The organism is Paenibacillus sp. FSL R10-2778 (assembly GCF_038593035.1).
GTDB lineage: Bacteria > Bacillota > Bacilli > Paenibacillales > Paenibacillaceae > Paenibacillus_AQ > Paenibacillus_AQ odorifer.
On the sequence record NZ_CP151956.1, the window covers coordinates 4,030,410 to 4,088,080 of the forward strand.

45 protein-coding genes (2 of these 45 cut by a window edge) are annotated in these 57,671 nt (G+C 43.2%); 12 read left to right on the forward strand and 33 right to left on the reverse strand.

Annotated features, from left to right (window positions below):
• The 3 genes in view from NST40_RS18250 to NST40_RS18260 are tightly spaced (at most 58 nt apart) and all read right to left on the reverse strand, a layout consistent with a single transcriptional unit that may run on beyond the window.
• Positions 1–149 carry the 5' portion of a hypothetical protein gene (locus tag NST40_RS18250; RefSeq protein ID WP_342409857.1) on the reverse strand. Its footprint begins 52 nt before the window's first position, so the window shows 149 of its 201 coding nt (coding positions 1–149); the start codon lies at positions 147–149; the stop codon falls past the left edge of the window.
• 58 nt (positions 150–207) lie between these two features.
• On the reverse strand, positions 208–411 hold the full coding sequence (locus NST40_RS18255) for a helix-turn-helix domain-containing protein (protein WP_076306104.1): 204 nt from the start codon (positions 409–411) through the stop codon (positions 208–210).
• Positions 412–430: 19 nt separating this feature from the next.
• Positions 431–664 carry a helix-turn-helix domain-containing protein gene (locus NST40_RS18260; protein WP_076306105.1) on the reverse strand — a complete coding sequence of 78 codons (234 nt, stop codon included), beginning with the start codon at positions 662–664 and terminating at the stop codon, positions 431–433.
• 151 nt (positions 665–815) lie between these two features.
• Here NST40_RS18260 and NST40_RS18265 point away from each other — a divergent pair, with 151 nt between their 5' ends.
• The 4 genes from NST40_RS18265 (at position 816) to NST40_RS18280 (ending at position 4,891) form a co-directional block, all read left to right on the forward strand.
• Positions 816–1,472 carry an XRE family transcriptional regulator gene (locus tag NST40_RS18265; protein WP_076306106.1) on the forward strand — a complete coding sequence of 219 codons (657 nt, stop codon included), beginning with the start codon at positions 816–818 and terminating at the stop codon, positions 1,470–1,472.
• Between the two features lie 30 nt (positions 1,473–1,502).
• Positions 1,503–2,705, forward strand: a complete 1,203-nt coding sequence (locus tag NST40_RS18270) for a tyrosine-type recombinase/integrase (protein ID WP_342409858.1) — start codon at positions 1,503–1,505, stop codon at positions 2,703–2,705.
• 204 nt (positions 2,706–2,909) lie between these two features.
• Entirely contained in the window at positions 2,910–4,253 is a 1,344-nt protein-coding gene (locus NST40_RS18275) for an amino acid permease (protein ID WP_036688050.1), read from the forward strand.
• A gap of 20 nt (positions 4,254–4,273) precedes the next feature.
• The gene (locus NST40_RS18280) at positions 4,274–4,891 is read left to right on the forward strand and encodes a hypothetical protein (RefSeq protein ID WP_342409859.1); all 618 of its coding nucleotides are present in this window, start codon (positions 4,274–4,276) and stop codon (positions 4,889–4,891) included.
• Positions 4,892–5,173: 282 nt separating this feature from the next.
• Here the strand turns inward: NST40_RS18280 and NST40_RS18285 are convergent, their stop codons facing one another.
• From NST40_RS18285 to NST40_RS18330, 10 genes are all read right to left on the reverse strand, one after another.
• Entirely contained in the window at positions 5,174–6,625 is a 1,452-nt protein-coding gene (locus NST40_RS18285) for a nicotinate phosphoribosyltransferase (protein WP_076128292.1), read from the reverse strand.
• A 51-nt stretch (positions 6,626–6,676) separates the two neighbouring features.
• Positions 6,677–7,216, reverse strand: a complete 540-nt coding sequence (locus NST40_RS18290) for an isochorismatase family cysteine hydrolase (protein WP_076194688.1) — start codon at positions 7,214–7,216, stop codon at positions 6,677–6,679.
• A gap of 29 nt (positions 7,217–7,245) precedes the next feature.
• Positions 7,246–8,016, reverse strand: a complete 771-nt coding sequence (locus NST40_RS18295; protein WP_036688055.1) for an NUDIX domain-containing protein — start codon at positions 8,014–8,016, stop codon at positions 7,246–7,248.
• Positions 8,017–8,258: 242 nt separating this feature from the next.
• A complete protein-coding gene (locus NST40_RS18300) occupies positions 8,259–8,708 on the reverse strand; it encodes a YlbF family regulator (protein ID WP_076128288.1) in 450 nt (149 codons plus the stop codon).
• Between the two features lie 25 nt (positions 8,709–8,733).
• Positions 8,734–10,320 carry a tRNA (N6-isopentenyl adenosine(37)-C2)-methylthiotransferase MiaB gene (gene miaB, locus NST40_RS18305; protein ID WP_038571650.1) on the reverse strand — a complete coding sequence of 529 codons (1,587 nt, stop codon included), beginning with the start codon at positions 10,318–10,320 and terminating at the stop codon, positions 8,734–8,736.
• Positions 10,321–10,593: 273 nt separating this feature from the next.
• A complete protein-coding gene (locus NST40_RS18310; protein WP_341003004.1) occupies positions 10,594–11,688 on the reverse strand; it encodes an NADH:flavin oxidoreductase in 1,095 nt (364 codons plus the stop codon).
• A gap of 148 nt (positions 11,689–11,836) precedes the next feature.
• Complete coding sequence (gene rhaD / locus NST40_RS18315) at positions 11,837–12,682, reverse strand: rhamnulose-1-phosphate aldolase (protein WP_036688060.1); 846 nt, start codon at positions 12,680–12,682, stop codon at positions 11,837–11,839.
• A 43-nt stretch (positions 12,683–12,725) separates the two neighbouring features.
• Positions 12,726–13,982, reverse strand: a complete 1,257-nt coding sequence (gene rhaA / locus NST40_RS18320) for an L-rhamnose isomerase (protein ID WP_076128282.1) — start codon at positions 13,980–13,982, stop codon at positions 12,726–12,728.
• A gap of 38 nt (positions 13,983–14,020) precedes the next feature.
• Positions 14,021–15,487 carry a rhamnulokinase gene (gene rhaB, locus NST40_RS18325; protein ID WP_342409860.1) on the reverse strand — a complete coding sequence of 489 codons (1,467 nt, stop codon included), beginning with the start codon at positions 15,485–15,487 and terminating at the stop codon, positions 14,021–14,023.
• Positions 15,488–15,514: 27 nt separating this feature from the next.
• Entirely contained in the window at positions 15,515–16,666 is a 1,152-nt protein-coding gene (locus NST40_RS18330; RefSeq protein ID WP_076219347.1) for an iron-containing alcohol dehydrogenase, read from the reverse strand.
• 357 nt (positions 16,667–17,023) lie between these two features.
• On the opposite strand from NST40_RS18330, the gene NST40_RS18335 reads away from it, so the two are divergent.
• A complete protein-coding gene (locus tag NST40_RS18335; RefSeq protein ID WP_076100077.1) occupies positions 17,024–17,779 on the forward strand; it encodes a DeoR/GlpR family DNA-binding transcription regulator in 756 nt (251 codons plus the stop codon).
• Between the two features lie 84 nt (positions 17,780–17,863).
• On the opposite strand, the gene NST40_RS18340 is transcribed toward NST40_RS18335, so the two are convergent.
• The 3 genes from NST40_RS18340 to zwf all read right to left on the reverse strand — a co-directional run bounded on the left by NST40_RS18340 (position 17,864) and on the right by zwf (position 21,189).
• Positions 17,864–18,505 (reverse strand): methyltransferase, encoded by a 642-nt coding sequence (locus tag NST40_RS18340; protein WP_342409861.1) that lies wholly within the window; start codon positions 18,503–18,505, stop codon positions 17,864–17,866.
• A gap of 183 nt (positions 18,506–18,688) precedes the next feature.
• Positions 18,689–19,582, reverse strand: coding sequence for a phosphogluconate dehydrogenase (NAD(+)-dependent, decarboxylating) (gnd, locus tag NST40_RS18345; RefSeq protein ID WP_036688068.1), 894 nt, complete (start codon positions 19,580–19,582; stop codon positions 18,689–18,691).
• Between the two features lie 71 nt (positions 19,583–19,653).
• Positions 19,654–21,189, reverse strand: a complete 1,536-nt coding sequence (gene zwf / locus NST40_RS18350; RefSeq protein WP_076278115.1) for a glucose-6-phosphate dehydrogenase — start codon at positions 21,187–21,189, stop codon at positions 19,654–19,656.
• A 1,741-nt stretch (positions 21,190–22,930) separates the two neighbouring features.
• Here zwf and NST40_RS18355 point away from each other — a divergent pair.
• The gene (locus tag NST40_RS18355) at positions 22,931–23,818 is read left to right on the forward strand and encodes a fructose bisphosphate aldolase (protein WP_342409862.1); all 888 of its coding nucleotides are present in this window, start codon (positions 22,931–22,933) and stop codon (positions 23,816–23,818) included.
• 379 nt (positions 23,819–24,197) lie between these two features.
• On the opposite strand, the gene NST40_RS18360 is transcribed toward NST40_RS18355, so the two are convergent.
• The 3 genes from NST40_RS18360 to NST40_RS18370 form a co-directional block, all read right to left on the reverse strand.
• Positions 24,198–24,560, reverse strand: a complete 363-nt coding sequence (locus NST40_RS18360) for a DUF1304 domain-containing protein (protein WP_076128270.1) — start codon at positions 24,558–24,560, stop codon at positions 24,198–24,200.
• 162 nt (positions 24,561–24,722) lie between these two features.
• Positions 24,723–25,556, reverse strand: a complete 834-nt coding sequence (locus NST40_RS18365) for a hypothetical protein (RefSeq protein ID WP_143761999.1) — start codon at positions 25,554–25,556, stop codon at positions 24,723–24,725.
• Positions 25,557–25,648: 92 nt separating this feature from the next.
• Entirely contained in the window at positions 25,649–27,232 is a 1,584-nt protein-coding gene (locus tag NST40_RS18370; protein WP_342409863.1) for a glycoside hydrolase family 43 protein, read from the reverse strand.
• A gap of 121 nt (positions 27,233–27,353) precedes the next feature.
• Here NST40_RS18370 and NST40_RS18375 point away from each other — a divergent pair, with 121 nt between their 5' ends.
• On the forward strand, positions 27,354–28,211 hold the full coding sequence (locus NST40_RS18375) for an AraC family transcriptional regulator (RefSeq protein WP_342409864.1): 858 nt from the start codon (positions 27,354–27,356) through the stop codon (positions 28,209–28,211).
• A gap of 7 nt (positions 28,212–28,218) precedes the next feature.
• Here the strand turns inward: NST40_RS18375 and NST40_RS18380 are convergent, their stop codons facing one another.
• Positions 28,219–29,673 carry a glycosyl hydrolase family 28 protein gene (locus NST40_RS18380; protein ID WP_342409865.1) on the reverse strand — a complete coding sequence of 485 codons (1,455 nt, stop codon included), beginning with the start codon at positions 29,671–29,673 and terminating at the stop codon, positions 28,219–28,221.
• 212 nt (positions 29,674–29,885) lie between these two features.
• Here NST40_RS18380 and NST40_RS18385 point away from each other — a divergent pair, with 212 nt between their 5' ends.
• The gene (locus NST40_RS18385; protein WP_342409866.1) at positions 29,886–30,992 is read left to right on the forward strand and encodes a glycoside hydrolase family 88 protein; all 1,107 of its coding nucleotides are present in this window, start codon (positions 29,886–29,888) and stop codon (positions 30,990–30,992) included.
• Positions 30,993–31,056: 64 nt separating this feature from the next.
• Here the strand turns inward: NST40_RS18385 and NST40_RS18390 are convergent, their stop codons facing one another.
• From NST40_RS18390 to NST40_RS18420, 7 genes are all read right to left on the reverse strand, one after another.
• Positions 31,057–32,118 carry a glycoside hydrolase family 76 protein gene (locus NST40_RS18390; RefSeq protein WP_342409867.1) on the reverse strand — a complete coding sequence of 354 codons (1,062 nt, stop codon included), beginning with the start codon at positions 32,116–32,118 and terminating at the stop codon, positions 31,057–31,059.
• 12 nt (positions 32,119–32,130) lie between these two features.
• Positions 32,131–33,186 carry a glycoside hydrolase family 76 protein gene (locus tag NST40_RS18395; protein ID WP_342409868.1) on the reverse strand — a complete coding sequence of 352 codons (1,056 nt, stop codon included), beginning with the start codon at positions 33,184–33,186 and terminating at the stop codon, positions 32,131–32,133.
• A 33-nt stretch (positions 33,187–33,219) separates the two neighbouring features.
• A complete protein-coding gene (locus NST40_RS18400) occupies positions 33,220–34,107 on the reverse strand; it encodes a carbohydrate ABC transporter permease (protein WP_076142466.1) in 888 nt (295 codons plus the stop codon).
• A 33-nt stretch (positions 34,108–34,140) separates the two neighbouring features.
• The gene (locus NST40_RS18405) at positions 34,141–35,028 is read right to left on the reverse strand and encodes a sugar ABC transporter permease (protein ID WP_342409869.1); all 888 of its coding nucleotides are present in this window, start codon (positions 35,026–35,028) and stop codon (positions 34,141–34,143) included.
• A 64-nt stretch (positions 35,029–35,092) separates the two neighbouring features.
• Positions 35,093–36,397 carry an ABC transporter substrate-binding protein gene (locus NST40_RS18410; RefSeq protein WP_076218842.1) on the reverse strand — a complete coding sequence of 435 codons (1,305 nt, stop codon included), beginning with the start codon at positions 36,395–36,397 and terminating at the stop codon, positions 35,093–35,095.
• A 44-nt stretch (positions 36,398–36,441) separates the two neighbouring features.
• Positions 36,442–37,707 (reverse strand): glycoside hydrolase family 125 protein, encoded by a 1,266-nt coding sequence (locus tag NST40_RS18415; protein WP_342409870.1) that lies wholly within the window; start codon positions 37,705–37,707, stop codon positions 36,442–36,444.
• Positions 37,708–37,953: 246 nt separating this feature from the next.
• Entirely contained in the window at positions 37,954–39,138 is a 1,185-nt protein-coding gene (locus tag NST40_RS18420) for a GntR family transcriptional regulator (RefSeq protein WP_076278187.1), read from the reverse strand.
• Positions 39,139–39,521: 383 nt separating this feature from the next.
• Between NST40_RS18420 and NST40_RS18425 the strand changes: the two genes are divergently transcribed.
• Positions 39,522–41,216: a M3 family oligoendopeptidase gene (locus tag NST40_RS18425; protein ID WP_342409871.1), complete on the forward strand. Its 1,695-nt coding sequence runs from the start codon at positions 39,522–39,524 to the stop codon at positions 41,214–41,216.
• Between the two features lie 76 nt (positions 41,217–41,292).
• Here NST40_RS18425 and NST40_RS18430 read toward each other — a convergent pair whose 3' ends face one another.
• Entirely contained in the window at positions 41,293–44,046 is a 2,754-nt protein-coding gene (locus NST40_RS18430) for a sugar-binding domain-containing protein (RefSeq protein ID WP_342409872.1), read from the reverse strand.
• A gap of 143 nt (positions 44,047–44,189) precedes the next feature.
• Here NST40_RS18430 and NST40_RS18435 point away from each other — a divergent pair, with 143 nt between their 5' ends.
• Positions 44,190–45,122, forward strand: a complete 933-nt coding sequence (locus NST40_RS18435; protein ID WP_256719113.1) for a helix-turn-helix domain-containing protein — start codon at positions 44,190–44,192, stop codon at positions 45,120–45,122.
• Positions 45,123–45,249: 127 nt separating this feature from the next.
• Here the strand turns inward: NST40_RS18435 and NST40_RS18440 are convergent, their stop codons facing one another.
• From NST40_RS18440 to NST40_RS18460, 5 genes are all read right to left on the reverse strand, one after another.
• Positions 45,250–45,624, reverse strand: a complete 375-nt coding sequence (locus tag NST40_RS18440; RefSeq protein ID WP_076304056.1) for a DUF1801 domain-containing protein — start codon at positions 45,622–45,624, stop codon at positions 45,250–45,252.
• A 19-nt stretch (positions 45,625–45,643) separates the two neighbouring features.
• Positions 45,644–46,018, reverse strand: coding sequence for a DUF4180 domain-containing protein (locus NST40_RS18445; protein ID WP_076128242.1), 375 nt, complete (start codon positions 46,016–46,018; stop codon positions 45,644–45,646).
• A gap of 440 nt (positions 46,019–46,458) precedes the next feature.
• Positions 46,459–50,853 carry an S-layer homology domain-containing protein gene (locus NST40_RS18450; RefSeq protein WP_342409873.1) on the reverse strand — a complete coding sequence of 1,465 codons (4,395 nt, stop codon included), beginning with the start codon at positions 50,851–50,853 and terminating at the stop codon, positions 46,459–46,461.
• A 133-nt stretch (positions 50,854–50,986) separates the two neighbouring features.
• Entirely contained in the window at positions 50,987–52,078 is a 1,092-nt protein-coding gene (locus NST40_RS18455; protein WP_076219943.1) for a response regulator, read from the reverse strand.
• 3 nt (positions 52,079–52,081) lie between these two features.
• On the reverse strand, positions 52,082–55,192 hold the full coding sequence (locus tag NST40_RS18460) for an ATP-binding protein (RefSeq protein ID WP_143761970.1): 3,111 nt from the start codon (positions 55,190–55,192) through the stop codon (positions 52,082–52,084).
• Between the two features lie 1,091 nt (positions 55,193–56,283).
• On the opposite strand from NST40_RS18460, the gene NST40_RS18465 reads away from it, so the two are divergent.
• A complete protein-coding gene (locus NST40_RS18465; RefSeq protein WP_076219940.1) occupies positions 56,284–56,931 on the forward strand; it encodes a transcriptional regulator in 648 nt (215 codons plus the stop codon).
• A 476-nt stretch (positions 56,932–57,407) separates the two neighbouring features.
• Positions 57,408–57,671: the start of a MerR family transcriptional regulator gene (locus NST40_RS18470; RefSeq protein WP_076277746.1), read on the forward strand. 525 nt of this gene lie beyond the right edge of the window; 264 of the gene's 789 nt are visible here — the first part of the coding sequence; the start codon lies at positions 57,408–57,410; its stop codon lies off the right edge, out of view.

Sequence of the window (57,671 nt, forward strand, 5' to 3'; positions counted from 1 at the left end):
TCTATGAGTGCTAACATACTTGGATTATCTAACCAGTTACGACGAGTGCGGTCTGCGAAGTCTTGTATTTGCTCTGGCGTACAGCCACGATTCAAACAGTTTTGAAATATTGTTGCCAAATCAGTGTATCTACTTTTCTTATTACTCATGGGGTAACTCCTTTCAGGTATAAAACCCTATGATGTGGTTATGATGGCGGATAGAGGGCTACACCTGAGAACTGCAGCTTGCCCTCTCTTGTTCGGCAATCCAGTGAATCAAAGTTGACTTTTGGATACGACGCACTTTACGAACCTTGATGCTTGGAATATCCCCTTCTTTACACCAACGATAGACAGTGTTGCGAGTGACGCCTAGATATTCAGCAATTTGTTCAGGTGTACAAATTTCCGGTAAATTTGTGAGTTCCATATTAGTACTCCTTTTGTTGCTAAATCGCAACATTTTGATTAAAAAATTTTGGGAATACCTCTTCAAGAGTCATCTTGAACTTATGCGCAATTTTGACAGCTTCTTCAAGAGTGATATCCCTATCCCCTCTTTCTGACCTCAGATAAGTTTCTTTGTTGACCCCAAGTAAATCAGCCATTTCTTGAACAGGAACTTTTATCAACACTCTCCTAATATAAGCTAATTCGGCGTATCGGGTCTGTTTCGCTTCCATGTCTTCACCTCCTAGCGTGTTTCAATCGTAATACAAACGTTGCGGTTTTGCAACATTAATTATTCATTTTATCGTTTATGATATTTTTCGCAACGATTTTGTTGCCAAATAAGTATTACTGTTGTATATTTATTTCAGGAGGTATCAAAAAATGGACATATTTAGTAAAGTCTTTTCAGAGTTGGTTAGCAAAAGTAACTATACAGACGCAGAATTAGCGAGACGGTTAAACGTTAATCGCTCAACTATAGGACGTTGGAAAAACGGAGATTTGTCCCCAAAATTACCGAAGCTAAAAGATATTGCTGATCTATTTCAAGTAAATCCCCTAATTTTCGTTGACGATCAATATAAAAAAACAGTTCTTCCTAAAGAAGCCATTCCTGTAAAGGGTACTTCCGTTTTAGTTCCGCTATATGGTTCAATTGCAGCTGGTTTGCCTCTTGAAGCTATCCCAGTAGAAGAATACATAGAAATCCCTGAAGAAATAGGAAGCTGGTATCCTACTGCATTCCTTCTCCGAGTTAACGGGGATAGTATGAACAAAGTTGTCCCTAATGGCGCTTACGCGCTCATTGATCCTTACAATGGTGAGGACGTTGTGAATGGCGATGTTGTAGCTGTGCAAGTAAACGGATATGAAGCTACCCTAAAACGATTCTTCAAATTACATAACACGGTTGTCCTTGAGCCTGATAGTTATAATCCGGATCATGTTGCTCAAAACTTTACGTCTCCAGAACTGGACAGTCTCAGAATCATGGGTAAATTGGTGTGGTATATGTCTCCGCCAAACGTTAAATATTAATTTCCGTTCTTGAAAGGGGTGAATTTAAAAATGGCCAGAAAAGCAAAAGAACCTGTTAAGTACCCAGGGGTTCGCGAAAAAAATGGACGGTTCACTTATCGTTACAGTATTCAAAGTACAAGTAAATCGGGAAGAAAACAAAAGGAAACGCCTAGTTTTCCTACAGCCAAAGAAGCATATGAGGCAGGAATTCGGATTAAGGCCGAGCTTCTCAATGGTGTTTACTTCGAAGAAAAGGATATTTTATTTGATGCTTTTGCTGATGAGTGGTTACTAATGTATGCAGCTCCTGGAAAAGTGAAAAATTCTACTGTTGATATTAGGAGATGGGAATTAAAAAAGTGTTCCCCATATTTTGGAACTAAAAAAATTGGAGACATTACAAAATTAGATTACCAAAAAATGCTTGATGATCAAAAAAAGAAAGGAGCAGCAAAGAATTCAATCTCCCTCTTAAACACAACTTGCAAGATGCTTTTTAAGAAAGCTGTTGAGCTAGGAGTAATTAAAAACAATCCCACAAATGGCTCTGAACTCCCTGCATACACTGAAACTGTTGAAGATTTGGAAAACAAAACTGATCTTCCTCATTATCTAGAGCGTGATGAATTGTCTAAACTTTTGACCGTTATTAAGATCCAAGGTGAAACGCAGGATTACAACCTCTTCTTTTTATTGGCATATACAGGCATGCGAATCGGTGAATTAGCTGCATTAAAGGCGAAAGATATTAATAAGACTGAGGGCTATATTTCTATAACCAAGACCATTTACATGAAGGGTAAAGCAACTGAATTTTCCTTAAACACGCCTAAGACAAAGTCCTCTCGTCGAGAAATTGATATAACACCAAATGTTTTATCGGTATTGGAAAATCAATTAGCATGGCGTAACGAATTCAAGATGTCTCGGAGAAACGAATACTACGATAAAGATGACTTTGTGTTTGTTAATAATAAAAACTTGCCTGGATACCCTTTGAACATCATTTCATTGGACAAGAGGTTTAAAGATTATTTGGAACTTGCAAAATTGCCTTCGAACCTAACGCCTCATAGTTTGCGTCATACTCATGTCTCTTTATTGGCTGAAATTGGAATAGATATCGAGACGATCCAAGAAAGACTAGGTCACAGCAATGCCGCAGTAACAAGACGCATTTACTTACATGTAACAAAAAAAAGGAAAAAAGAAGCGTCAGAAAAGTTCGATATGCTCATGAAAGATATATAAGTGTGGGGATTATGTGGGTAAATCATTGATTTTGTCTTATTCTATAAGAGGAATTTATCACATTCTTCATGATAAATATCACACACCGATGAAAAATCACCTCTATTTCTACAAATGTGTATCATTTATACTTTTCAACTAGTCCATTTCAGGATAAACTGATTCTTGGTGTAATTTTTTGAACCTACTTAGGAGGCATTAAATGTGAAGTCAAACGAAGCATCATTACAGAAAAAATTGCTTCCACGGCATATCAGCTTTATGGCGATGGGCGGCGTAATCGGTACGGGGATTTTTAAAGGAAGCTCTGAGACGATAAGCATTGCTGGACCAGGGGTTGTTCTCTCCTATGTATTGGCAGGCTTGCTGCTACTAGTCGTTATGGGTGCAATTGCCGAAATGGCCACGGTATACCCGAACAAAAATATGAAGGAATTCATCCGCGAGGCTTTTGGAGAACGGCTCTCCTTTATCGTGGGTTGGCTATATTGCTTCATGTGGTTGACTGTCTGCGTGATCGAAGTGCTGGCGGCAGGAAGCTTCTTGCAGTACTGGTTACCGGATGTTCCATTATGGCTACTGAGTCTAGCAAGTGGTGCTTTAATTATTGGCATCAATATGATGAGTGTAAGCGGTTATGGAGAGACGGAGTTTTGGTTAGCAGGAATCAAAATAGCTATGATTATCATCTTTATTATTCTGGGAGCTGCATTATTGTTTGGGCTATTGCCTATGTCTGAAGGGACCCCCTATTTAAGTAATTTTACGGATTATGGCGGATTATTCCCACAAGGCTGGACACCTATCTTCTCTGCCCTTCTGGTCGTCATGTTCTCCTACGGCGGATCTGAGCTGATTGGACTAACTTTAACAGAAACTCAAGATGCAGAAAAAGTGTTGCCTAGAGTTGTCAAAAGCTTCATTTTGCGTGTTATTCTGTTCTACACCATTCCAATTCTGATCATCTGTGGGTTAATTCCTTGGAATCAGCTTAACGAGCATACCAGCCCCTTTGTGCAGGTATTAGCAGCTACAGGACTTAAGGGTGCTGACCATGTTATGAACTTCATACTGATTACGGCTGTGCTCTCTGCTGCTAACTCTGGTATCTACGGCGCCACACGGATGTTGCACTCTTTGGCTTCACAGGGTGAAGCTCCACGTAGCTTAGCAAAGACCTCAGCAAAAGGTGTGCCGATCAACAGTCTTAAACTTTGCGCTATAGTTCTTTTTGTTGGTTCTATGTTAGCGTACTTCGCACAGGATGGACTTTTCCGGCTGCTGATGGCTGTTCCCGGCTTCGTAGTAAGCTTGGTATGGATCAGCATCTGCCTATCACAGCTTAAGCTGCGGAAAACCTATCCTAAAGAGCCAAGCTTTAAAGTGTGGGGTTTCCCTTATATTACGATTTTGACGCTTATCTGTTTGTCGGTTATCACGATTTCCTTCCTTTTCGACACTCAGAACCGGATCAGCATAGGCACATGTCTGGGCTTCCTGCTGATGCTTACCATCTGGTCATTCGCTAAATTCCGAAAGAAGAACTAAACTATATATCTCGCACTTACATGAGAAAAGGTGTATCCATTATTCTTCGCGATCGCGTAGAACGGGGATACACCTTTTCTTATGGGACCGTTGATTTGCTCACTCGCACCGGATGCGCCTCATTCTGCGGGTTTTATACCGTTGATTTACCTACTCACACCGGATGCGCCTCATTCTACGGGATTTATACCGTTGATTTGCCTACTCGCACCGGATTCGCCTCATTCTGCGGTATATATACCGTTGATTTACCTACTCACACCGGATGCGCCTCATTTTGCGGGATTTATACCGTTGATTTGCTCACTCACACCGGATGCGCCTCATTCTACGGGAATTATACCGTTGATTTGCCTCCTCGTACTGGATTCGCCTCATTCTGCGGGATTTATACCGTTGATTTGCTCACTCACACCGGATTCGCCTCATTCTACGGGATTTATACCGTTGATTTACCTAATCGCACCGGATTCGCCTCATTCTGCGGGATTTATACCGTTGATTTTCCCACTCGCACCGGATTCGCCTCATTCTGCAGGAATTATACCGTTGATTTGCCTCCTCGCACCGGATGCGCCTTATTCTGCGGGATTTATACCGTTGATTTGCCTCCTCGCACCGGATTCGCCTCATTTTAAGGGATTTACTAATTCTTTTGGGGGTATGGTAATTTCTCGATGTACTTTAAGTAGTGTTCTGTTGCAAAAAATACAACAAAAGCCAAAACAGATATACGCAGACAAGCTCTCTTATATACTTTCAGAAAATAAACTCGCGGCGATCAAAGTTAACAAACGCAAGCTTCACCAAACATCAGCTTCATCCAAACATCGGCTTCACCCAAACGTCGGCTTCACCCAAACGCAAAAAAGCACGGGAATCTAATCTTCCCGTGCTTCTTTCCATCGAAACTACAAAACCTACTCTATCTCCGGCTGAATATGCTCCGCGATCAATTGTTGCTTGCTGGTCCAGACCTTCTCACTCAGATTCACCCGGTATACCTCTGGATTGAGCTTACGCAGATATTCCGGCCAGAACAGATCCTTCTGCTCCCGATGGTAACGGCGAACTTCATTCAGATCCGGCAAAGTATAGACCTGGAAGCCGTTCACGTAAATCGGCTCAAGCATAGGCAGCGCTTCATAACGCTCCACATACTTGTGCATGTATGGATGCAGCGGATTAAACAGCTTCACCCGACCGCCGTTACGTGGAGCTTCCTCTTCCGGGAAGCAGATATAATCTGCTAGCGCTTTGCCATTTTTCCCGATAATCCGGAATACGTCCTTGCTGCCTGGTGTGGATACTTTTTCAGGGTTAGAAGAAATCTTGATTGTCGGTACCATTTCTCCAGTAGCGGACTCAATTTCTACCAGCTTATAAACTCCACCCAAAGAGGGTTGATCCGAAGCCGTAATCAATTGTGTGCCTACACCCCATGTGTCGATGGCTGCACCTTGCAGCTTCAGATCCATGATTGTATTCTCATCCAGATCGTTGGACGCCACAATCTTCACATAATCGAGCCCCGCTTCATCCAGCATATTCCGTGCCTGCCGGGATAGATAGGCCAAGTCACCGCTGTCTAAACGGATACCGATCATCTTTTTACCTTGAGCTTCAAGCTTTTTGGCGGTTCTAATCGCATTCGGCACACCACTGCGCAACGTATCGAAGGTATCAACTAATAGTGTAACTTCATCAGGCATCACCTTGGCATAAGCATCAAAAGCTTCCTGCTCACTGCTGAAGCTCTGAACCCAAGAATGAGCATGTGTACCTTTGGTAGGGATGCCAAACATTTTACCTGCCAGCATGTTGGAGGTTGCATCAAAGCCACCGATATAGGCCGCTCTAGCGCCCCAGACCGCCGCATCCGCTTCTTGTGCCCGCCGGGTACCAAACTCCAGCAGAATATCATTCGGAGCTACCTGCTTGATTCGGGAAGCCTTCGTAGCGATCAGCGTCTGGTAGTTCATGAAGTTCAGAATAGCGGTCTCCACCAGCTGCGCTTCCATGATCGTCCCTTCCACACGGATTAGTGGTTCATCCGGGAAAATCAACGCCCCTTCTTTCATCGAATAAACGTTGCCCTGAAAATGAAATTGCAGCAATTCTTCCAAAAAAGCAGGAGCGTAATTTTCTTCTTGCTCCGACAAGTAACGGATATCATCTTCGGTGAAACGCAAGCCGCCGATGTACCCCACGATACGCTCTAATCCTGCGAACACGGCATAGCCGTTTCCGAAAGGCAATTTGCGGAAATAAGCTTCAAATACAGCTTTTCGCTTATGGCTTCCATTCACCCAGTGAGCATACATCATATTGATCTGATATTTATCTGTATGTAGCGCAAGTTCTCTCTTCAAGTCCTCATCTCCTAATATCCACGTTGCTGTATGTGTATGTTTTTTATAGTATTATGCCTTAACAACGTCTGCTCCTAAACTTCCCCGGAAATGATTTAGTGCCCATTTATGTCCATCCGCGTTGAAGCTGGCGACCGCATCTTCGTGCACAGTAATAGTAAAACCTTTGTTATATGCATCCACCGCAGTGTGCAAAACACATATATCTGTACATACGCCAATCAAATGAAGGTCAGTAATGCCACGTTCCCGCAGCTTAATCTCCAGATCAGTTCCACTAAAAGCGCTATATCGAGTTTTGTCCATCCAATAGATGGAATCCTGGTCAGCTTCATAAACAGTTTTCAAACTTCCATAAAGCTCCCGCCCTCTAGTCCCTCGTACATTGTGAGGTGGAAACAGTTTACTCTCGGGATGATAAGGATCATTGTCTTCATGTAAATCCACAGCCATTACAACATAATCGCCATTTTGGACAAACTCAGACGTTAATTGGCTGATTCTTGGCTCGATATCGATTGCAGGCTGCCCAACCGGTAAATTCCCATCGACAAAATCATTGGTAAAGTCAATTACTATTAGTGCTCTCATGAGAATCGTCCCTCCCCTGATTTAAGACACTACGTATAAATGGACAACAATGGCTCGTGATCTGTAAACATATACAGCTGAGCCGGGCGTTGTGAGTATTGATTGGAGCTGAGTGCATTGCCCTCTTCATCTCTCACTTCTTTTAATATACCCTGACGGCTGCGTGTTGACGTGATTTTACGAATAAAATTTGGCTCTTTAAATTCCGGCACTACTGTCTGAATCACCTGATAAAGCTCACTTAGCGTAAAATGCCTAGGCAAAAACTGTCTTGCTATCGTTGTCTGCAGCATTTGCTGTTGGATACGTACGTATGCATCCTTGATGATTTCATGGTGGTCAAAAGCGAGCTCCAGTTCTTCTAACGCTTCCTGTAACGTAAATAAACCCACTTCACCCGCATCGTCGGAAGCTTGTCTTTGCTCCAGCATCCACTCTTCTACTAAGGCGAAAAAGGCATGGCTGATAATCCATCCCCGAGGGTCGCGGCCAGGTGTACTATAAACCCCAAGATATTCTAAGTGACCTCCATCGACACCGGTCTCTTCTTTCAGCTCACGAGTTGCAGCATCATATATAGACTCATCTTCCTGACAGAATCCGCCTGGTAGAGCCCACATGCCTGCACATGGCCATTTTTTCCTTCTAATTAACATTACCTTCAACTCACGTAAAGGCAGCGTCTTGGTGACCGTCTTCCGCTCGCGTTTGGTAAGTGTAAACATTACAATGTCGGCCGGAACACCATCCGGTGTACGATATTTTTTGGCGTTATAGGTTAATTCCCCATTGTCGCTCATAATTGCCCCATCCTTTTCCGAAGCTGTAGTTTTACTTATTCGTATCTTTAAATGTACCAAACATGTTCTTCATAAATCAACAGATGAATTCCATTATTTTACATTATCCTACAAAAAAGACTATATGAGAAACGACGTTGTCGTTGAATTATAAGGATTATGTATGTTCATGTACTTCACTTCTACCTCTTATATTGAAATAAAGGGACGGATCTGCATCCGCCCCCTGAACTGAGTGTGGGTTATCCGCATGTGGTCGGAGGCGCTTCAGTGCCGGCTTCCACATTTATTTTTTCCGAAACGGTATCTCTAATCACGGAAATTACCAGCTGAAGCAAATAATTAATGTCGCTCTGGCTTTGCTGAAATTCGTTCACGACTGGAATACCGTCGATCTCATCTTGCAGCACTTCAATTTCACGTTCAATTTTGGCGACCATATCTTTATTATTGAAGCTTTCGAAGGCCACGATTTCTTTTTGTTTTTTCTTAATGGTCGCAATCAGTCCTTGCACACGCTCGTGATTAAGAATTTTTTGCTCAGCCTGCTGAAAATGGCGTACCTCTTCACTGGTTGAGATTAATGATGCTAGTTCTTTAGCTTTGCCCATAATATCCTCGCGAACGATCAGATCACGGGTATTATAAGTTTTCATTCCATATTTATTCAACTGTTGTTCTTCTGTACTCATTAGTCATCTCCCCATTCGTATGTGATTAATGAACAGCTGCGGCCTCCACCACAATATCCCCTTTAATGTACCATGTTTTGGTATCTGTAATTCTCACGTTTACAAATGTGCCGATAAGCTCCTTAGGACCTTCAAAATGGACCAGCTTGTTAGCGCGGGAACGGCCGGAAAGGACTTCGGAGTTATTCTTACTCTCCCCTTCAACCAGCACCTCTACAACTTCACCCAGCATCCGGTCATTAATGATCCGGCTGTTCTCTTTGATGAGATCATTTAATCTTTGCAGACGTTCACTCTTCACCGACATCGGTACATTATCTTCCATCGCCGCTGCTGGTGTGCCCTCACGTGGAGAATAAATGAACGTATATGCCATATCATACCCAACCTCACGCACAAGCGATAGGGTATCTTCAAATTGCTCATCAGTCTCCCCAGGGAAACCAACGATAATATCGGTACTTAATACAGCATTCGGCACACTTATCTTAATCTTGCGTACTAATTCCAGATAAGCTTCCCGGGTATATTTACGGCTCATTTTCTTAAGAACAGCAGTACTTCCCGATTGAACCGGCAGATGGATATGCTCCACCAAGTTGCCGCCTTTGCCTAAAACCTCAATCAATTTATCGTCAAAATCTCGTGGATGCGATGTCATGAAGCGAATGCGCGGAATATCAATCAGACGCATATCATCCATCAGGTTACCGAAGGTGTAATCAATATCCGTAAAATCTTTACCGTAAGCATTTACGTTCTGCCCCAATAGCGTTACTTCCTTGAAGCCTTGGCGCGCAAGCTCTCTCACCTCAGCGATAACGTCCTCTGGACGACGACTGCGTTCTTTACCGCGTGTAAACGGTACGATGCAATACGTGCAGAACTTATCACAACCATACATAATGTTCACCCAAGCGCGCATGCCTTCCCGCTTCTTCGGCAAGTTCTCAATAATGTCGCCTTCTTTGGACCATACCTCAACCACAAGCTCTTTACTAAATACCGCTTCTTTAATGAGGTGTGGCAACCTGTGAATATTATGCGTACCGAAGATCATATCCACGAAGCCATGCTTTGACATAATCCGGTTGACTACGCCTTCCTCTTGGGACATGCAACCGCATACCCCTAACAACAGACCCGGCTTCTCGATCTTCAGGTTCTTAAGATGTCCTAGCTCTCCAAATACCTTATCCTCGGCGTTCTCCCGAATCGCACAAGTATTCAGCAAAATGAGATCCGCGTCATTCCGGTCAGCGACACTGCGGTAGCCCATCTGTTCCAATAGGCCCTTCATCGTTTCCGTGTCATGCTCATTCATTTGGCAGCCATAAGTCGTTATATGATAATATTTGCCCACTCCGAAATTCTGCATCTCTTCAGGAATCTCGAAATCATAATGCACTTCTATTTCTTCCTTGCCGCGCCGTTTTCCTTCTTTATAGTCAGGCTGGCTATTAATTTGCACATTTCTTCCTTTAATCCGGTAAGTAACCTTACCTTCCTCTTCACTAATTACCTTTGCATCACTAAAATCAAAATATTTCGAATAATCCTTAGAACCCTTGCCGGATTTTAAGTCCGGTGAGTTATGGTTCCCCTTTGTCATGCTGTTTTCACGTCCTCTATTGTTCAACAATTATTTTTATACTTTGCTAATTTAAAATTATAACATAATGCTGGCCTAACATAGAAGTGCCCGGTCTATTAATGATGTAATGAAGCGTTGCATATCGACAAAAAAATACCCCGCCAACGTTTGGCAGGGTCAAGTTCTATCATATTAAGGGGGGTATGCTACTATTATAAGCAGATACACTCCTCTTGAAACAGTTACACAACCTCTTACCTAAAAAAATAGTCATTGTATATTCTGCTAGTTTTAGTAAAGCGTATTCGTTGCTTCAGGAGTAAATGGGATGATTTCGTCTATCGCTCCACTCTGTACTTTGGCAGGCCAAGCCGGATCGCTAATAAGCGCTCTGCCCACTGCAACCAAATCAAACTCCTCCCGATCAAACCTTTCAGTTAACTCATCAATATTATCCTCAGGCTTCTGAGCTTTATCTTCCTCGAAGAAATCGCTTTGCAGGCCAATAGAGCCTACTGTAATACACGGCTTCCCGGTAAGCTTCTTAGTCCACCCAGCTAAATTAAGATCAGAACCAGCAAATTCAGGTTGACTGAAGCGTCGGGTCGAGCAATGAAAGATATCTACACCCGCTTCGCTAAGCGGGGCCAGGAAACTTGCAAGTTCTTCTGGAGTCTTCGCCATCTTCTCATCATACGCCCCCAGCTTCCACTGGGAAAAGCGCAGCACGATTGGGAAGTCTGGTCCAACCGCTTGACGACATGCTTTAATGATCTCGACAGCGAATGTTGTTCTTCCTACCCAATCGCCACCGTAACGATCGGTACGTTTATTCGTTCTATCCCAGAAGAACTGGTCTATCAGATACCCATGAGCGCCATGCAGCTCGATGCCATCAAAGCCAACGCTTTTGGCATTTGCCGCCGCTTGAGCGAAGGCTGTTACTAAACTTTCAACCTCTTCTGTGGTCAGCGGCTCTGTCACCGGCTCACCTGCTAAATTCAGACCCGAAGGGCCTACAGGAAGGGCTTCAACGTTAGGATACTCGCCGATTGTACGCGCCATCCCCACATGCCAAAGCTGCGGGATGATCTTGCCGCCAGCTGCGTGAACCTCTTCCACAACCTTCTTCCAGCCTTCTAAAGATGCTTCTTCATATATATTAGGAATATCTTGGTGACTGACAGCCGCTGGATGATTTATCGCAGTACCCTCAGTAACAATTAATCCCACTCCACCCTCCGCACGTCTACGATAATAAGCGGCAACATTGCTTCCCGGCACACCCTTCGGAGACTGCGCGCGTGTCATCGGCGCCATTACAAATCGGTTCGACAGCGAAAGATTCCCCACTTGAAAAGGTAAAAATAGTTGCTCTGTATTCATATGTTACCTCCAATTTATTAATTGATTACTTTAAGTAAGCTTATTATCTACCCAAAAGATGGGAAATGCAAATTTTAAGAAAAAGACAACAAAAACCGGACCTCGCAGAATCTACGATTGCCCGGTTTCACCAAATTATAATGACTCTCTAGACTTCAAGAATCCCCGCTTTAGGGGTAACTCCAAATGCTTTAGCTAAATCCCATAGCTGTTGGTCTGTGATCTTTTGTTTGATTTCTCTACCGCCAATCAGGTTGTAGATCGTCGCAGCCTTTTCAACCGTTTCTACTAGACCAAAGGTAGCATCCATGGTGGAGCCAGTGCCAAAAATCCCATGCTGCGGCCAGATGACTAAACGGTGATCCTTCATTTTTTTGGCAGTCTCACGGCCGATTTCACTGCTGCCCGGAACAATCCACGGAATAACACTGACGCCATCAGGGAAAACAACAAGGCACTCTGTGCACATTTCCCATAACGTTTTGGTAAACTTCAGTTCGTCCAGATCATGCGTGAAGGTCATCGCGATAACATTTGTAGCATGTGTATGCAGCACGATACGGTGTGTGGGATCTACTTTCAGACGTTCAATATGACTCATAAAATGCGAAGCGAGCTCACTCGTAGGAACTGCACCATTCCGCAATCCCCACAATACTTCCACACTTTCGCCATTGCCGCTAACTCTTAACACTCCCAAATTCGCTTCAGGGTCTTTAATCACATTTCTGAAATATTTGCCTGAACCTGTTACGATAAAATACTTGCCTGCTAATTCTTTTACCGGAAAGGTGAGTTTGATCGTGCGCAACGGCTCCAGTACATTAATATACTTAGCCACCTCGTTCTCATCCAGCAAATAGCTGACATTCCCACCATTCAGTTCATCCCAGCCAAGCTCCCACATATGACGGGTGATCTCTGACATTTCCTGAATAAATGGAGCTTCACTGCTGGCAATATAACCTTTTGATTCTAACAAGGATGTACTCATAGTCTATTCTCTCCTTTGTATTTGCTGCTCTCCGTATCCACTTCTATCTTAAAGACAAAACGTCTTGTTCATAATTTTTCACTTCAGTAAGCCATTGCTCACGCACCGGTGTACCTTGTGATGCACAGTAGTAATCCCAGACCGCTCCAAACGGATACGATTTGAACTCTTCTACCAGAGCAAGACGTGAAGTATAATCCCCGGACCGCTCGATTTGCTTAAGTTCTTCCACTGGTTCCAGCATCGCACGCAGCAACGCCTTAATAGTGTTGCGGGTGCCAATGACCCATGCCGCGAGATGATTGATACTGCCATCAAAGAAATCCAATCCAATATTCGTACGAGGAAGTAAATCCCCGCGAACCAATTCACGGGCGATTTCCAGCAGCTCATCATCCATTGTTACCACATGGTCACTGTCCCAGCGGACAGGTCTGCTGACATGCAGCAGCAGCTGCTCACTGAACATCAGAATCGAAGATAATTTATTCGAAATCACTTCTGTAGGATGAAAATGTCCCGCATCCAAACAGATCGCTTTTCCATTTGTTAAACCATAACCCATATAGAATTCATGAGAGCCAACCACATAGCTTTCAGAACCAATTCCAAACAGTTTACTTTCCAAGGCATCCATATTATAAAGCGGATCTATTTCCTGACTAAAAATCTCATCCAGCGACTCTTTTAAACGTACTCTCGGAGCTAGCCGATCTACTGGCGTATCTTTATATCCGTCTGGAATCCAAAAATTCGTCACACAAGGCTGACCCAGCTCCCGCCCAAAATGCTCAGCGATCGTACGTGAAGCTTTACAGTGTCTGATCCAGAAATTCCGAATCTCCGCGTCCGAATGACTGAGAGTGAATCCATCGGCTGCTTTCGGATGTGAGAAACAAGTAGGGTTAAAATCAAGCCCTAAGCCCTGCTCCTTCGCCCAATCCACCCAGGATTGAAAATGTCGTGGCTCTAGTTCATCCAAATCTACAGGTTCATCTGTATCTGCGTAAATAGCATGCAGGTTAACCTTATGTTTACCAGGAATAAGAGATAACGCCTTTTCTAAATCTTGACGTAGTTCATCTGGTGTACCCGCCCGGCCCGGATAACTTCCCGTTACCGCAATGCCCCCGCTTAGTTCTTTTTCCTTAAAAAGAAAACCTTTTACATCATCACCCTGCCAGCAATGTATGGAAATTTTAATTTGCGCGAGTCGCTCCAGCACTTTATCCACATCAATACCGTGGGCTGCGTATAGTTTTTTGGCTTCGTTATAACTAGTGATAATGCTCTGATCCATGCTGTTTATCCTCCTAAATTAGTGCAAGTCTGTTTCGCTTAGATAAGCTCATTCACCTTGGACAGATGAAGGCTTCTCCAGCGATTTAGAATGTTATCAAAATGCTTGATCGGCTGCGGAATGTATGATGTTATTTCAAAAGATTGTTCGATAATAGCTCTTGCCTCAGTTATGTCTGCAATGGAATCTGTGCTAATCATCTGCACTACTATATTTCCTAGAGCAGTCGCTTCCGTTGGTCCAGCCTTTACTTCCCTGCCGATAACGTCAGCGGTTAGTTGGCATAAAAGCCGATTGTTCGCCCCGCCGCCGACAATTTGCAATCCCTCGATCCGACGTTCTGTCAGCTCCTCCAACTCTTCCAAATAAGTTAGATAGGATAACGCCAAGCTGTCAAAAACACAACGTGCTAACTGTCCAGGTGTCTCCGGAACGGGCTGCTCACTCTCCATACAGGCACTGCGGATTTCTTCTATCATGTTGGATGGATTAAGAAACCTTGGTGCATTACAAGGGATCAGGCTGCGAAACCCCTCTTCTCCCTGTGCAAGCTCTGCAAGTTCCGCAAAACTATAGCAATTGTTCAGTAATCTGCGAACCTCTTGAATAAGCCATAAGCCCATTACATTTTTGAGGAATCTATAAGTTCCGTAGGCTCCCCACTCATTGGTGTAGTTAGCCTGCATGGCTTTTAGAGAATTTAGAGGCTCCGTTCTTTCTACACCGAGTAAAGACCAAGTTCCACTGCTGATATAAGCTGAGCCTTCTTGAAGTGGAGCACCTAGCACTGCAGAAGCCGTATCATGGGATGCCACACAGATCAGCTGGCATTCAGGCAGGTCATATTGTTGGATTAAAGCTTCGTCAAGAGGACCAACCACTACACCAGGCTCAGTTAACTTTGCAAATTGATCTTTCCTGATATTCAAAAATTCTAATAGGTCATCGTCAAAATCCCGGCTTTCCAGATTCAACAGCTGTGTTGTAGATGCAATCGTAACCTCGTTGATTCTGCGGCCAGTCAGTCGGTAATATAGATAATCTGGTACAAGTAAAATCTGATCCGCTTGCGCTAGCTCTTCTTCTTTATGAACATATAACTGATTCAAGGTATTGATGGATAACTGCTGGATTCCTGTCTTTTCATAGACGGTTTGTGGTGAAAGCTGCTGTGCCACCTGATCCACAGCCAGATCCGTTCTGCGGTCCCGGTAGGCGTATACTTCCTGAACACGATTCCCGTCCTCATCTACCAGCACATAATCTACACCCCATGTATCAATACCGAGCGTACAGGTAGTAATTCCATCGGTTTTAGCCTTCCGAAGCCCGATCATAATCTGCTCTACTAAATAATCAATATCCCAGAAACAGGAACCCTCTTGTTCCGTAAAGCTATTGCTAAAGCGATGAAGCTCTTCTAAGGAAAGAATACCTTCTTGCAATATTCCGCGCACCAGCCGCCCACTTGAGGCACCGATGTCAACGGCGATGTGATTATTCATAAACAATCTCCTATGATAAGGGGTGATTTATAATATTTTTTTGAACAGTGTAATAACTTCTTCTTTAGTAGGAATAAAAGGGTTCCCTGGTGCACAAGCATCCTTCATCGAATTTTCAGCCAGAAGATCAAGATCTACTTCTTCTACACCAAGCTCGGATAATTTGGCTGGAATCCCTACTTCTTTAGACAACGCCTTGATCGACTCAATTACGAAATCTGCGCATTGTTTATCCGTTTGGTTCTCTACATTAAGTCCAATCGCTTTAGCAATGGATCTGAATTTCTCAGGCACATATTTGGCATTTTCTTCTTCCACAAAAGGCAGCAACATCGCGTTACATACGCCGTGCGGCAGATCGTATACGCCGCCCAGCTGATGCGCCATCGCATGCACATAACCAAGCCCCGCATTATTGAAAGCCAAACCGCCAAGGAATATCGCGTATACCATCTGTTCACGCGCTTCGATATCATGGCCATTCTTCACAGTACGAGCCAGGTTAGCAAAAATAAGCTCCACTGCGGCTAGTGCCGTAGCATCGGTTACCGGATATGCTCCCGGCGTCACCAGCGCTTCAATCGCATGAGTCAATGCATCCATACCCGTGGCCGCGGTAAGTGCAGCGGGTTTATCAACCATAAGCTCAGGATCGTTGACTGAAATCGTCGCAAGGCTGTTCTTATCTACCATTACCATCTTCACTTTGCGTTCTTCGTCTGTGATTACATAGTTAATGGTCACTTCAGCCGAAGTACCAGCAGTGGTATTCACGGCGACAATCGGCAGTGATTTATGCTTAGACTTGTGTACACCTTCATATTCTTTGATATGACCGCCATTTGTGGCAATGATACCAATGGCTTTGGCAGTATCCTGTGGTGATCCACCGCCAATGGAAATCAGATAATCACAATTCTGCGCTTTGAGATAATCAACGCCATCGTGGACATTTTTACAGGTCGGATTGGGTTTCACTTCATCATAGATGGCATATTCAATCCCCGCTTCGTCCAATACCGTCAGCAATTTACCAGCAATGCCACTTTTCATAAGGAATTTGTCCGTAACAACAAGCGCCTTTTTTAATTTAAGCTCTTGGATGTATGGACCAATCTCCTGCAAGCATCCCTTGCCCATAATATTGATCGATGGAACATAATACACATGCGTGCTCATGCTTGACCAGCCTCCTAAAGTTAATTTATCAACACCAAAGTTTTACACACAACTCTGCAAGCTAGAGCGTAGTATTCCGGCTGCAGCGCCTCAGGCTGGCCTCTGAATCGCAACTGGGCCGGCTCTGGTATCTTTCAAATCTAATTACCACTACAGGACTTATTTTCTCCTTCATCGTATGCCTCCAAATCTTTGTTGTCAACATTTTAAATATTATTAATGTTGTTTTTATTTGTTTTATATCCGTTTTGTGAATATTATTGGAAAACAAACATGAATTTACGTTGATTTTATTGCAAAACACAGATATTTGGAGCTATGATTAAGGAATATAAAGATTTCGGAAAGGTGATCCCTATGCTTGCAGCTGAAAGACGCAAAAAAATAATTGATCTTGTTCATCAGGATAAACGAGTATTAGTCTCTGATCTAAGCCGGATGTTTGAAGTTACAGAAGAGACGATACGCAGAGACTTGGAGAAGCTGGAGAAGGATGGCATTCTAAGCCGAACCTATGGCGGGGCCATGCTGAATCGTCACACGAACGAGGATTTGCCTTTTGTTACACGCAATGCGCTGAATACAGATATCAAACGGGGAATCGCCCTTAAGGCGCTAGATTTAATCAATGATGGAGATACGTTAATGGTGGATCCTAGCTCCACAGCCTTTGAGTTTCTAAAACTGCTTGGCAATAAAAACAATCTGACCATTATCACGAACTCGATTAATATTTTGCATGAGTTCTCGAATTCTGGGATGGATATCATCTCTACCGGAGGTTCTTTACGTTACCGATCCATGTCACTCGTGGGTCCTGTAGCACATGACACCATTCAAAGATACAATGTGGACACTGCGGTTATCAGTTGTAAAGGAATAGATATGGAGCGAGGCATCACAGATTCTAATGAACCGGAGTGTGAGCTCAAGAAATATATGCTACGTCAAGCTAACAAGGTCATACTCCTGGCCGATCACACCAAATTCGATAAGACCGCCTTTACGAAGCTGATCGAGCTTGGCCAAATCGACTTTTTGATCACAGACCGCCAGCCTTCTGAGGTTTGGTTGAAGCGCCTGAACAAAGAGAATATTGAGCTTCTCTATTAATCGGACTCAAACGCCTTCGGTGCCCAATTAAAAATGCCGTTCCCCAATGAGTAATGGGTGACGGCATTTGTTGTATGGAGATGATTATCTTTTTGTATAAACCTGAGAGATTGGGACTACGTTGACTGTTGATTTGGGATTTTCGCGTTGCACTTGCGTTGTGGTTTTTTTCCTGCAAATATATATAAGCGCTGGTGGAAAATTCAGCAGCACCCACTTCGTGTGTAGGATCTCAAAATGCTGGCTCAACTCTGTTTTCATCCGCGGAAAATATTCATAGGTTATAAACCACCCTCCTTCTTTTAAAGAAGAAATGATCTGTTCCATAAACCTAGTGCGGTCTGGCTTCGAGAAATTCATCAAAGACAAACTACTCACGATACAATCCAGCTTCTCCAGACTGCTGTTATGAAGCGCAAGACGCAGCCGGAGACAATCATTGTTGCAGAAACATCCGGGGAACTCCTCTCTTAATTGACTGCGAAAATCAGGATCTATTTCAAATAAAAGAACATTCATACCGGTCTTTTCTCCACGCGGAATAAACCTTGTGATTGCACCAGTCCCAGCACCCAATTCAGCCATAGAATGCACTTGGTTCCAAGGCACTGGATCAAGCAACGTCTGGGCCAGCCAATGTGAACTGGGAGTCACACTACCATATTGTCGGGGCGCATGCAGAAATTTTTTTAGAAAATGAAGTCGCTCACGAATTCCACTTTGCATGAAATCTCCCCCTTGCTTCCTAACTTACCCTTCTACCCCTAAAATATGTAAACTGCATTAAATTCGTACTCCAACTATACTTCCCATTATCTATTCCCCTTAAAATAAAAAGCCCAAATTTCTCCGCAACATAAATTGCGGGAAATTCGAGCTTGTAAACACTCAATTCAGAGTCGGCCAATCTTATTTAGTTTCCACAGCGTGTCCGCCGAATTCGTTCCGCAGTGCAGCAACTACTTTGCCAGTGAATGTGTCGGTCTCAAGGGAACGGTAACGCATCAATAACGCCATTGCGATAACCGGAGTCGCCGCTTGTAAATCAAAGGCGGTTTCAAGCGTCCATCTGCCTTCACCAGACGAATGCATAATGCCCTTGATCTCATCTAGTTTAGCATCCTTCGAGAAGGCGCGTTCCACAAGTTCCATCAGCCACGAACGGATAACAGAGCCGTGATTCCACACCCGAGCTACTTCCTCAAAGTTGTAGTCAAATTCACTCTTTTCCAGAACCTCAAAACCTTCACCGATAGCAGCCATCATGCCGTATTCGATACCGTTATGCACCATTTTTAGAAAATGGCCGCTACCTGCTTTACCAGCATATAAAAAGCCGCTTTCTACAGCTGTATCACGGAAAATAGGCTCCACAACTTCCCAAGCTTCGGGATCTCCGCCAACCATGTAACAAGCGCCATTACGCGCCCCTTCCATACCGCCAGAGGTACCTGCATCCATAAAGTGAATTCCGTGCTCCTTCAATTCCTCATACCGACGAATCGATTCCTTATAATGCGAGTTTCCTGCTTCAATAACGATATCACCTTTAGACAACTGTGGAGTAAGTTCAGCGATTACAGAATCAACGACCTGATGCGGAACCATGATCCAAATGATTCTTGGTGTTTCCAATTGCTGTACCAATTCTGGAAGCGTTACTGCTCCACTAGCGCCTTTAGCTTTCATTTCTTCTACAGCAGGTGCATTCAGATCAAAAGCAACAACCTCATGTCCATGATCCAGCAAATTTTGACCCAAATTAAAACCCATTTTTCCTAACCCAACTAATCCTACTTTCATGTAAATTCCCTCCGATTTATAGATTCTTGTGATGTATTTTAGCTAAATTGGCAAAAAAAACAGGCAGGGGCTTAAGCCCCTGGCCGTATAGATTCCTGCGCTGCTGCAACTTCTGCTTGAGCGTCGAGAAGATCTGACTCCTGATCTGTATCATCAAACCACCAGCGGTCTTCACCCAAAAGCTCCATAGCCGCATCTGGACCATAAGAACCTGAAGCATAGGTATGAAGTGGCATTAGCCCCTCTTCCATAGCTTCCTGGATTGGTGTAACCCATTGCCATGACAGCTCGACTTCTTTCCAATGAGCGAAGAAAGTGGCGTCACCACGAAGTGCATCAAAGATCAGATTTTCGTAAGCTTCTGGTACGTCTGAAGTTCCGGCTTCATAAGTAGCGAGGACAGGTTCAAGTTTCCCTTTTTGCAACTGATCCTTCGTATTCAACTGAAGCGTAATGGCTTCATTCGGACCGATCTCGATGATGAGTAGATTTGGAACGTCATTTCCTTTATTTTTGTTATTGTTATCATTAAACGGTTCTTTAAATTCTATAACAATTCTTGTTGATTTCTCTTTCATTCTCTTGCCAGTACGGATATAGAACGGAACTTCATTCCACAATGGATCATCTATAAACAAACGCGCTGCAATAAACGTCTCATTTTGTGAGGATTGGCTAATTCCGGGTTCATCTAAGTAGCCTGCAACAGATTTACCTTTAATTTCACCTTCAGCATATTGTCCGCGGACAACATATTGATTAACTTCGTCTTTACTTAGCGGAATGAGGCGCTCCATGACATATCTTTTCTTCCCACGGATCTCTTCAGGTGTACTGCCTTTTGGAAGCTGCATCGCCATCATCATGAGCAATTGCAGCATATGGTTCTGGAACATATCACGAAGTGCCCCAGCTTTATCATAATAGCCTGCCCGTTCTTCAACGCCAACAATCTCACTCGCCGTAATTTGCACATTTGCGATATACCGATTTTTCCACAGTGCTCTAAGCACAGGATTTGAATATTTTAGAACTTCCAGATTCTGAACCATCGGTTTACCCAAGAAGTGGTCAATTCGGAAAATCTCCTCTTCAGTAAATACGGCATTCAAGCTGTCATTTAACTCTCTTGCTGTTTGCAAGTCTGTACCAAAAGGCTTTTCAATAATCAGACGCTTCCAGCCCTTCGTAGATCCCAGACCACTGGAGTGAATATTGGCGGCAATTTCCTTGAAAAACTCAGGACCCACCGATAAATAGAACATCCGATTCTCCGGAATGTTAAAAAATTGCTCACGACGTTTAACATGCTCCAGGAGCTTCAAATAATCCTCTGTATTACCTACATCTAGAACGCTATATTCAAAAGCTTCCAAGAAAACCTGCAACTGTGGAGATTCAACTGCCGGTTGTCTAGAAAATGTCTGCAAAGATTGCAGGACTTGCTTACGGAAAGCTTCAGTTGAAACTTCTCTTCTTCCTAATCCAATCACTGAGAGAGGACCTGAAATTTGACCATCTAAAAAGAGGTTATATAGTGCAGGATAGATTTTACGTTTTGCTAAATCTCCTGTAGCGCCAAAAAGCACAAATGTTGATGATTCCACTTTCATTCCTCCCGCTGTTATATATTATTTATTAACTTACTTTTAATTACTAGCATACTCAGTAGAATCAATCATACGACTGATATTTTTATTCGTCAACCTCATTTCGACATTTACGAAAAGTTATTATTTTCACAAAGCTTCGAATTGGTAATTATGATTAATGTCACACCAATTATCTTATTGGATTATTCGTATTAATTTACTAGGAAATAATCCGAAAATAAGATAACAACCCGCTCCCAGCATGGATTTTGGCGTTCTGAATTTACACACTCTGATTTAAAATTCTTCATCCAAAGCTGTTTACAACATAAACAAAATTCCCAGTCGCTTAAATAAGCTCATCCTTCCACTGTGTTTCAAACTAACTTTAAGTAATTGACTGGATTGGTCTGGCACGCCTCGAAGAAGACTATGCGTTTTGATCCCAAATTTGGGAATTAAGCATAAAAAGTGACTGCTTCGAGGAATATTACTTGAGAATGCTCGAAGGAATTTTTGCTAAGCACATTGGAGTGACTGGAGTCTGTGAAGAGAACGATTGGGGATGAGATGACGTTTGCAAAGAGTACCATTGGGGATAGGTTGAAGGTTGCTAAGAGTACCCTGTGAATGTCTTGAGTTTGCTAGGTGAACCATTGGGATTGTCCTGAAGTTTGCTAGGTGTACCCTGTGAATGTCTTGAAGTTTGCTAAGAGTACCCTGTGAGTGTAGTTTGCTAAGTGTGCGCTTTGGGGGATCGCTTAAAAGTTCGCATAGAGCGTCTTTAGTTTCAGTTTGGAGTAACATTTATGTTTACCCGCATCTCCGGCTGCGGCGATATCGGACCTTGGAGTCCTTATACGTCGATTCGTACTCGTCTGCCGTGGCCTTATGTCCACACAACTATGGATCGGACTCAGGTGGCCTCAAACGTCGATTCTTACTCGTCTTCGGTGGCTACACGTCCTCGCCATCGACGGTCCGGACTCAGGAGACGCTATTTCACAGATTTTGGTCATTTCGCCATGTTATCGGACTCAGATGCAACTATTCGACCCAATGTACTCCTCTTTGGAGCAAATACTTGGTAATAAGAGCTATGCGGTCCGATACTTCTGAATAATGCTCCAAAAACACTAAATAGCTGCGATACAGTCCGAACGATGATGTAGTATCGCCAATCTTGCTAGTCCGGACTCAGCTGACATTATACGACGATGCTTACTCGTCAACCTAGGCTGTATGTCCACACTAACTATGGGTTCGGACTCAGGAGACGTTATTTCGCAGATTTAGCCCATTTCGCCATGCTATCGGACTCAGATGCAACTATTCGACCCAATGTACTCCTCTTTGGAGCAAATACTTGGTAATAAGAGCTATGCAGTCCGATACTTCTGAAAAATGCTTCAAAAACACTAAATAGCTGCAATACAGTCCGAACGATGCTGTAGTATCATCAATCTTGGCTAGTCCGGACTCAGCTGACATTAAACGTCGATTCGTTCTCGTATGCTAAGATTGCAAGTCTTCACCATCTAGGGATCGGACTCAGGAGACCTTACACGTAGATACCTCGTCATCCCCATGGATCAATTAGATCCGGAAGTCCTTATAACGCAGATTCAAACCACCTCACAATAGACTAGTTACCAGCCAAGTTTACAATACCATTTGTTTAGAGCCGGTACATTAAGTGTTATAGTTAATGAACATATAAATTTTCATTCAGTTCACGAAGGGAAGGAGAATTTTCATGAATATGGAGCAATGGGAACAAATTCGGACGGGACAGGGATTTATAGCTGCCTTGGATCAAAGTGGTGGCAGTACACCAAAAGCGCTGCTGCAATATGGTGTTGCAGAGGACAGTTACTCTAATGAAGATCAAATGTATGGGTTGGTTCACGAGATGAGAACGCGCATTATCAAGAGCCCTGCATTTGATTCTAAGCATATACTGGGTGCAATCTTATTTGAGAACACAATGGATCGTTCCATAGACGGGCAATATACTGCCGATTTTCTATGGGAGAAAAAAGGGATTGTGCCTTTCCTGAAAATCGATAAAGGGCTTGCCGACCCTGAGGACGGAGTACAACTAATGAAGCCTATTCCCGGCTTGAGTGATCTTCTGAAGCGGGCCAACGAACGTAACATCTTCGGTACAAAAATGCGCTCGGTGATTAAAGAGGCTAATCCTTCCGGTATCAAAAAGGTGGTTGAACAGCAGTTTGAAATCGGCAAGCAGATTTTAGCAGCGGGACTCGTTCCTATTATCGAACCGGAAGTTGATATCCACAGTGCTGATAAAACGGCTTCAGAGAAGCTGCTAAAAGAAGAACTATCGGCCCAATTGTCTACGCTGGGCAAAGACGTGAAGGTCATGCTTAAGCTCTCCATCCCAACGGAGAATAATTTCTACCGCGAATTAGTGGATGATCCTCATGTTTTGCGAATTGTCGCTTTGTCCGGCGGTTACACACAAGCGGAGGCCAACGATAAGCTCGCCCATAATCAAGGACTGATCGCCAGCTTCTCACGTGCGTTATCACAGGGACTAGGTGCTGGGCAGTCAGAAGAAGAGTTTAACGCGCTCCTCTCCAAATCTGTAGAAGCGATTTATGCAGCCTCTATTAAATAAGATCCTCATTTAAACCAGCACATAAAAAGAGCTGTTTCCCTGACAGGTGATCCCTGCTGGGTAGCAGCTCTTTTTTTATGATGAGAATTTACTTTTAAAGTCTAGAATTTTCATATTAAACGCCATTCTGTCTACTCATTCAGCCCACACAAGCATGCAATGGGTTTGTTAAAGTCCCTTACATCTTATCTAAGGACCACACCTGTAGCTAAAACACATTAATCAACCACTTCTCTGTTGTTTCTTGGTACACCATCCATAATTCCTGTTTTTAATCCAGCGCATTTCCTTACCCAATAATTTCTTGATCTTACGCAAAAAAGGCTTCCACCACGTAAGTACGCGAGGTAGAAACCTAATCGATTACTTCTATGTTATCTTAAATCGAAACCACGAGGATTAATGCAATTAAAGCTGGCAGTCCTTGCATAAATAAAATAGACTTTTTCACCGTCAGTCCGCCATATAACGCTGCCACTATAACAGTTGATAAGAAGAAGATTTCAATTTGATGGCCGAAATTCACATTCGGATGAACCAATCCCCAAATTAAACCTGCCGCCAAAAATCCATTGTATAACCCTTGGTTCGCTGCCAGTGTTTTAGAAGCATCCGCAACTTCCTGCGTCATTCCAAAGACTCGAAGCCCTTTTGGCTTTGACCAAGCGAACATTTCTAAATAAACAATATAGATATGTATTAACGCAACAACACCGACCATAATATTAGCTACCCATACCATCAAAATAACCACCTTATTTTAATTTGTGTACAATTTAATTGTATCACATTAAAACTCAAAAGTGTATACAAAATCCCATAAACAATTCGACACTAAAAAAAGAATAGCCATAATCTTCAAAAAAAGACTATCGCTATTCCATACGTAATGTTTTATGAAATTCTAAAATACTTTTGCAGCAATATAAACGGTTACGCTATTGTAAAAACCATAAAGAGAACCATTGCTCCAGACGAAATTGCTAGGATCTGAAATTCCCGTATTTTGAGACGCTTGATGTCCATGTTTCTCTGACCATAGACCTGAGCTATTTTGAAGCATGAAGTGGTAATCAACGTTATCCTCAGGAATATCGACTTTACCATTACCATTTGAGTCGATCCATCCCACTCTTAGTGCAATTCGATGTTCATCGGAATTAATCGTTGCAGTTCGGCCCGGAAGTATCCGCCAACCCGGTTTAAAGTATAAAGGATTTGTATTGCCATCTTGAACCACAAGACCAGCAGTATAATACACGTTAGTAAAATAGGCAGGATCTCTGACATTTGAGACCCCGTCTCCATCACCAGGGTTGATTGCCCCAGGAAATCTTAAAGCATAACCATAACAGTTAATTCCATAACTATTCTCGGCTGTATACGGCCACGCATGACCATAAGCGGAAGCTAGAGTTGCTTGCGGAGAATCAGGTTCAAAAGTAGGTGTTATTAGCTCCGGTGCTAACAATTCATTATTAATAAGATTGTCATCTGCCGGGGGTACAAAGCTTGATGACTCTTTGAGTTCTCCAACTGTAGTAACATTTCCTTGTGTGTCCACAATAATCGTATCGTCGCCCTTCCATTCTCCAACCCAAACCTTTTCCGGTCCAGAAGTTTGGACTTCTTTCAAATTACTCACGTCGACGTCGATGGGTGCAGCCATTGCAGCAGAGGACAGGGCCAGATTCAGTAAGAGCGTGCAGGTTATTGCGGCTTTATAAGTCTTTTTCAAAATCATAAACATCCCTTTCTATGTAAGATAAGTAAAAATTAACATTTTATCCTAAAATAGACTATGAAGAATGTTATGGTTTTTCCGAACACCTATAAAGCTTTATATTCAAAATAGTCAAAATAAGCCGGCTTCGCTTGCTGATCCAAATCCTGAGCACATACCCCGACATAGGAACCGGTAAAGCCAAGCTTGCCGCCATATTCATCCGAAAGCGTACCAAAATCTAAGGGAGTACAGACAGCTGTCCAATTCACCCCGTCTGATGAAGCATAAAACAACAGATCACGTCCATGAATTTCCGCCTTTAGATAATAACGATCCCAATCTTTCACAGATAGCTGCATAGAGGAAATCTCATCGTATTTGCCACCTCTACACAGCACAACGCCCAAACTAGTTCCACGAATCTCATCTGCGGTAACACGCAAATAATAGTAATCACTGTCATCATAATAGAGGACTAACCCAGCCATTTGCAGGAAGCTATCCGGCTCGAATTCCAGACAGGTTGTAGCTAAGCATTCAAAATGTTGAATCGGCCGGGCAATTAAACTCTGATCATGCAGTGAAGCTAATGACTCTCTGCCGCGCAGACGAAGAAAACCCGGACGTTCCTTCAAGCTAACCCAAGATTCATCAAAGGGCACACGCAAGCTTTGGTATGGAAATCCAAGAACCTCTCCATCAAATTCATCTCTGTTTGGCAGCTCCTCAAAAGTGAATATCGGCAGTTCAGGAGCCACGGTCTCCAATGCAGGCAGCTTCCCTCCGTGGGCCAATCGCAACCAGCCATCCTCTGTCCATTCACAGCGTTGAATAGCAGTTTCCCGGCCTAACGGATTCATCGTTGACGTTCCCGGAATCGGACGTGTGCATAAATGCGCCATGTACCAGTCCCCATTCTGAGTCTCTACGAGCGATCCGTGCCCTGCTTGCTGAAACGGGTAGGTCAGATCATGCGCCGTGGTCATAATCGGGAAATCCGGATCCGTCTCATAAGGACCTGTGAGGCTTCTGCTTCTAGCTAAGGTGACCATATGGTTGATGCCAGTGCCTCCTTCAGCTGTCAGTAAGTAATAGTACCCATCCTTCTGGTACAATTGCGGACCTTCGGTCACACCGATAGGTGTCCCTTTATAAATTTCATGGATAGGTCCCGTTAATTTGCCAGTCTCCGGGTCATATTGCTGCATAACGATGCCAGAGAAGTTATTGTGATTTTTACGGAAATCCCAACGCATATTAAGCAGCCATTTGGTTCCGTCCAGATCATGGAACAAAAATGGATCAAATCCGCTGCCATTAAGTCTAACCGGCTCACTCCACGGGCCCATGATATCCGTCGCTGTAATTAAATAATTATGCAGATCTTTATATACACTTTTGCGAGATTTCACATCTGTAAATAGCAGATAAAATACGCCTTGATCATAAGAAAGCGCGGGCGCCCAAATGGAACCAGAGCTTACGTTACCACGCAGATCTACTTGTGAGGCTTCTGTCAGCACACGTGAAATGGAATGCCAATGAACCAGATCCTTGGAATGATGGATTTCTACACCGGGAAACCATTCAAAAGTAGAGGTTGCGATATAATAATCATCCCCTACTCTAATAAAAGACGGATCTGGATGAAAACCTGCCAACACCGGATTAACAATTTTTTGCGTCATAATGTTACCCTCCACTACCGGATTTTTCATAGTTTAACGTATTTATTGTATCGCTTTCATAACGATTAAAGTTATAATGAGATATAAGAAAATGTTTGTATTTTGTCATCTTGGAGGGCCTATGAAGCAGCTGTTCGAACCTGTTGTTTTTGAAGAACATAAGACCTTGATTTGGGATTATAAAATATATACCGACGACTATTACAAAGGTTATTATCACTGGCATCAATGCTGTGAAGTCATGTTCGTGTATGGCGGACAGGGAAACGTTGTTGTGAATCAGCAGATGTACGATATCCGCAGGGGAATGTTATTCTTTTTCCAGCCCTATCAGCTGCACCGGATCTATTCTGAGGTTTCTCCCGAGTGTCCTTTTGAACGAACCATCTTCTACATTGATCCACATGTTGCTGAACACCTGCTGGAGGGTTTTGCGAAAAGGAAGACTTTATTCACAGCGCTTTGGCAAGGGAAAAATACACATTGTGCCTTTGATCTTAAGGATCACGTTGAGTCTGTGGAGTGGATTCTGGAGCAATATAATCACAATAAAAAAGTCAGTCTGACTGAGGATACCGAAGACATTTCACTGTTAATTCTTCAATTATTGAGCAATATAGGAACTGAAGATCAGCATGTATTCCAATCAGGAGAACGGCGAACCTTGCGCTATTCTGAGAAAATCATGAGTTTTATCGAAGAGCATTATCATGAGGAGGTTAATCTGGATCAGTTAGCTGAGGAGATTCACTTGTCCAAATCCTATATCTCCAGAATCTTTCATCAGGAAACCGGAGGAAGGCTTGTTGATTATCTGACTGCCCGCCGGATCAAACAGGCCTGCCGCTTGTTAGGAACGACAGACCTGCCTGTGGAGCAAATCGGAATCACTGTTGGTTTTCCAAATGCCTCATATTTCAATCAACTGTTCAAAAGAGTCCTAGGGACGACGCCATTAAAATATAGAAAAAGTAATTAGATCCAATCTACACAACCGTATTTTTTTCAGTAACGAAGAGTATATTTTTAGCAAAATGATTAATATCTATCAGCTCTGGGCGGGGGGCGTCCACCAGTTCACCATTGATCCTTAAATTGACAAAGGTCACATTTTCAACAGCTCTCTCTTCGTCATATCCATAAATTCGTGAAGGGTTGGCCGTCCCGCTATAGCTGATGTCGCGAAATGTAATGTTCCGGATGCTTGTCCCCGGCTCTGGATTGTAATCCTTGTTATAGACCACCCGCACATCAATTAGCTGCCCCCGCTCAATACGCTCTACACGTATATTTTCATATAGAACATTACATACCCTATTTCGATCCCCGGCATTAATCGCCAGTGCCCCCCAATAGTTCTCTTGCGGTTCGTGATGATTCAAGATATCAATATTTGCAAAAACAATAGACTCAATGGTGTCCCCGTTCCGTTCATGGTCCCCATGTGTACCAATCATTAATGGATGAGCGACATCCGCCCACAAAATGGAATCACGAACGCTAATATTGCGGGTATCTCCATAAAAATCCCATCTCGAGCCGTAAATAGCAATACAATCATCCGAATTACGCATAAAAACATCCCGGATTCTAACCTCGGAACTAGACATAATATCAATGCCATCAGACCACCCCCGAGTGCTAAACGATTTGAAATTATCAATCACAATCTGCTCAGACTGCCCGATGAAAATGCTGTAATGTGGCGGATCAATCACGGTAATACCTTCCACATTTATGGATCGCGAAAAAATAATTCGTATCCCTCGAAAGGCCGAGAATCGATGAAAATCCGCAAGATAAACTATACCGCGACCACGAATGGATACATCATGAACTCCCTCGCATACCAAGGAACCTACAAGCACTGAACCTCCGGCAAGATACACCGTGGTTTCCGAAGGGACCGGCAATACTGTTTCTTCTATATAATGTGTGCCTGGAGCGAAATAAAGCACCTTCCTTTTTTCACGAGGATCAGCAGCGGCATTATCCAGCAGCCGTAAAAGATCAGGTTTCCGGTGTATACCCGGTTGGACTACTAGAACATTAGCATCCTCTGGTTGAGGGGCATCCTTCTCCTTAGGGTTAGCAAATAAATGCAGATTTCGAAAAATATCACCGTTGATCTCAATCGATAACTTTTGCGGACCTGTTAGCTTAAACAAAATGGTATTTCCATGATATTCGTAAGAGATCCCTCGCGAAGCCGGAGCAATGTTCACACAATCAATCTCCGTATAAAGACAGGTGACTTCAACTTCTACTGTACCTTCCAGATCAAAATAAGCCATGGATGCAGGACGCACCTCATGCATATCTACCTTAACCTCGTAAATAAACAAGCTATGCCATTCTCCTTCAGGCTGCCGTACTCTGACCTTATAATCCTCACGTCCCGGGATATCTTTAGGTGCTTTATATACTTGTAAATCATCCACTTTACCATCCTCCTGTTCATTTCGATTGTATCGCTTCCAACACCGATAAAGTTTTAATGTGTTATGCAGAAATGTTTGTATTTTGTCAGTTTTAAATTATAAGCCAACTTCAACATGACAATAATCAAACATTTCCTTATATCAAAACACAACTTTCCTGAGCTTTAGAAAGCTATACTCATAACATCCTAATTACACTGGAGGCAATAATAATGACAAGCCCTTATTGGCAGGAAATCATGGGTAGACTTGATACAAAAGTGGAACGTATGGTAGAGCAGATCGGTGACAAGTGCCCGCATTTCGCCGGGAAAGATGGCAAATTTGATGATATCGGTTCAGACTGGTGGACTACAGGGTTCTGGCCTGGACTCCTCTGGATCATGCATGATATGACCGGAAAAGATCTTTACAAGGAGGCTGCTTGGCATTGGGACGGTACCTTGGAGGAATGGTTTGTTAAACCAACGGTTGAGATGCATCACGATGTGGGATTCCAATTCCTTCCGACCGCTGTAATCAAACATACAATTACAGGTGACGAAGATGCCCTGCGCAGAGGGATTGAAGCAGCGAATTTCCTCGCTGCCCGCTATAATCCTGTAGGCAAATTCATCCGCGCATGGAATGAAGATAAATACGGCTGGGTAATTATCGACTGTATGTTAAATATCTCCCTGCTGTTTTGGGCCAGCAAAGTGACAGGTGATCCCCGCTATAAGCATATTGCAATTAGCCACGCCGAAACGACAATGCAATATGGCATACGTGAGGATGGATCCACCAAACATATTATTTCTTTTGACGCAGAGACAGGTGCTTATCTTGAGAATTTTGGCGGTCAAGGCTACTCGGCTGAATCCTCTTGGAGCCGAGGAACAGCTTGGGGATTGTACGGCTTTATCAATACTTATCGCCACACTGATGATGAACGTTTCCTGAACACTGCTAAGCGGATCGCACATTATTTCATCTCTGCTTTGCCTGAGGATCAAGTCCCTTATTGGGATTTCCGCCTAGAGGATGATACCCGGATGTTCCGAGATAGCTCCGCAGCCTCTATAGCCGCTTCAGGATTATTAGAGCTTGCAGATATCGTACCCTTAGGCGAAAAAAGTCTATATGCAAATGCAGCGGAGCGAATTCTGCGCTCACTGACCGAAAATTACGCAACCTGGGAGCTGCCGGAGCATGAAGCGATTTTATTGCACGGAACTGGCAGTGGCGATTCCTTCATAGATGTATCCCTGATCTATGGAGACTACTATTATATTGAAGCTATCGCTAAATTAAATGGCTGGAAACATCGGATATTTTAATTGCAAATAGTTAATTTAAACAACAAAAAGACACCTCTCTTGAGGTGTCTTTATATATTTCAGGCTATTCGTTCACCAGTGCCGCAGCACCCTCCAGCAGCATCAAGCCGCTGAGCTGAATACTCAGCTGAACCGGAAGCTCCGGTTTCACTTCCCACGATGAACTGCACAGACCCAGTTGTTTATCCAGACCTTTTTCCCACAACTGCATTGCATTGGCCAATATAACCTCGCGAATACGGATATTTACAGGAGATATTTTACAGAGCTGAACCAAATAACGAATCAGAATGCCCTTGAACAATCCAGTATCATCAATGCCTTCATCAGGCAACATCAGATTAATTGGATCGCATAACCGATCAATACATGTATTAGCCGTTCGATTCGCATCTTCTAAGTAATGAACATCACCCGTATTCTTGTAAAGCTCTAGGCCAGCGCCTAGAAACACTCCCTGACAGTAAGTAAACTCCCAGTCGTAATCGATCTGGCCATCCCCAAGTCTATTCATCCCATCCCACACAAAACCAGTCGTAGAATCCATCAAATATGTCTTGTTCCATTCATAGATACGGAGCGCCCACTCCAGATCCTCTTGCTTATGAAAAAGTTCATATAACCGGGCTGCAAGAATGACGGCAGGTGCATTGGCAGGTGTGTTTTTATAATCTAGCTGATCCTTCTTCCACGCCAGACCTCCACCCAACTGTTCATTCCAAGCCGTCTTAATATCCTCCCATAGATCAAGCACAGCATTTAAATAGGCTTCATGTCCTGTAACCCGATAAGCACGCAGCAACGCCAATGCTGTCCATTCCATATCATCATAGTAATTATGCCTGAAAGTCCCCCCGTTATAAGCTTGCAGACTCTGACTTAGCTCCATAATTTTCAAGGAATACACAGGATCTCCACTACGCTCATAACCATCTACTAAAATATCAAGGACATGAGCCTGCCACCAATAATAAAAGTTTTCCCCCGCAACGTTGTACGCTCTGGGATACCATTGGTTCATGATCCCCGTCTCAGCATTATAATAATTACGTAGTAGACATTGTTGGAACCACTCGGACTTTTCCTGCCAACTGACTGCTTCTATGGCTTCCTTTGCTTGTGTCATTAAGAACTCACCTCAACCCTGTTCTTTAGTTAATTCAGCCATCTTCTCCAGCAGCTTGATCGCACTAAGCTGGGAGCTGAGCTGAATCACACCAGCGGAAGTCGAAGTCCAATCTGCGCCAAACAACACTTTATCCTCTGACTTTCCTTGTTCCCAGAGACATTCTGCATTCGCTCGCAGGAAATCTACAGCTTTAACTGCTGCGGAATCAGCTTTGACCCATTCAGCTGTATAGCGAATCAGGATTCCTTTAAACAGTCCCGCATCACCATTTCCTTCATCTGGCAGCACACCTCCCTGAGAGTCAGCAAGTTCATGGGCTGCGGCGGCAAAGGTTAGACGAGCATCCTCTAAATATTCCTGCTCTTTAGTGATACGGTACAGTTCAACTGCTGCGCCAATGAAAACACCTTGGTTGTAGGAGTATTTCCAATCTTTATCGATCTTTCCATCGCCAGTGCGATTCATGCCATCCCATACAAAACCCGTTGCCGGATCTACTAGATGCTCTTTTTGCCATCTGTATATTTTTAACGCCCATTCAAGATTGCCAGCTTCACCAAAAGCTTGATACAAGCGTGCCGCAAGTATAGCTGCCGGTGCGTTGGCTGGTGTATTTTTATAATCCAACTGTGATTTTTGCCAAGCAATTCCACCGCCCATATGCTCGTTCCAACCTGTCTGAATGTCGTTCCATAAAAGAAGGGCTGTATCTTTATAACCTTCCACTCCAGTTGCTTGATAAGCACGAAGCCACGCGAGAGCCATCCATTCCATATCATCATACAACTCATTTGGCCACATACCACCATTGCGTTGTAGCAGACCTTCATGAAGTGCGGAAAGCCTTTTGGCATACCAGTTCTCTCCAGTCCGCTGTAGTCCATCTACCAATACATCCACAGCATGGGCCATCCACCAATAATGAAAAATCGTGTTGCATTCTCCATTTGGACAAGGTGTTTCTATATTGTACATTTTGATCGCTTCATTCCAGAAGAATGAATCCAATGCAGCTTGTGCTTGATTCGCCCGTTCCTCCCAAATCCCTATCTCCAATTGGTTCATATAGACTCTCTCCCTGGTTCGATTTTTATTGCATTAGCCCTTAATACCACTGAAGGCTATCCCTTGTACAAAATAACGCTGAAGAGCTAAAAACAACACCAATATCGGCAAGATTGCTACTAGCGCTCCAGCCATCATTGGACCGTAGTCTGTTTGAAAATTATAAGAAAAAGCTTGAAGTCCCATCTGAATCGTTGCTTTGTCGGGATCATTCAGCACAATCATTGGCCATAAGAAACTGTTCCAGCCCGCTTGGAAGGTAAAGATACTTAAAGTAGCCAGCGCTGGTTTAGTCAACGGCAAATATATCCGCCAAAATATTTTAAACTCTCCACAGCCTTCGATCCGGGCCATTTCCATCATGTCACTAGGTAAGGTGAGAAAGAATTGCCGCATAAAGAACACAGCAAAGGTTCCAGAAGCGCCCGGAAGAATAATCCCCCAGAATGAGTTCATCAGCCCGTTACCCCCGCTACCGAAAATATCATTTCCTCCAAAAAGAGGAATATGGCGCATGACATAAACCGTGGGGATCATCGTCACAATGCCTGGTATCATCATCGCCGCAAGCAGCACGCGGAATATCGGCTTATTGAGCTTAAAATTCAATTTTGCGAACGCATAACCACTGATAGAACCAAAGAACAGATTCGCCAATACACCCGCTACTGCAAGTACAAGCGAATTCCAGAAATAGAGCGCAAACGGAACCGTAGTAAATGCCTTACGATAGTGTTCTAAGGTCAAATGTGAAGGAAACCACCGGATGGGCATGGCGAAGATCTCTTCGTCAGGCTTCAAGGATGTAAGAACACTCCAATAAAAAGGTAGAAACATTACGATAGCAATAACTATGCACACTATATAATAGATAGATTTGCTTAAGCTTCTTTTTAATAACGAACTTCCGCTAGTATCCATACCTCTATCCCCCTTCTGCATGGCAAGCCCGGCTTATACAATAGACTCCTCCGCCTTTGTGATCCGCATGTTTATAAGTGAGAAAATAAGAATGGCCATAGCAAGCACAAATGCTTGTGCAGACGCATACCCCATTTGCAATTGATTAAAGCCCTGCTGATAGATCAGATAAACTGGAGTCTTTGTCATATTCGCCGGACCCCCCTGCGTCAGCACAAAAGCTTGGTCGAACAACTGCAACGCACCAATGATGGACATCGTACTGACCAGAAAGGTTGTTGGTCGCAGCTGCGGCCAAGTAATAAACCGGAAACAAGCCAGCTTATTAGCACCGTCCAGCCGTGCAGATTCATACAAATAGTCAGGCACGCCCTGCAGACCTGCCAAGTAGATAATCATATTAGAACCTACCGATTGCCAGAGGGTAAGCATAATAATGGATAACATCGCCGTTCGGGTCTCGGATAACCAAGCTGGACCCGTAATCCCAACATAAGACAACAATCCGTTAACCAAACCAAATTCAGGATGCAAAAGCCAGATCCAAACGGTAGCAGCAGCAACGGCGGATGTAAGGGTAGGCAGATAATTCAATGTGCGGAACAACTTTACCCCACGCCAGGATCGACTAAGCAGAATCCCGAGGAGAAGCGAAATCAGAATATTAAATGGAACGAAAATGATGGAATACAGAAATACATTTCGGAATGTTTTCCATAACAAACTGTCCTCTATCAAACGGCGATAGTTATCAAAACCGATCCAATCGTTTCTACTAAGTACATCGTAGTTGGTAAAGCTTAAATATAGCGCCATTACCACAGGGATGACTGTGAATACTGTAAACAGCAATACCGTGGGTGTAATAAACAGATAAGCCGTCCGCGCCTGATGTTTCTCTAGCTTTCTGATGGAAGCCATTTCAGCTACCCCCTCCTAAGCAAAAGGGAGGCGAAACCTCCCTTCACTTCAAATGTCTTACTTATTATTTCACTACTTCATTATCCTTCAGCATTTTGTCGCCCTCTTCTTGCGATTTCTTCAAGGTCTCATCAATGCTCATCTTGTTTTGCTGGTTAAGCTGCAAATTAGGGGCCAAAGCATCAGTCTCCATCACGGAATATCCAGGATGGTTCGGACGAACCTTGGCGAACTCCAACGTTTCCAGAAACGGCTGCCACTTTGGATCATCCTTGAAAAATGGATCTTCCATCGATGGCTTATAACCCGGCAGGTTTAGACTCGTCTTTGCCCAGAGCAACGCGTTATCCTTGTTCGCTGTCCACCATTTGATGAACTCCCATGCTTCTTCCTTATGTTTGGAGCCTTCTGGAATCACTAGCCCAAATCCACCCATGACACTACCTTTATCACCATTTGGTCCGGCTGGAGGAGGAACGATTCCATAATCCAGGTCTTTACCATATTTGTTATAGGTGCTGAGCATCCACGGACCGGAATACAGCATAGCCACTTTACCTGTGACAAAAGCATCTTGCCCTTCACCAAGTCCAAGTTCGAACCCTACTTTATACACTTTGTCCTTGTTCATTAGGCGATCCCAGAACTCAAGCACCTGCTTGCCCTGCTCATTATTAAAATTGGTCTTTCCATCCTCTGTAAGCATGGTGCCGCCAGCCTGTTGGAGATACATATTAAAAAGTCCCAAATCTCCCATAGAAAAACCTGCAGTCTCCAATTTATTGCCATTCCATTTCGTTAGCTTCGTAGCCGCTGCCTCTAGCTCATCCCAAGTTGTTGGAGGTTGAAGTCCTGCCTCTGCGAGCAGCTTCTTATTATAGAAAAGAGCACGGGCATCTACTGTAAGCGGCAGCCCATATAATTTGTCATCGTATGAAAGCTCCCGTAGGGATTCACTGTAGAAATCATCTTCGGAAATACCGTCACGCGTTAAGTATTCATCCAACGGATGCAGTACATTTTTCGGGGCGTATAGCGAAGTTCTCCAACGGTCCCAAAACAGTACATCAGGAGTGCCGCCATTGGTCGCAGAAGTTAGGAATTTCGTGATCATATCCTGTTGCAGCACATATTTTACATGAATTTTATCCTGCGATTTATTAAAAGCATCCACCATGGTCTCGAATTGCTTCTGCCCCTCACCGCCCCAATCTCCCCAGAAGGTAAGCTCTGTCTTTTTCCCGGTACTGCTCCCAGCTTTGCTTGTGTTTCCGGTCTCTTTGTCCGCAGATCCGTTATTACCACCGCAGCCCGCAGCAAGTGCAGTAGTCATTACCAAAACAATTGAGGTAACCAGCCATTTTTTCATGTTCTCTATCCCCTTTAGAGTCGATTATTCAAACCTTGTTGGTCTCAACCGCGCTTAATCTGCTTACCACAGCGCATGAGTACAAGCTCACAGAACATCATGTTTGCCCAAGAGAACCATGGACGTGTAAATTCATCAGGATTATCCACATGAAACCCTTCATGCATAAATCCAGTTCCTGCATCCGTCTTCTCCAGCAGCTGAAGTAAGGCTTCCTGTTCCTCAAAGCGGGTAGATGTCATTCCCTGCATCGCTAAAGCTATGGGCCAGATATACCGATTTGGCGTATGCGGACTTCCAATGCCAGCAGCCGCTTTTCCTGCGAAAAAATAAGGATTAGTGCTACTTAAAATAAGTTCACGGGTATTTTTATAAATAGGATCATCAGCAGTCACGTAACCCAAATAAGGGATAGAGAGTAGACTAGGTACATTTGCATCATCCATAAAATTCACCTGTCCCAGACCATCTACTTCATAAGCATAGACCGCTCCAAACTCTGGATGTTCTACAATTCCATACTCACTTATTCCCTTATTAAGCTGGTCAGATAGTTTTCTAGCTTTCTTTTCCAGCTCCTGATCACCTAAAATCTCACGGGCAATTTCACACACATATCGTAAAACAACCACCGCGAACATATTGGCCGGAACCAAATACCCATATTCACAGGCATCGTCACTAGGACGAAATCCAGACCAAGTCATTCCGGTATAAGCCGTCAACGTCCCTTTGCCTTCTCGAGCTAACGTATCCGTGGGCGGACAGTTCATCCGTTGAAAAAGATATTTTGAATCGCGCTCATGGTTCTGTTCGGTAGTCCATAATGTTATGATTCTTTCTACGCCTGTTACAAACGACTCATTAAACTGACTAGTACGGCCCGAATTCTTCCAGAGCAGATAACTCAGTTGGATTGGATAACATAACGAATCAATTTCATATTTTCTTTCCCAGACTCCCGGGCTCATCTCCGTCAGATCCTCTTGGTGGCCATGCCCACTTTCTTCTTCATTGAATGCGTTAGCATACGGATCAAGCTGGATGTAAGTAAATTGTCTACGTACAAGTCCCTCAATCATGTCTGCAATTTCTTCATCTTCGGAGGCAAGGATTAGGAAAGGTCTGACCTGTGCGGCGGAATCCCGTAGCCACATCGCTGGAATATCTCCGGTAATAACAAAAGTGCTTCCGTTTGGCATTCGTTTTAAGGTTGTGTTCCAGGTGTTGGCCATACATTTCTCGAACATTTCGGCTAATTTCGGGCGATCACTCAGCTGTGCTTTTACGCTAGATGCCAGTTTATGCATCGACTCGGGTATTTCTCTAGTTGCTTTCAGTTATAATACCCCCTTTTTCCTTTTAACTTTGAAGCGCTTTCATTGATTAGTATATTGTCATGTAATTAGTATGTCAATATGTTTATTTTATTATAATAATATATCAATACATCTATAATGATAAATACATATCTAAAACAAATAAAAAAACCCATCCAAAAGGATAGGTTTTTATAACAACTAATATATGTTTAATTTGGAGAATAAGCCAAAATTCTATTTAGAGATAGATTGTTTAGCGGAGCTTGTGGATTCACCAGAAATCAACTGAGCTTCCAGCATTATCTTATTGGACACACTCTGCCCGTTCATAATTCGCAATACATTTTCTACTGCAAGCCGCCCCATCTCTTCTTCATTTTGCCGTAAATGGGTAAATGCATAACCCGAACCAAGTGGAGTTGGCGGACTATCAAAGCAAATGATCGAAATATCTTCTGGAATTCGTAGCCCAAGTCGTTGGACCGCAGTTCTAGCCAGCAGCGCAATATTATATTCCACAGCAAAAAGCGCCGTTATTGTTGGATTCTTTTGCAAATGAGAAATTAGCCGCGAAATGTCATGTTCAATATTCTCATCGTTGAAGGAATCCGGTAGTGTTGAGGTCAAATCGCTGACCCACAATCCCTTGTCTACAGCTATTCCCCGTTCCGCATGCGCTTGAATAAATCCCTCTACCCGCTCTTCAAGAGCTGTGGTATCCGCTGGAGGTGGAGAGAGAAAGGAGATATGAGTATGCCCGAGATCAAATAAATACTCCGTACCTTTGAGTGCAGCCTGCATATTATCAGTACTGATCGATGCTGCTGCCACTCCTTTTAAATGGCGATCTACCAAAACTAGCGGGAACCGCCCTATCACCAATTTTAGAATCTCCGCATTAAAAAATTCGCCTTGAGCCGGAAAAATGATCAGACCATCTACACCTAAGCTGAGCAACTTCTGAATAGATTTCTCTTCGTTCTCCGGCACCCCAAACGTTCTTCTTAAAACCAGAAAACAATCATTATCACGTGAAGCCTGCTCCATGCCATAAATTAAGCCTGTGCCATAGCTGTTGCCAAAGTCGGTAATAACCAGACCGATCGTCTTTTCCTCATGGTTAAAGGAATTGAAAACAGTTCCGTCGGAGACCGTCCCCGGAGATATCGCTGATTCCATGTAATCGACTGCTGGATCTGCCACAAATGAACCTCTCCCCGGTTTTCTCACAATTAATTGTTCCGCGGCGAGCATTTCCAGAGCTTTTTTACTCGTAATCCGACTAACATTATAGGCTTCAGCCAGTTCTTTCTCTGAGGGAACCCGTTCCCCTTGTCCATAGGATTTATTAACGATAAGTTGCTTCACTTCATCAAATATTTTTTCATACATCGGTTTGGATGATGTTGTCTCACTCATGACTTTCGTTATCTCCTGACTCTATTTTTTTCATCTTATACATAATAATATATCATGATATATTAAGTTTGTCGACAGTTGTGCGGCTACAGCAAAAAAAGAGGGAGGAAGGATGTAAAGTGAAAAAATACAAAACTTCGTATATAAACTTAGATAACCCGTATGCAGTGAATGCGGGTTATCTAAAGGCTAAGTAATCGCTATAAATATCATTTCTACTATATTCTTAGATAATATCAAACCGTATTTCATCTAACAAGTTTTTACACTTTTGTCCATTTGTTCTTTTTTTATTCAAAAACAGCTAACACAGGTCTATCGTAAATTGCTGTTCAGAATATATAATAGAGACTATCTGGTATAGAAAGGAAGTTGAATAGTTAATGAAATTTAATGATTATCGCTATGAGCGCCCGGATGTAGAGAAGTTCAAACAGGATTTTAACAACCTGCTTAAAGATCTCAATGACACCGAGCCATTAGAAGTGCAAAAGGCTTCCGTTACCGCTATTAACAAGCTTCGCAATGAGTTTGATACCCTGCAGACATTGGTTAGCGTTCGCCATTCGATCAATACAACAGATGAATTCTACAAGGCTGAACAGGAATTCATGGACGAGATTGGCCCTATCGTTCAGGAATACATAACGGACTACTACAAAGCACTCGTCAATTCCAAATACAGAGCCGAATTCGAACAAGAATGGGGCACGCAGCTGCTTCAGCTTGCAGAAGTAGCTCTGCGTACTTTTAGTCCAGAAGTCATCGAAGATTTACAATTGGAGAACAAACTCTCTACAGAATACGCTCAGCTTATCGCGTCCGCCAAGATTCCATTCGAAGGCGAAGAACGGACACTGACTCAGCTTACTCCTTTTGAATTGTCCACGGATCGCGATATGCGCAAACGTGCTTCACAAGCCAGATATGATTTTATGTCTGAACATGAGAGTGACTTTGATCGAATCTATGACGAGCTAGTTAAAGTCCGTGACCGCATTGCTAAAAAGCTTGGTTACAGCAACTTTGTTGAGCTAGGTTATGACCGGATGATGCGTACCGATTATAACGCCGACATGGTAGCCAACTTCCGGAAACAAGTTCTGGAGCATATCGTACCCGTCTCCCAACAGCTTAAGAAACGGCAGACTGAACGCCTAGGTCTGGATGCCTTGAAGTTTTATGACGAGAACTTCAGCTTCAAGACTGGCAATGCCACTCCTAAAGGAGATCCTGACTGGATTGTAGCTAACGGATCCAAGATGTACAAAGAGCTCTCTCCGGAAACTGATGAATTTTTTACTTTTATGTTGGATAACAATCTAGTGGATTTAGTAAGTAAAAAAGGTAAGCAAGGCGGTGGCTATTGTACTTACTTCAGCCAATACCAAGCACCTTTTATCTTCTCAAATTTCAATGGAACCTCAGGGGATATTGATGTCTTGACCCATGAAGTGGGGCATGCCTTCCAGGTGTATGAAAGCCGAAATATTAATGTACCTGAATATGCTTTTCCTACTTATGAAGCCTGTGAGATCCATTCCATGAGCATGGAGTTTTTTGCTTGGCCATGGATGGAATTGTTCTTTGAAGAGGATGCAGACAAATACCGTTTCAATCATTTGGCAGATAGCCTTCAGTTTATTCCTTACGGAGTTACTGTAGATGAATTCCAGCATTTTGTTTACAGCAATCCTGAAGCAACCCCTGCTGAACGTAAGCAAGCATGGCGAGAAATCGAGAAAAAATATTTGCCGCACCGTAATTATGAAGGTAATGCTTATCTGGAACAGGGTGGATTTTGGCATAAGCAAGGCCATATCTTCGCCTCCCCGTTCTATTACATTGACTATACACTAGCACAGCTATGTGCCTTCCAGTTCTGGAAACGTTCAAATGAAGATTTTAAATCCGCTTGGAGTGATTATTTAGAATTATGTCAAGCTGGAGGAAGCAAATCCTTTATCAAGCTGGTTGAACTTGCGGGCCTGACTTCACCTTTTGAAGATGGCTGCATTAGTTCGGTCATTGGAGAGATTGAAAGCTGGTTAAACAGCATTAATGATAAAGAACTTTAATAATACCTTGCAGTACCGATAAAAAAGCAATCCCTGCTTCTTAGCTGGGATTGCTTTATTTTCATATTAAGGTTATTTAGCGATAACGAATCAACAAGTCCAGTGGATAACGACCTGCATTACGGCCATACAAAGCTAACCCGCCGTCCTCTGCTTGCAGCTCCAATCGGAAAACACGATTGCGATCCAGCTTCGCTGCTAACTGTCCCGGTACACTTGCCTTGCATAGGTAGCCGTAAGATCCAGCCTCATCCAGCTTATTCGCTATTGGCTGATAATGCCAAGACAAAATCCCTCTGCTATCAGCCGGATCATCCGGTAAATAGAAAGAACCAATCCGGTGCCCATCCACCAGAACGTTCACTCGGGAAGGATGACGCTCTTCATCCGTCATATAATACGTATTCGGATTATATTCCACCCTCGCATCTGCCCCATGCATAAGATCAAGGCCCATATCATTAAGCTTCGTACCTTCAACATGCCGCGCCAGCAATCGTTTAGCACTTGCTTCGAACATGATCTCTATCTCACCAATCATTGATTTATCTGCTGCATCTGGCAGTGTAACCTCGTATACATACTGACCTTGCCCAGCACCATTGATCTTAGATCCTTGGATAGCATCCCATTGATGCTTAAAGTTATGATCGGTATAAGCTCCCACTGGAATTTGAATAAATTCTCCTTCACCTTTAAACAATACAGTGTTATTACCGCCTCTTACATCAAAAGTAATGAAATTCCGCGTGATCGCTTCACCCTTCTCATTAATCAGAGAAACAGCAAGTATTGCAGCCGCCTCCTGACCAGGCATTGTAATGTTCAAAGAAGGAAGTATAGTGTTTCCAAAGTTATCCCATTTCACAGACATATGTCCACTTTGCGCAGTGACCCGAGTCCCCAAATTATCGTACCACAGTTCCCATTTCAGCTTCAAATTATGACCGTGATAGCTGTCCGCGAAGCTGGAACCTAGCAAAGGTACTTTAACACTCTGCCCTGCTTCTACTGTCTGGCATGGAGGAGCATCTATCACGATAAAATCTGGGGAATGCAGATCCGCAATCGTCATCCCGGGAACAAAATCCCCATATCCAAAATCCTTATCGCTCCCGTCTAGCCGGTAATAACCATTGAACTCATTCGTAACATCACGGAATTCAGTAAATACGAATCCACATAGCTTATCATGCCGCCGGAATTCATTCATCATATAGCGGTAATGCCATGCCAAATCACTGTCCCCTGCACCACCTTCTATCCCCCACACATTACCGCATTCGCTGTTCATTAGAGGGGCATCAGACTGTACGTTGCCGCCAATACAGTTAAACTCCGATCCCGGAAATGTTTTATCTACAACCTCATTTAAGTGGGCTTGCAGCTGCTCGTAACCATTAATGTAAAAGTGCCATGTATTAATATCCGATTCCACATGATCATAATTACACGGCGAGTTATCCTCAACAATTCTAGTCGGATCAAGCTGCTTCGCCCAGCGATATTTCTCCCGCACCCATTCCTGTGTCTCTTTAAGATAACTACTCTGCTGCTGTACATCACTTGTGAGGCTAGCCTCCTGAGCATCTGTCTTCAAACCCCAGGTCTCGTTGAACATAACCCACGAAAAAATAGATGGATGATTATAATCTCGTTCAATCACCTCAAGGGCTTCACTCTCATAGGAGGCTCTGGCCTTGTCATCCGGATTACCCCAGAAACAAGGCATATCTTCCATAACAAGAATGCCAAGCTTATCCGCCCAATACAGCTTACGGGGTTCTTCGGGCTTGATATGAATTCGCACCATGTTTAGCCCTAAACGTTTCATTAGATAAATTTCATCCCGCATGTCTTCATCCGTTGGATAGGTGAAAAACCCTGTCTTGTGATAGGACTGATCAAGAGTACCGTTCAAATATATCGGCTTACCATTTAAGGTGATCCACCGATAATCACGATCTTCAAAGCGGGCAGTCTGAATTTCGCGAATTCCGAAATAAGTGCTGACTGTATCTGTACCAAACGATCCACTAAGCTGCAATTCACCTTCATATAAATAAGGATTTTCTGGACTCCACAAATGCGGATTGGGAACATCGATAGACAGCTTACATTCGTTCACCCCTGCTATAAGCTGCAGCTTCTCTGTATGAACAACAGAATGATCAGCGAATTGCAGCGTAAACTCTGCCGAACCCGTTTCATGCGCAATTATTCTTGTAGTTACCTTCACCTGTCCATCTATACGGGTCACAAACTTTGCATCTTTCATATAAGTTTCGGGACGTGCTTCAAGCCATACAGGCTGCCATATTCCACGGATTTCTCCATATCCTTGTTTGCCCCGCGCTTGATAAGCATGATCGAAATCCTCAGCTCTTACGACAATATTATTCTCACAATTAGCTACCCAGTAAGGTGTAATATCAAATTCAAATGAACCATATCCACCTTGATGTGAACCTACATGTTCTCCATTTATCCACACATCACATGAATAATCTACTGCCCCAAAACGTAAAAACAATCGTGTTTGTTGGTCAACAGCCTGCCCATTCACGGTGCGGCGATACCAGCCTATTCCTTGTTGATCGCAGCCAATTCCGGATAAGGGACTTACCCAAGAAAAAGGTACAGTGATCATTGAGTCGTAAGCGATTTCAGGATTGGAGTACCATAACGCCTTCATACCTTCATTGTTCGGATCAAACTTAAATGACCATTGCCCATTCAAATTCATCCATTCATGACGTTGCCAATGTGGATGAGGGTGTTCAGAACGAGGAATCGCAAGTGTCTCAGAAGCTAATATAGAAGTTGTCATATGGCGAGCACAGCCTTTCAAAATAAGAAGTTGAGCCCATTTTAGCACCAGTATATGTTTTTCGCAATGTTTATTATGATTTTACAATACTCGATCTTCATTGTACAATAACCTCAACCCATCCTATACGAAAAGGAACAAATATGATGAATGATATTTCACAAGAAACGATACGTTATCCCGCGTCACGCATTTTAGATGTAGCTAAAGCACTGTCTGGTGACGTCCGCGTCCGCATTCTTGAAGCCCTTGGAGAGAAGCCTATGAGTGTCAGTCAATTAGCTGAGACGTTAGGTGTAGCTCAGCCAACGATATCTATCAATGTGCAGACGTTAGAACAGGTTAATCTTATCTCGTCTACACAAGGAGCAAATCGCGAAAAAATCTGTGCGGTCACCTGTCGCTCTATTCAACTCGATCTCCCTTCAAAGCTAGGGGATGGGCTGCATCAAACTGAGGAAATACATATGCCCATCGGAATGTTCTCCCACTGCTCCATACAACCGTCCTGCGGGATGGCCGGAAAAGATGGTGGCGTCATTGGCTCCCAGGATGATCCAAGAGCATTCTACATGCCTGAACGAGTCGATGCCTCTCTCTTATGGTTCGCAGAAGCCGGTTATGTCGAATACTATTTTGCCAACCCCCTGCCTCCAGGCGTCGAGTTGGACGAAATCCGCATTTCGGCAGAAGTATGCTCAGAAGCCCCTTCATTTCGAGAGGATTGGGCCAGTGATATCAGCTTATCCATCAATGACCAGTTAGTCGGGACTTGGACCTGTCCCTCCGATTTCGGGAACCGCAAAGGGAAACTGACCCCTGAACGTTGGAGAAGTGGAACTGAATATGGAGCTCTTACTACATGGAGTGTCTCGGAATCGGGCAGCAGCTGTAATGGTTCTCTCTCATCTCCGACTACAATCAGCTCTTTAAAGCTGGCGTTTAATGAACCTATTCGTGTACGTTTTGAAATCCGGGAGGATGCACTCAATAAACGAGGACTAAATCTGTTCGGAAGTGGGTTCGGGGACTATGCCCAGGATATCATACTGGCGTTTGTACGACGTCCGAAATGAGGAAAAAGAGGCAGGAGTGCCTCGGAAGTGGATCCAATGTTCACCAGCATCAAGAAGAACATCAACAATGGATGCACACTTCCACCCCTGACCAGATGGACCTCTCTATTTCATACCAGTAGAGACCTTATTTTGCTTCAACTTTTTTTAGATTCTCAGCGACTCGGAAGGTTACAATCTTGCTAATTAATTCATAAGGCATAGGCTTATCAATAGGGAATTGAACGGAACCTTTAGCACCTTTATAGCCTGATAATTCATCTTTAAAAGCATTAATTCCACTTGGAGTTGGATAGAATCCAATATGCTTGGGATAAGCAGCGAAATGCACCAAATTTCCGTGTAATGCAAAAGTAGGCATCTGATAGCTTATTTTTTCCTCTGCTTCCGGTGCCGCCTCTTTTATCACCTTTCTTAACGTATTAAGGATTTCCTGAACCTCAAGCGAAAACCCGGAAATATAGGCATCGATCGATTCATATGTGATTTTACTTTCATCCATGATATAACTCCTCTCTGGATCATCTCCACGATTTGCATAAATGTAGGGCCGCTAAAGCCTCAGCTTCAGTACTTTTGAACAACATTTTATCGCCTTGATTGCATTCGTAAATAAAATCATTCAGACTTTTGCTGTTATAGCTTGTAAATTCTCCTACGATAGCAACTCTCATCTGATAGTTTGTATATTTTTGTGCAATCTCACCAGCAACTCCAGACTTTAGCTCGAAAAAATCATCCGTAATCTGTTCCTTCCTCAGAAGCATTTTATCGCATCCTTGGTATTTCACATTCATCATTAAGTCTAAGGCATCCCTTACATTATTGATTATGATCTCCTCACCAGAGATTATAGCTACCGTTGAATCATTCTTATCATCCACTGTGATTTTCATTCAAGACTACTCCTTTTCCGCGAAGAATTGCTGCAACATTATGATTACTCTGCTTAATCGCAACCGACCATGCAGATTCACCACTTTTTATTTTAGCAGAAATGTCGGCGCCATGTTCGATTTACAACTCTATTAGTTCTACATTATCCGTATGAAAAGCAGCAGAATGTAAGGAAGTATAACCATCACTATCGAATATATTATTCTCCATATTCGCAAGGTGCGGATGAGCTTTCAGGATTTCTTTCAGCCGTTCTGCATGGCCTGATTGTGCTGTCTGAAATACATCATTAATGATTAATTATCGTATAAACGAGCTAAGTTATTTTTTCTGGATAATTAGCTATTCTCCAGCTTGGCTAACCATAAAAAGAAAAGAGGATTCGTTCAATGTTCTTTGAACGAATCCTCTAATGATCACAATTCTGGAGCTCAGTAGATTAGATTAAATCCGACTTTTCAAGTAGCCGCTTCACGATCTCTGCAACCTCAGCTCTGGTCATATCATCTTTCGGAGCAAGCCCTTTACTGCTTCTTCCCATGATAATGCCTGCCTGCAAAGTGTCAGTAACTCCACTGATTGCCCAGTTAGAAACCTCACTACTATCTGTAAATGGAGCTAACAAAACGTCAGCCGATTGAACAGAAAGCTTAGTCTGTAGCGCTGTAATTTTCATCGCTTTAGCAATAATCAACATCGCTTGTTCACGGGTAATATGTTCATCAGGGCGGAACATGCCATCTTCAAAACCATTGATTAATTGATAAGTAAATGCCGTGTTGATCGCACTGTTATACCAATCCGTGGTCTTTACATCTGAGAATGGTGTTGCAGCTTGTTCCATCTCAAGTCCCAGACCGCGTACAACAATCGCCGCAAACTCTGCACGGGTAATGGCTTGATCCGGAGTAAATTGACCACTACCTGTTCCCTCAATGACTAATCGGGAGCCCATATCGTTCACTGCCTCTTTTGCCCAGTGATTAGCTACATCACTAAATTCAAGCGGATGCCAGATTACGGAGTAAGTACCTCCGCTTAGGCTGTTGATAGTAGCAAAATATTTGCCATCAATTACAACCACTTTAGTAGGAACATGGTGTACCGAACCTTCGGAATCAACGTACACTCCAGTTGTAATCTTGTTCGGGTCCATCCCTTCAGGAATGGCTATGGTACGTTTAACATACGTATTGAATTGGGAAAGTTCAATACTCTTATCTCCGTAGATACCTCTAGCCGTAAAATTAACTGGCGCGGAAACTAATGAGAAGGATCCTTTTTGCGCAGCTGATTCTAAAGCTTTAACTTTATCGGCTGTAGGAGCACTAATTTCAATCTGTATCTTAATATCTTGCAAAGCTACCGACTTGCCGATTTGCTCGTTCAAAGCGTCAATATTAATTTGTTGAGCAGGCAGTGTAAATGTCGCATTTCCCGCTTTAATCTCAAGAATCGCTTGATTACCCTGCATATTTTTAACCATTTGTCCGTTTAGTTCGCCAACTATAACATCAGATTTACTATTTGCACCGATAGAAACTACCGTACCTTTACCTTCAGTGGCGAGCTTGTCCTCTAGCTTCTTCTGATCTAACACAATGGTGGTTAACGTTTGCTCATTCCGTTTACCATTCGTTGCGGTTCCCACTATTTCCGCTTTACCATTGATTAGAATGGAAGCAGCATTTACCACAGGTGCCGGAGTTGGTGATGGGGTTGGTTGCGACGGAACAACAACATCACCACCAGATGGAGTGCTAGGAACAACTGCATTGGACTCAGCAGAGGATTCGCTGATGCCAGCTTTATTGATTGCCTGTACCGTGAAGGTATAGCTTGTTCCATTCGTCAAACCACTGATTATCAGAGGACTTCCAGTTCCTGTAACCGTCAAACCTCCCGGATTAGCAGTTACAATATATCCTGTGATTTCGCTGCCTCCATCGTTCACCGGCGGGATAAAGGTGATGATTGCTTGACCATTTTCTGCTGTTGCAGTTACGGATGTTGGAATTCCAGGTGCTGTAACTGGTTTAACAGGTGCCTTCACAGTAACGGTTGTAGAAGCCGTATAACTACCATCTTTCGTCGTTACCGTTATGATGGCTGTTCCTTCACCAATCGGCGTTACTACTCCATAAACAACCTTAGCTACTGTCTCATCGCTCGAGCTCCAGATCATACCTTTATTTGTTGCATTAGCAGGTGCTACTGTCGCTTGTAGAGTTCCCTCGCCTTCACCCACCGTTAAGTTAAGTTCTGTCTGGTCTAAAGTCACCCCAGTTACGATAACGTCAGGTGGCTTAGGAGCGGCTACATTAACTGTGGTTGTAGCTGTAAAACTTCCATCTTTCGTCTTTACCGTAATAACTGCTGTCCCCTCTCCAACCGGAGTTACTACTCCGTTCACAACGGTCGCGACTGTTTCATCGCTCGAGCTCCAGATCACGTCTTTATCCGTTGCATTCGCAGGCTCTATTGTTGCTTTTAGAATTCCATCAGCTTCACCAGCTGTTAAATTCAGTGTCTCCTGATCTAGCTTCACTCCAGTTACATCCACAACGGGCGGGATTGGGGCACTCACATTTACTACAGACGAAGCTGTAAAACTTCCATCAGTAGTCGTTACCGTAATAACTGCTGTCCCCTCTCCAACCGGAGTTACCACACCGTTCACAACGGTTGCAACTGTCTCATCACTAGAGCTCCAGATCACGTCTTTATCCGTTGCATTGGCAGGCTCTATTGTTGCTTTGAGGAGTCCATCAGCTTCACCAGCTGTTAAATCTAGTGTCTCCTGATCTAGCTTCACTCCAGTTACATCCACAACGGGCGGGATTGGGGCACTCACATTTACTACAGACGAAGCAGTAAAACTTCCATCAGTAGTCGTTACCGTAATAACTGCTGTCCCCTCTCCAACCGGAGTTACTACTCCGTTCACAACGGTCGCGACTGTTTCATCGCTCGAGCTCCAGATCACGTCTTTATCCGTTGCATTGGCAGGCTCTATTGTTGCTTTTAGGAGTCCATCAGCTTCACCAGCTGTTAAATTCAGTGTCTCCTGATCTAGCTTCACTCCAGTTACATCCACAACGGGCGGGATTGGGGCACTCACATTTACTACAGACGAAGCAGTAAAACTTCCATCAGTAGTCGTTACCGTAATAACTGCTGTCCCCTCTCCAACCGGAGTTACTACTCCGTTCACAACGGTTGCAACAGTCTCATCACTAGAGCTCCAATTTACTGTTTTGTTCGTGGCATTAGCAGGTGCTATTACGGCACTAAGCGTGTCTCCTACTTCTCCTTCCGTTAAACTGAGTGATGGTTTATCCAGGGTCACTCCGGTTACGATTATATCCCCCGTATTGTTTACGGTCACATTAAAAGTGTAGGTGTTGCTTAATGCTCCATCACTTACCTTAACAGAAATCACACTGGTGCCAAAAGCATTCGCTGCGGGTGTTATTTCTAAAGTTCGTTGCTCACCACTTCCACTTATTTTCAGTCCATTATTCGGAATTAAGAGCGTATTCGAGGAAGTAGCTGATACTTGTAGGTCATCTCCATCCACATCGAGGACCTTAAAGGATCGTGAGACCGACTTGTTTTTATCGGTTGTAGTATTCCCCATAAAACCTGTGTCCTGCTTCCAGGTTGCCCCAGTAATTATGCCGTTCTTAAGGGGAAGACCAGAGGTATTAATAGCGACATTCCCATCATTGCTATTCGCTAATTTATAGTTTAAAGCCAGATTAGGTTCCGAGCCTGTCAAGTCGACATTCATTTCTCGAACAATATCACTTTGGGTCTTGGCTTTACTCCAGAACCTCACGTCTCTCATTCCACCGTTATAATCTCCGTCCTGTCTCCACGTGCTTTTTCCAAGCCAGTTATTCGGACGTGCAACGTTTCCTACTGTACTTAAATCCATGGCCCCTTCTGCCTTAAGTACACCATCCCAATAAATCCGTCCCTTTTTCTGACTGTGATCATAAACAATCGCGACATGAACCCATTTAGAAATCGGGAAATCCTCAGTGACATTAATATCTCCCTTATTAGTGTAGGCAGTGAAATTCATCCGTTTGCCGTTAAAACCCACAAAAATATTGTGGTTCTGCTCTGCGATCGATGATTCAAAAAATCTCATCCATGTCTGAAAAGCATCTACCTTCAAAAATCCCTCAACTGTAAAAGAATTCCCATAAATCCGTTGATCCGGGAAGGTCACATAATCCCCGTTACCGTCAAAACTAAGATAGTCCCCACCATTTAGTTCTGTCAGATAAGGTGCATCGTTCACTGGATTTACAGTAATTACGGCTATACCCGGATCTGAGCTGAACGCGGCAGATACTGTGGTATTCGCATTTTTTTGATAATTTTGATAACCGGATGCTGTTGTATCCCATAGCTTAAAGCTAATGGATGCCGTTCCGTTCCAGTCTTTCGCCGGGACAAAACGGATTTTCTCCGATTTCAGCAGCAGAAAAGCATTACTGTTCGACACCGGCTCGATATTATACCAAATTCGTCCCACCGTGTTGTAATACTGCCAGGCCCCTTTGGTATTATCTAAAGCTACTACAGCAATCCCTGTTGACGCTGGATCCGATACTTTTCCTGTCAAAAAGCTGGCTACCTCAACTCCTGCGTTGGAATAGTCATCTTCATTGATCGACGTTATTATAGCTGGGCTATTCTCGATCCAACCGAAACTAGCTTTTGCACTTATGATTGGAGTTTGCATAGGACCTACCCCCTGCACCACAAGTCCAGTACATAACGAAATACTAATGCCTATTTTCATAAATGATGGCTTCAAACTCTATTTCCCCCTCTAGCATAAATCATGTCCTTAATTCGACAATAATCGAGAGTATTATACAAAATTAAGATAAACAAAAAATAAACAAAAAAAGAACCCTCGATAGCCATCCTTTCGAAGGTTCCTTCCATTACAATAACTTCTGTTTCATTAACGCTTTAAGTTTAGGATCGGGTGTTGTTCCAAGCTCTTGCTGCAGCATCTCTTCCAATTGACCAAATTTCCGCTGTGCTTCATTCATTCGCCCTAATTCAATTAATAAGTTGATGATTTCATGATAGATGTCCTCTCGCAAGGAATCTAATTTTAATATTTCTCCAAAATAATGCAGTGCTTGCTGCTGCTGATTCTGCTCCAAATGAAATCTTGCAGCCAGCTCCAGCAATCCTATATATTCATGCTCGAGTCTGCGCGTCCTGCCACTGGCCCATTCATAGGCTTTTCCTTTGAGTAATGCTCCTGTGTATAAAACTTCTGCTTGAATCATCCATTCAACATGTCTTTCAGAGGTTTGCCTGATTTGCTTTAACAATCGCTCAAATTCATACAGATCACAATAAATGCTGCTTTCTACTACATGAATTTCATTCCTGCTAGCTTTTATATAATTGGCGCCGATTGCTTTTCGAATATAATACAGCGTCGAGTTCAGATTCTTCCATGCTTTTTCAGGCTCCAATCCGCTCCACAACGTGTCGATAATTTCCTCCCGGCTAACCGTCCCTTTACTAACCAGAAAAGCAAATAATTCTTCTGTTTTTGGACTTCTCAGCTTGATTAGCTCTCTGTTCTGCGTTCTGCGGTACACTTTTAAACCATTAAATAAAAAAACTTCTAACGTAGGCTCAGCCGTTGTATTTCGATTTATTTTTTTGAGTTTCTCTAACGTCTTAGACAACCGCTCCGCAGTTACAGGCTTCAAAAGATAATCCACTGCACTCAGGTCAAAAGCCTGCAGCGCATACTCATCAAATCCGGTTACAAAAACCACATCTATCGATTCATCCAATTCATGCAAAAGGCTAGAAAACTTCATCCCATTCGTCTCAGGCATAGAAATATCTAAAAAAGCTACATCTATCGGATTGGCCTTCGCAAAAGCATAGGCTTCCGCAGGATTCAAAAACGTCTCATAGACATCAATCTCTCCGCTCTGCGATAAGATCCGCTTCAGGCGTTTTACCGATAACTCCTCATCATCTACAATAATCGCTCGCAGCATGCCTCAACCTCCCATCCGCTTAAGCTGCTGTATTGGAATTTCAAAAGATACCGTTGTGCCTAATCCTTCAGCACTTTGAATATGAATATTTTTTCCATATAATAGCTTGATGCGCTGACTGATATTCCACAGCCCCACCCCTCTTTTATCTACATCTGACTGCATTACTTTTTTCAATTTATGCTCACTCATTCCAGATCCATTATCCTCCACAATAAAGCTAATCACAGAATTCTCTAATTCTTTTACAGATATAATTACCGTGCCACCCCGCAAATTGGACATTAGGCCATGCCTTATTGCATTTTCGACCAAAGGCTGTAGAATCAGCGGAGGAATCCGGTAATCCGTATTCACTCTCACATCATATTCCACATTTAATCTGGCACCGAAGCGTGCTTTTTCAATATTGATATAAGCCTCTACCAGCTCAAGCTCATTCTCCAGACTCGTTAGTGAATCCAGTTGTTTGAAATCAAAGCTGCTTCGCAAATACTGTGACAGCTGCAGTGTCAACTCTTCGGCCTTCTCAGGTTCCTCCACACATAGTTCAGCAATTGAATTCAGAGCATTGTATAAGAAATGAGGTTTGATCTGGGATCGTAAAAAAGCAATTTCGGCGTCTTTGGCAGTCTTCACGGAAGCTCTCAATCGGGTCAGACTTTTAACACGTGCCATTAGCTCTTCAGCTTCAAAAGGTTTTCCCACATAGTCATTTGCACCGTTATCCATGGACATCTTCATATCGCTCACCCTGTTCTTGGCCGTCAGCATTAACACAGGCAGTTCAAAAGGAGTAAATCTCTCTCTAATCTTTTGCAGAACCTCGTAACCCGAAATGTCCGGCATGGTAATATCCAGTACCACCAGAAAAAAGTCTGTGTTTTTCGCTAGCTCCTCAAGTGCCATCTGCCCGCGATTGACAACCACAATAGAATATTTCTCTAGCTTAAACAGATTGATCATAGATTGCAGATTGGCAAAATCATCGTCCACTACTAAAATGGGCTCATTGATCTCGCCTTTGATATAAAGGGGATAACTACCATGGGAGAAACTTAATTCTTTATAAGAATGTGCCGCCTTAAGGGTTGGCCTCGAGATTGGCTTAACCGCTTTATCCCACCGTGGAAGTGTAAAAATAAACACCGAACCTTTTTCCACTGTAGATTCCACAGCTATGTTCCCACCATGCAGTTCTACTAGCTTCTTAGTAATACTTAATCCGAGCCCTGTTCCACCATGACTATGGATCTCCGCCTCATCCACCTGCTCAAAAGCTTTGAAAATACGCTCCTGCATATCCGGTGAGATACCCAAACCTGTGTCTGCCACACGTACTTCCACCCACTCCTGAATAACTCTGGCACTAATCTCTATTTCACCCTGTTCCGTAAATTTAATCGCATTATCAACCAAGTTGTGGAAAATTTGAATCAGACGATTGCCATCTGCATTCACCATAGGGAAATTCGAAGCGACTCTGTTAACGAGCAGGATCGACTTTTCTCCGAGCAAAAAAGAATGAATACCAATGACGGAATCAACAACGGCTTTCAAATCCAGGTTGCTTTTGTATAATGTGATGTCTCCATACTTCATTTTGGAATAATCAAGTAGTTCATTTACCATATGTGTTAATCTTCTGCCGCTCCCTATGACGATCGCTAGATTCTGCGCTTGTTTTTCATTAACTGGACCCTCAACCCCATCCAGCAGCGTAGCTGTAATGTTCACTATGGCATTTAGAGGTGTTTTTAGTTCATGTGAGGTGTTGGAAAGGAATTCATCTTTAATTTTATCCAGCCCGATCAGCTGGTTTTTCATCTCGTCTATGGTATGGTAGGCTTCAAAAAAACGTAGAACAATCAGCACGATCATGATGATATTAAAAGCCACAATGTAAAACTGCCCGAGCCAAAGGTTCTCTTTTATAGAAAGAGCAAACAAAATAATGTCTATGGAATATAGATTAATAGCTAGAATCGCCATAAACATCAGCAGCAATTTGATTCTATTTACTTCTGCGCTTCTGATATACAGGGTGGCCACTCTACATAACATCCAAATTAACATCAGCTCATATAAAATAATCACATACGGATAAATGACCGTGTAAGAACGAATCGGCAGGATGGCGACCAGAATTATAAAGCTGCCTAAAACAATCGTTATGGCTTGAGTAAATTTTAAAGATATTATGCTTTTGTGCATTTGGTAAAAAAATATTGCGAGCACAATAAAGCAGGAGATGGAGCTTATATCCTTTACTTTGTAGAGCACTATGAACGAAAGTTTAGGGAAAAAGAGTAAGAGTGAACGCTCGCCGATCAATCCATGATATATCGCAAACAGCAAACAAATAGTTGCAAACACAAGTAAAGAGTAATCCTGCTTACGGTATAAGGACGCTGCCCCAAAGCAGATAAAAAAGATAAGGGCAAGTGTGCCTAAAATAGCAACGGTGCTAAATTCACGGGCCGTACTCTTCTGCTGAACCTCCATCATTGCTGCTTCCTCACCAAAGGATAAAGAAACCGGAATGCCCCCATTCACATAATCGAAGTTGGAGACTTGAATTATGATTTCTACATCTCCCTTATCAGACGAAAAAAGCCCAATCAGCGGGATATTCCCTGACCGATAATCAGCTTCATTAGCAGCAGGATTACCATCCTCAATAACTGACTGTCCATTAACAAAAATCCTGCTTGAAAAGCGGATATTTGTTTTTTTCAAGGCGAATACCCCACTTACAGGCAGGTTTTTTAGAACCATCCGATAGGTGGCGGAACCGAAGGCGGGTAAAGGGCTTCCATTAACGATGTTGCCGTTCCACCGGGAGGGCACCTCCATCCAAGCTGTAGAATCAGGTATATCTGCGCTACCCGCCCTAAAATGCTCAGAAGTTAATAGCTGGCTCCAATAAAACTCCCATTCACCGTCTAACTTGATAATCTTATCCTGTTCATAATCCCAAGCCGCGAGATCCATGACTCCATGCTGCACTTGCAGGTGACTTCCTTGTTTATCGTGACCCATAAGAATGGATAGAGGAATCGCAGATAATAAAATTAAACCAATCAGATAGATAAGTAATGTCCTTTTGAGCATCGTATCGGCCCCTTTTATGGAAGAGTAAAGCTGCAGCAATCACCAGGGCCATCCTGCAACACGTGATGTAGAGTAAAAAGTTTAGATGAACATAGATAATTCTATAAAATTTTCTAATTTCCTTCACAATTCGACAAAGTAACGGACCTTTATTAGGATTTTTTTCGGAAAAAGCGGGACTTGTATGAAAAGAGGGTCTGAGAATTCTTGCGGCTCTGAATGCTTACGCCGCACGCATGCGGACTCAGAAGACCTTATTTGTTGAAAACCGAGGGTTTTGACACGCTATCGGACTCAGTTGCAACTATATGCTCATAACTACCCCATTTTGAGTCGATTTGCGGCTAATAAGAGCTATGCAGTCCGTAACTTTTGGAATACGAGCGAAAATGTACGAATAGCTGCAATACGGTCCGTTCATCCCGGAGTTACATGACTTTGGTGACATGGAAGACATGAACACAATGATATCTGACATCTTGGACTAGATAGGCAATTCTGATGTCGTTGGGAACTCTGAATGCTTACGCCGCGCGCATGCGGACTCAGGAGACCTTATTTGTTGAAAAACGAGGGTTTTGACACGCTATCGGACTCAGTTGCAACTATTCGCTCATAACTACCCCATTTTGAGTCGATATGCAGCTAATAAGAGCTATGCAGTCCGTAACTTTTGGAATACGAGCGAAAATGTACGAATAGCTGCAATACGGTCCGCAACGTTCGAAAATGAATAATGATATTGCGCAGAGCACGTAATCCATTTTTGCGGATCAGTAAGCACATAATGCTCGTCCTAGAAAAGCCATGCGGCCGCGCGGGGGAGGAATCCGCTTTTAGAGTAACTATTAACTTCAGCAAATTTAGCTCGTTCACCATGCTAGCTTCCTTCATCTAAAATCTATTAGAATTCGTCATCTTTATACACAGTAACTCATTGAAGAAATCCCCAGCACTCATTATAATAGCAACTATAGGTCGTGAAGAACACGCCGCTTTTATACAATCTCTATCCTGGGTTTAGCTCAGGAGGAATTGTATGGGAGCGGCTTTTTCTTTTTTCAAAAAATTACTTAAGGAGGATATACAAAATGTCCAGATTCGAACAGCAACTAGAGGAATGGTTACAGATCAACTTGGATAAGGAGAACAATCCCCGCAGACAGGAGCTTCTTGCAAAAGGGTTGGGCTATGGAACAGTCGAATTTCTGCGTGCCGTATGGTTTCCTGCTGTAGGAAACTTCAACTACTTGTTCCCCGAATGGGAAGTGCGCGATTTCAACAATGGTTATCGTTATCTTGATCTGGCCTATATGCCAGGTGGAGCAAAGGGCGGAATTGAGATTCAAGGCTACGGTCCGCATGCTAGAGATCTTGATGTACGACGATTCAAAGATTTATGTAGACGCCATTCCTTATTATCGCTAGACGGTTGGACCTTCCTATCCATCGCCTATCCCTCAATCACGGACGAGCCTCAGCTATGTCAACAACTAGTACTCGCATTCATCGGCAAATTCATGGCTTCAGACGCGCCCTCTTCATTAACTTGGTTAGAAGCTGAAACACTTCGTTTCGCAAGACGTCTTCTGCGTCCTTTCACACCTGTTGAACTCACCCATCATCTTAGAGTCACTAATCGCCATGCCCGACGTGTTTTACATGAGTTAGTTGAACAGCAGCTACTAGAGATCGTCGGTGGAAAAGAACGCAATCGAACCTATCAGCTTAGAATGTGATGATTTGATTAGTTTGTTTTGATTATTTTGGTTTGATTAACAAAGTTACGTTCGGACCGTATAGCTCTTATTTCCCAATTATCTTCGTTTTCGCCACGCTATCGGACTCAGTTGCAGCTATTTACTCAAAAACACTGCTCTGACCCAATTCTTCAGCTCATTAAGAGCTATGCAGTCCGAAACTCACGGAAAATGAGCGAATCAGCTAAAATAGCTGCATTACGGTCCGTAATGGCAACTCTAGGGTCATACCAGCAAGGCTCATACAAAAAAATGATCCTGAATCTAATCCGTTGCACCCCCGCATTGTCCTTCCAAAATCTAAGTCTTTTTCATTACCATCTATTACTATTACTAATCATTATTCAGAAAAAAAGTGCTCTGCTTAGTCCGTATTTTAATCAACACTTGACCTTAGGTCTGACCTAAGGTTTATAGTTATTTCATCAAATAACTTACAGTTAGGAGCACCGCCCTTGAATCCGTACCTTACAATTGGCGAACTATCAAAACTTATGAATGTATCTATCCACCAGATTCGATATTTTGAAGAAAAAGAAATCCTGTTTCCATCCTATATAGACAATAATCAGTACCGGATGTACGGCATCGATGAGATCTATCAATTGGCACATATCCTGTTGCTCCGCAAATTAAACATCCCTGTCAGCACCATTAACCAAAGTATTAGTAAATCCGCAACGAATAACTACCAACTGCTGTTAGAGAAATCGTTAAAC

Bases quoted from the DNA above. Each gene is read 5' to 3' on its own strand.
- NST40_RS18260 (WP_076306105.1), bottom strand. From the start codon at position 664: ATGGAAGCGAAACAGACCCGATACGCCGAATTAGCTTATATTAGGAGA.
- NST40_RS18420 (WP_076278187.1), bottom strand. From the start codon at position 39,138: ATGAGTGAGACAACATCATCCAAACCGATGTATGAAAAAATATTTGAT.
- NST40_RS18385 (WP_342409866.1), top strand. From the start codon at position 29,886: ATGACAAGCCCTTATTGGCAGGAAATCATGGGTAGACTTGATACAAAA.
- rhaD (WP_036688060.1), bottom strand. From the start codon at position 12,682: ATGAGTACATCCTTGTTAGAATCAAAAGGTTATATTGCCAGCAGTGAA.
- NST40_RS18460 (WP_143761970.1), bottom strand. From the start codon at position 55,192: ATGCTCAAAAGGACATTACTTATCTATCTGATTGGTTTAATTTTATTA.
- NST40_RS18280 (WP_342409859.1), top strand. From the start codon at position 4,274: ATGAGAAAAGGTGTATCCATTATTCTTCGCGATCGCGTAGAACGGGGA.
- NST40_RS18330 (WP_076219347.1), bottom strand. From the start codon at position 16,666: ATGAGCACGCATGTGTATTATGTTCCATCGATCAATATTATGGGCAAG.
- NST40_RS18300 (WP_076128288.1), bottom strand. From the start codon at position 8,708: ATGAGTACAGAAGAACAACAGTTGAATAAATATGGAATGAAAACTTAT.
- NST40_RS18395 (WP_342409868.1), bottom strand. From the start codon at position 33,186: ATGAACCAATTGGAGATAGGGATTTGGGAGGAACGGGCGAATCAAGCA.
- NST40_RS18355 (WP_342409862.1), top strand. From the start codon at position 22,931: ATGAATATGGAGCAATGGGAACAAATTCGGACGGGACAGGGATTTATA.
- NST40_RS18400 (WP_076142466.1), bottom strand. From the start codon at position 34,107: ATGGATACTAGCGGAAGTTCGTTATTAAAAAGAAGCTTAAGCAAATCT.
- NST40_RS18415 (WP_342409870.1), bottom strand. From the start codon at position 37,707: ATGCATAAACTGGCATCTAGCGTAAAAGCACAGCTGAGTGATCGCCCG.
- NST40_RS18425 (WP_342409871.1), top strand. From the start codon at position 39,522: ATGAAATTTAATGATTATCGCTATGAGCGCCCGGATGTAGAGAAGTTC.
- NST40_RS18265 (WP_076306106.1), top strand. From the start codon at position 816: ATGGACATATTTAGTAAAGTCTTTTCAGAGTTGGTTAGCAAAAGTAAC.
- NST40_RS18375 (WP_342409864.1), top strand. From the start codon at position 27,354: ATGAAGCAGCTGTTCGAACCTGTTGTTTTTGAAGAACATAAGACCTTG.
- NST40_RS18410 (WP_076218842.1), bottom strand. From the start codon at position 36,397: ATGAAAAAATGGCTGGTTACCTCAATTGTTTTGGTAATGACTACTGCA.
- NST40_RS18430 (WP_342409872.1), bottom strand. From the start codon at position 44,046: ATGACAACTTCTATATTAGCTTCTGAGACACTTGCGATTCCTCGTTCT.
- NST40_RS18360 (WP_076128270.1), bottom strand. From the start codon at position 24,560: ATGGTATGGGTAGCTAATATTATGGTCGGTGTTGTTGCGTTAATACAT.
- NST40_RS18255 (WP_076306104.1), bottom strand. From the start codon at position 411: ATGGAACTCACAAATTTACCGGAAATTTGTACACCTGAACAAATTGCT.
- miaB (WP_038571650.1), bottom strand. From the start codon at position 10,320: ATGACAAAGGGGAACCATAACTCACCGGACTTAAAATCCGGCAAGGGT.
- NST40_RS18435 (WP_256719113.1), top strand. From the start codon at position 44,190: ATGATGAATGATATTTCACAAGAAACGATACGTTATCCCGCGTCACGC.
- rhaA (WP_076128282.1), bottom strand. From the start codon at position 13,982: ATGGATCAGAGCATTATCACTAGTTATAACGAAGCCAAAAAACTATAC.
- gnd (WP_036688068.1), bottom strand. From the start codon at position 19,582: ATGAAAGTAGGATTAGTTGGGTTAGGAAAAATGGGTTTTAATTTGGGT.
- NST40_RS18405 (WP_342409869.1), bottom strand. From the start codon at position 35,028: ATGGCTTCCATCAGAAAGCTAGAGAAACATCAGGCGCGGACGGCTTAT.
- NST40_RS18295 (WP_036688055.1), bottom strand. From the start codon at position 8,016: ATGAGCGACAATGGGGAATTAACCTATAACGCCAAAAAATATCGTACA.
- NST40_RS18440 (WP_076304056.1), bottom strand. From the start codon at position 45,624: ATGGATGAAAGTAAAATCACATATGAATCGATCGATGCCTATATTTCC.
- NST40_RS18445 (WP_076128242.1), bottom strand. From the start codon at position 46,018: ATGAAAATCACAGTGGATGATAAGAATGATTCAACGGTAGCTATAATC.
- NST40_RS18340 (WP_342409861.1), bottom strand. From the start codon at position 18,505: ATGCAAAGTGGAATTCGTGAGCGACTTCATTTTCTAAAAAAATTTCTG.
- NST40_RS18390 (WP_342409867.1), bottom strand. From the start codon at position 32,118: ATGACACAAGCAAAGGAAGCCATAGAAGCAGTCAGTTGGCAGGAAAAG.
- rhaB (WP_342409860.1), bottom strand. From the start codon at position 15,487: ATGAATAATCACATCGCCGTTGACATCGGTGCCTCAAGTGGGCGGCTG.
- NST40_RS18270 (WP_342409858.1), top strand. From the start codon at position 1,503: ATGGCCAGAAAAGCAAAAGAACCTGTTAAGTACCCAGGGGTTCGCGAA.
- NST40_RS18370 (WP_342409863.1), bottom strand. From the start codon at position 27,232: ATGACGCAAAAAATTGTTAATCCGGTGTTGGCAGGTTTTCATCCAGAT.
- NST40_RS18455 (WP_076219943.1), bottom strand. From the start codon at position 52,078: ATGCTGCGAGCGATTATTGTAGATGATGAGGAGTTATCGGTAAAACGC.
- NST40_RS18310 (WP_341003004.1), bottom strand. From the start codon at position 11,688: ATGAATACAGAGCAACTATTTTTACCTTTTCAAGTGGGGAATCTTTCG.
- NST40_RS18465 (WP_076219940.1), top strand. From the start codon at position 56,284: ATGTCCAGATTCGAACAGCAACTAGAGGAATGGTTACAGATCAACTTG.
- NST40_RS18335 (WP_076100077.1), top strand. From the start codon at position 17,024: ATGCTTGCAGCTGAAAGACGCAAAAAAATAATTGATCTTGTTCATCAG.
- NST40_RS18290 (WP_076194688.1), bottom strand. From the start codon at position 7,216: ATGAGAGCACTAATAGTAATTGACTTTACCAATGATTTTGTCGATGGG.